This is a genomic window from Paenibacillus oceani, from assembly GCF_014705615.1.
Lineage (GTDB): Bacteria > Bacillota > Bacilli > Paenibacillales > NBRC-103111 > Paenibacillus_AB > Paenibacillus_AB oceani.
This window is the reverse complement of the sequence record NZ_JACXJA010000043.1, coordinates 1-57,671: the sequence shown is the minus strand read 5'-3', so window position 1 is coordinate 57,671 and position 57,671 is coordinate 1. Positions and strand designations below refer to the sequence as shown.

Here is a 57,671-nt window from a genome sequence, read left to right as displayed (position 1 = left end):
ATCCGGGCTGGGATTACAGGCCCGACGGCAGCTCGAGAATGACCTCGCATCCGTTCCTCGAATGGCAGGGCATGCATACGTTCCGCATCGGCAACGTGTCGGTCCGTTAACAGCAAAGCGCCTCCGGAAGATTGAATGAATCCGGGGGCGCTTCTGTGCGTTTCCGCGACCAAGAGGAGCCCCGGGAGAAGCAACCTTCAAGGAGCGGATTATCGCTTACGCAGGAGTTTTTAATCGGCTCGCCCTTTATATTTGCCGGTGTGCAGCAGACTGATCTTCACGACGATCTCGTTGATCGAATCCGGTGTCAACAGGAAGGCTCCCCTTTCGTGGCGTTCCCGCCACAATTTCGGATGGTTCCGGTACAACACCTCGTCAAGTTTGAAGATATCGGCCTGAATCCGCAGTCCTTTCTTATAGGTGGCCATTATTTCTTCCTTGACTACTTGCGCCGCTTGATCTTCGATTTCCTTTTCCGTAATATCCCGTGTCATTTCGTCCAGATAGGCTTGCATTTTGACGTGGATGTTATATTTCACATCTCCGTTTATAACTGTCGTTACTTTAAACCGGGGCTTGGTCAGAACGAGCGCCACGGCAGGGTTGGCATTGTCGGGCACATTGATCGGCGATCGCTCCAGTTTTTGCTGCGCCCATCGGTATCCGGCGAGGTCGTTCTCGGAGAGCCAGCCGATCATATCCAGCTTTCGGAAAAAGTAGGCGCCGTTAATTCGCAGCATCGACTTCTTTTTCTGATCCTCCGTCCAGTCCCCCTTGGCCACCGTGATGGAAGGCAGCATGATCGGCGAGCCGGCCTCGTTGAAATGGGCGATCAGCTTGAATCCGTATACCGGGAGGATGAAGGAGCGCTGCGTATAAATTTGCGAGGGTGTGCTCATCACCGTATCGATCGGCGAGAAGTTGAGCAGCGATTTTTGAATGAATATATCCCGCAAATTATCTTTCGTCCCGTACAGAAGCACGTTGTAGCGAATTTCGCGATACCGGTTCACCATATCGTAGGCTTCCTTGATGCGTTGCCCGTTCTGCATAAAACTTTCTGTACACACAATCGCCTTGATGTGCCCCCAGAAGATTCGAATCTGGGACGTGGAGTAGATGTCCGTAAGTGATTCGGTAACCGTAATCCCTTCCCCCTTGCCTACCCATACCGGTACGGATTTGCCGACTTGCGAAGTCTCCCCCTTGGCAACGTTGGAGAAGTTGAGAACCTGCACGTAGCTTACAATTTTGCCATCCGCATAATCGAAGCCGAGCGCAGTGACGTAGGCCATCTTCTGAATGTCCTTGGAGTTCCAGCATCCCGTTAGCAGCAATGCGGCCATCACCGTCACGAGCACAATTCCGATCGATCTCAAGGCTCCTCCTCCTTGCTATAGTGGTCCGAATCGGTCGTATGAAGTGTCACCGGCCGGGTTCTCCTCTTGCTCCACGGTATGCGCAAAAACGCGGACAGCATATCTTTAAAGATAGGCGGAGAGAGAGGAGCCAGGTATGGAACGCCGAACGAATGCAGTCTCGACATGTAAAACGTAAGCAGAATCATCGAAAGGATGAGCCCGTACATGCCGATCATCGAGCAGAGCAAAAAGATGGTTAATCGGATTACGCTTACTACCGTGCTTAACGTCTGATTGACCAGTGTTGCTCCCGCAACCGCTGTTAACGCGCCTACGACGACAACAGATGGCGATACGAGACCTACCCGGATCGCGGCATCTCCGATAATCAATCCGCCGACTACCGTAAGGGTTTGCCCGATGCTGCTTGGAAGGCGTACCCCCGCTTCTCTGAAAATTTCCAGCATGACGAGCAACAGGAACATCTCCATCTGGGCGGATAGCGGAAGCCCGAGACGGGCCACTGCAATGGTTGCCATCAGGCGGAACGGAATCTGATCCTGATGAAACGCGGACAGGGCTACCCAAAAGCCCGGCAAATAGATGGCAATCAGGAAACTGGTCAGACGGATGAGCCGGGAAAACGTCGTATATTGGTAAGTAAAGTGAATATCTTCCGGTGACTTCAAGAGCAGCGCAAAGTTGCTGGGACCGATTAATACAAGCGGAATCCCGTCGACTATGATGACGAATCTGCCGGCGAGCAGACTTGCGACCGCATAGTCCGGGCGTCCGGTATTGTCGAACAACGGGAACAATGAATATTTGGCGTCCGAAAGCGCCTCTTCGAGTTGGCTGACACTATAAATGCCGTCCACATCGATCTTGTCGAGCCGGGAGCGGACCTCGCTCAAGATCTTCGGCGAGATGATGTCCCGGATGTAGAGAAGTCCGATTTTCGTTTTCGTCCGCCGTCCCAAAAGCGTCGTTTCGTAACACAACGTATCGCTTCGGATTCGCTTGCGGATCAGTGCGACGTTAACGGCAATGTCTTCGATAAAGCCGTCCTTCGGCCCCTTGATCGAAATTTCCGTACTGGATTCCTCCGGGTTTCGTTCGGGGCGACTGCCGATGTCGATCCGGAACAACTCCCCTTGATCGGGGAACAGAAGAACCAGATTGCCCTGGAAAACGGAAATCGTTATGTTATCGATTTCGGTCTGGCCCTCGAAAGGAATGAGGGGCAAAAGCCCAAACAGCCTGTTCGAGCCGATATCGGCGAACTTCGTTTGCTGGTAGGCCTGATGCAGGGAGGGGAGGATCGTTCTGCCGATCGCTTCGTTGTTGCACAGCCCCTCCGTATAAACCAATACGACGTCAGACGGTTCATTGTGCGGACCAAAGCGGTACGAATGAACTTTGACGTCTGAAGATAAAGCGAATATATTTCTCAGCTTCTGTTCCGTCCATACAATAGTCGGCGGGTTAGGAATCGGTTCGTTCATGCCGGATCTCCCCCTTTTTCCTTGACCAGAACGCTATGCCGGTAGTTACAACGCTAAGCAGCAGTGTGACTACAAGCGTTATGGGAAAATAGGATTGGTAAATACGCAAATAGAGCGCATTTTGAGAATTCGTAAACAATATACAGCCAACATAGCTTAACGTAAGCCCCCACAAAAAGAGCTGACGGACTTTCGGGCTGTGAATGGGCAGCAGGTCGGCCAGCAAAAACATGGCCACACTGATCCGTACGGTTGCGCCGGCCAGCCACTGGTAGACGGATAAAAAATCGACATGTTCGATATAATCGCCCAATCGGACCAGACGCCACTGTTCATATGGAGATACCATCTGCTTCGCCGCTTCTTGGGGACCGAATTCCGTAATAGCGCCAACAATAGGACCTAACGTGATGTAGATGAGGATCAGGGCAAGAAGCATCAGCTTCCAAGATTTGATCCCCGATTTGAGACGGTGTTGTAATAGCAGAATTAAAAAGAGTTCCGAAAAGCTGCCCCCGGCAAACACCATTCCATGATAGACAGGCTTCCAGCCGTTCTCGAGAAAAGGCTTCAGCATGCCGTAGTCTTTCTCAGGTATATTGGCGATCGCTACAAAAAAACCGAGTCCGATGACGGTCGGAAGCAAAATGCCGGAGCTGATCGCAATGGCCTTGAGTCCGTAATTGGCCGCATACAGGCATACCAGCACCAAGACGATCGTCAGCACCGATGTCGGGGTGGCAGGCAAATAGTTCGTGGCCGTCCAGGTGACCGTCTGTTCAACAGTCATTCCCCCGATCAAGTACAACTGCAAGATGATAGGGGTTAGCAGCAACCAGGAGATGACCGGAGAAGTCTGTTTGGCTAACCAAGGCTGGATTCTTTCTCCATTGGCGGAGCGCATAATGTAAACGATCAGCGCGCACCAAGGGAGGAACCAGAATGCGGTGCAGATGACTGCAATCCATGCATCGCGTCCGGAGGCATCCAGCAGCAGTGGATTAATGATGACGTGATCAGTCAAGCCGTTCATCAGCATCAGAATCATGCATAATTGCAAAAAGTTGATTTTGCTATTGGACCTGCTCATGGGCATCGCACTTTCTATCCGTAATGATCGATCACTTAGTACGCTTTCCCATTTCTGCCCGAAACATGCACCGCTGCAGAAGTTCTCAGGTATGGCGGGGCCGAGAACGGACAATAACAAACAGCCTCCTTTCACTACTGTGAAAGGAGGCTGTTTGTTCGGATCGGGCGGTTCAGCAGCTGCCGCCGATGCCGGGTAATGCTTTGAGCTGAATGCCGTGCGGCATCGTTCCTACTTTAATTCTCTCGCCGGTCTGACGCGTCAGGGTATCGATGACGGCGACCTCGTCTGAGCCCGAGAGCGTGACGTACGCTTTGGACTGCAGCCGATTGTAGGCGATATGGCGGGCACCCGGCAAATCCTGAATCGTCTGGACTGGTTTGCCGCCTGCGAGGTCGACAAACGTGACCGAATTGCCTTCCATGGACGTAACAATGCCGCTCTGTCCGTCCTCCGCGATGACGACATCGGTGGCGCCGGCTCCGACCGGAATTTTAGAGAGCAGCTTGCCGTCCTCGGTATTGTACGTTTCCAGGTTGCCGTCCCCGGCAGTCGGAACGAACAGCTTCTTGCCGTCGTCGCTTACTTTGACGGCTCGCGGCGTTTTGCCGGTTTCGATCGTAAGCACTTTTTCTTTCGTTTTCACATTAACGACGTACACCTTATGATTCTCATGATCGCTAATATAGAGCTTGTCGCCGAACAAAGCCATGTAGTTGGTCTTCGCCCCGGCTCCCAGATCGATTGTTCCGGCTTCCTTGCCCGCCTTCGTATCGACGAGATAGACGAACTGGTCCGCCACGGCCGCGACATACAGCGTCTTGTTGTCCGGCGACAGCACGATCCCGTGAGGCATCGGGCCAACCGGGACTTCCTTCTCCACCTTTAATGTCTGCGTATTGATGAAGGAGATCGTGCTGCTGTTCATATTGGCCGCATACGCTTCCCGCATCGTACTCGAGAAGACGACCGTCGCCGGCGCTTCCGACAGCTGGACGGAGCCTACGACTTTGCCGGTCGGCACGTCGATGACCGACAGCTTGTTCTCTTTCTCGCTAGGCACATAAAATTGGACAGCCGTCAGCTTCCCGGCCTCTCCTTGCGGCGCCGCGGCGCCCGCTACCCCCGTCTTATTGTCCCCGCCCGCCGACAGACGCTGGCGAGCCTGTTCTTTCGTCTCCATCGCACATCCGCTCAGAATCAAGACGAGCGCTACTCCGATTGCGATAACCCGCTTCCTTTGTCTCATTGCAATTCTCCTAATCGATTAGCTGAAATTAATCCTTGTAACACACTCGGGATAGGTGTATTATACTAGGGAAACGATATAGGGCGCAAGATGCAGAAGGTCCGGAAGGAGAGAAAGATTCGATGAAAAAGAAAATGGCACTTCTTTCATTGGTAGTACTTGCGGGGATTGCCGGGGCCTGCAGCAGCAAGCCGGACGGCAGCGCAACGAATGCGGCGGGGGGCTCGAACACAGGCAACAAGGCGGTTCAGGAAGTCAAAGCGACGGACCCGTATCCGAATGCACAGCTGCTTGCCGATGTGAAATGGGTAGAGTCGAATGCGAAGGACGCAAAGGTTAAAATTATCGACGCCCGTTCCAAAGGTTACGAGCAGGGACATATTCCGGGAGCGGTGTCGATCAACTCGGGCCTGCTGAAAGATTCCAAAAATAATTCGATCGTCTCGAAAGAAGCGTTCACCGAGCTGGTTCAAAAGGCCGGGATCAACAGCGACTCGACGATCGTCGTGTATGACGAAGCTTCGGGCAACGGCGCAACACGCGTTTTTTACGCACTCGAATATTACGGTCTGAAAGATAAAATAAAGATTCTTAATGGCGGTTATGCCGCATGGACGGCTGCCGGCAAGGAAGTGTCGACGGATGTTCCGGCGGTAACCAGGGGCAATTTCGCTCCGCAGCCTAACGACAAGCTGATTACGACCAAAACGCAACTGCTGAGCGCCGATCTCGCCCAGTGCACAGTGCTCGACACCCGCTCGGCGAAGGAATATTCCGGCGAAGATTTGCGCGGCAACAAAAACGGCGGACACGTCAAGGGCGCAGTCAACACCGAGTGGAGCGAGGCGATCGACCAGACTCCGGCGGACGGGGTGCCGAAGTTCAAAAGCTACAAAGACCTGAACGATATTTACACGAAAGCCGGAGTGACGGATAAGGAAAAAACGATCATTCCGTACTGCCAGACGAACATTCGCGGAGCGCATTCCTACTTCACGCTGCGTCTGCTCGGGTTCCAGGATATTCGTCCTTACGAAGGCTCGATGGCCGAATGGGCTAACGCTGACGATACGACGCTGGTGAAATAAGGAGGAAGCCGCATGCCGCACAGAATCGAAGAAGTTTCCCACTTGGATTGGCAGGAGTTAAAGGATATACTCGAAGACCCGAACCGTACCGCTGTCGTAATCGACGTCCGGGAACCCGAGGAGTACGAGGTGGCCCATATTGAGGGGCTGCCCCTGATTCCGATGGGCGATATTATCGACTGGACCGAGAAGCTTGACCCGGAGAAGGAATACGTGTTCGTCTGCAGAAGCGGCCGGAGGAGCTTTGAGGTCGCCAAATATTTTCAAAACAACGGGTTCTCCAAGGTGCACAACTTTGCCGGGGGCATGCTCAGCTGGGCCAATGAAGGGAACGTCACGGCAACAGGCTCCGCGGAGCCGATCGAAACTTACAGACTCGACGAATCGAAAGGGGATCACGGACAATGAGCCTTACTGAACAACAATTGCTCGAACTGAAGCCCGACCACATCGTAGACGCCATCGGGGAAGTGTGCCCGCATACGCTGAATCTGGCTTTGGACGGACTTCGCAAAGCGAAAGCGGGAGAAATCGTCGTCGAGATTACCGATCACAGCATCGCGACGAAGACGATTCCGGCTGCTGTGAAGATGAATAAAATCGGAGAGTTTCTCGGGGTCGCCAAAAAAGGCGGACAATATCATATTTTCGTGAAAAAGTCGTAATGAACTAAGGAAGGTTGGCTCCGATGGCTTACACTTGGGATGTTTTTCTGCTGGCCGCATTTTTCGGATTCAGCTACGGATTTTTGCTGCAAAAAGCGGACTTTTGCTTCGTCGCCTCAATTCGCGACTGGATCAGCGTGCGCGATACGCGAATCCTGAACGGCGTGCTCGTGCTGATGGCTACCGCCCTGCTGGGCTGGGCGCTCGTACTGACGACCGGCGCCAAGGGGATCGCCGACTTGTGGACCGTGCCGATCGGCGGAGCGAACCTGCTGGGCGGACTGCTGTTCGGGATCGGCATGACGATCGCCGGAGGCTGCGGCTCGGGCACGCTGTACCGGTGCGGCATGGGGTATGTGCAGTTCTGGATCGTGCTGCTGTTCGCCATCGCGGGCAACCTGCTGTTCGCTCTGATCTACGATCCGTGGGCGCGCGATGCGATTGAACCGCTGACAGTCGTCGATTCGGGGTATACCCTGTATAATTTGCCGCTGCCCATCTATGTAATACCGGTTGCTATCGTAGTGATTATGGTGGCGATCGCGGTCGCCCGGTTCGGAGCGAAAGGTTTCGTGCAAGGGTTCAAAAGCGCCTTGACCGACTGGGAGGGCAACCCGTTCAAGCAGTCGCACTGGGACATTCGTCTCGTGGCTTTTCTGATCGGGGTCGTCGCTACGGTTCAATTCGCGCTGATGTCGAACGTCGGCATCACCGGTCCGGAGACGCGGATCGGCGCGGTGGCCGTCGCTCAAATTTTCGGGGACGATTTCGTCTTTAACAACACGTACCTGAATGCGCTGTTCGCCGACTTTCCGAAAGTAGGACTCGGACCGGAGGAGACGCTCGTCATCTTCCTCGTGATCGGATCGCTTTCCGCCGCCTTGCTGAGCGGGAGCTTCAAGCTTCGCTTCCCGCGCAGATCGCGTCTGCCGGCCGCCATCTTCGGCGGCTTGCTGATGGGGATCTCGTCGCGGATCGCGCCGGGCTGCAACATCGCCAACGTCATCACCGGCGTCGGCGGGCTGTCGATCAGCAGCGTGCTCGTCCTGGTCGGCATGGTTATCGGCATTTTCATCGTCGTCGCTTATGTGTTCAAAATGCCGCTGATGCTGTTCAAGCGGGACGATTCATTTGGAGCTTGAGCGAAGTTAGGATAAGAAGAGAAGCGGGAGGACAACGCAGGCTTCGCCTGGGCGTTGTCCTTTTTTTTTGTGCGGCGCAGCTCGTTCGGCGTCTGCGAATCCCCGCTTTAACGACGGCGGCTCGGAGGCTATAATGGAGGGAAGAACTGCGGACTTGCTGTCGGAAGTCTGGAGCTGTTCAGGAAGCTAACAAGCCCTATACTGGCGGAGGGAATTCCTATGTTGGATTTGTCGCTCGACGAGCCGGAATTGTTGAAGCAGGTCGCCCATGCGCTGGCTTCCGACGTTCGTCTCGAGATCATCAAGCTGCTGAATGATCGCAAAATGAACATTATCGATATAGCTGAGCAGCTAAGCTTGCCGGTATCCACCGTCGCTCTTAACGTGAAAGTGCTGGAGAAAACCGGGCTGATCGTGACAGAGACGCTGCCGGCCAGGCGGGGAACGATGAAAGTGTGCTCCCGTAATTTTGACTTGGTCCGGATGAAGCTGCATACGGCGCTCGGCAACCATAATCCGAAAAACTGCTATACCGTGGAAATGCCGATCGGCCATTATTCGGATTGCGAAGTCGCCTCTACCTGCGGGATGGCGCTCGAGTCGGGAATCGTGGAGCCGAAGGAAGAACCGTCCGTTTTTTATATGCCCGAGCGGGTATCCGCGCAGCTGATCTGGTTTCGGCAAGGCTACGTGGAATACAAATTTCCAGCGGCGTTTCCGCGCCAAGCGTCGATTCAATCCATTCAGTTTGCGATGGAGCTGTGCTCGGAAGCGCCGACCTACGACCATGACTGGCCTTCGGACATTACGCTCTGGATCAACGATACCGAGATCGGCACCTGGACATGCCCCGGCGATTTCGGAGACCGCAGAGGCAAGCTGAACCCGGATTGGGTGACCGATGCGGTGACGCAGTACGGGCTGCTGAAAACATGGAAGGTCACGGGCAGCGGAACTTATTTGGATGACGTGCTGCTAGCCGGCGTCACTTTGCAGGAGCTGAATATCCGCGCGCGTGCGGCGGCGCCGGTCAAGCTGCGGATCGGCATTAAATCGGATGCCGTCAACATCGGGGGCATCAACTTGTTCGGCAGACGGTTCGGGGATTACGAGCAGGATATTGTCATGCGTGTGATGTACGAGTAGCGCGTTGGAGGGAAGCGGACTGCCCGGATGGTTGGGAAACGGATGGGTAGAAGGACAGGAGACAGGTACGGAGGCGCCAAGCGGACGGGATTCGTTCGGAGGCGTCTTTTTGGTGCATATGGAGTTTATGGAACGGGCTGGCAGTAGGGAGGCTTTTGCAGGAAAGAAGCGGGGGCGGATAGAGATGGGGCGGATGAAGTAATGGTTATCTTTAATTGTCGGGGGATGATGATGTTAATACATGTTTTATGAAATAAAATCGGCTACTGTAAGTGGGTGTGATTAATTTATTGTAATATTATAATATTGTTGACAATACTTCATTTCTCCATTATCCTTTAATTACTTGTTGGTGAAAGCGTTGTTATGCGGAAGTTAGTACTATTATCGATATTTAGCAAGGTATAAGGCGTATTCCATCCGCTTTATATAATAAATGAATGCTAAAGGGGAGTTACCACTTGAAACAAACATGGGGGAAAGCACGACAAACCGGAACAGTATTAGCGCTAGTCGGGATGATGGCGGCGACGCTTGCGGCTTGCGGGGGAAAGGCGGCCGAGGAAAACGGCGGTACGCCGGCGCCAGCTCCGACGCCGGCAGAAAGCACAAAGCCGGTGAAACTGCAGGTGTTGATACCGGGCGGCGTGAATATGGATTGGTTTATGGATCGGTATGGCAAGTCGATTCAAGCGAAATATCCGCACTATTCGTTCGAAGTCATTGAGAGTACCGGCAACATCGCTCAAAATATTGTGACCGAGAAACGCAAGATCGATCTCATGATCGGGTCTTTCGCCACGTACCGGAATCAATTTAAACCGTTCGAGCTGGTTGCTGATATGTCCGATCTGGTGCAGAAAAGCAAGTTCGACCTGAACAAGATCGAGCCCGCATACTTGGATATGATCCGCAATCTGGACGGCGGCAAGCTGAGCGGTTTGCCTTTGTACGACCTTGGACTGCTGCTCTACTACAACAAAGATATTTTCGATAAGTTCGGCGTTCCGTATCCGACGGACAATATGACGTGGGAAAGCTTGGTAGGAATCGCGACCCGGCTGACCAGAAACGAAGGAGGGGTTCAATACAGAGGTTTTGTGACCGATCCTTCCCATCTGGTTATCGGCAACCAGTTGTCGCTCGGGTTCGTAGATGCCAAAGGGGAAAAGGCCGCACTCAACACAGATGCGTGGAAGCAATATATCGATACGATGGTCCCGCTGTATAAAATGGCCGGTTACGATGCAACCAAGGAAATGATCACCGGCGCTGCGATCAAGAACGCCTTCTTCAAAGAAAAGTCGTCGGCCATGTTCGTGATGTACAATTCCGATGCGCCAAAGCCGGAGGAAGGAATCAACTGGGACGCCGTCTCTTTGCCGGAATTAAAAGGCGCGCCGGGCGTCGGTTCGCAGCCGTATCCCGTCTATATTTCCGTATCCTCGTTGAGCGAAAATCGGGACGACGCTTTTAAAGCCATCGCCCATTTGTTGACTGACGAAGTCCAAACCAAGCTGTCGTCGGATTTCGCACAGATCAGTCCGCTCAAAAATGATCAGGTCAAAGCGGCCTTCGGCAAAAGCGTCGCCCAGTGGCAAGGGAAAAATATTGCCGCGATCAAGGCCAAGAAGCCTGCCGCTCCGCCTGCATACGTAGGGGAATACAACAACTTCGCCCAAGGGTCAGCGGCTAACGCCATGCGTTCCGTAATCGTCGGGGAGAAGGACGTAAATACGGCTCTGAGAGAAGCCGATGAAGAAGTGAACAAAAAGATCGAAGAAGCGAAAGCGATGAAAAAATAGAACCTGCATGCTAAGTCAGACCACCGTATAGCTGCAAAAAAGACAGGGCCGAACCTAGCGTCGGCCCTCTTCGTTGTGTTCCGCCATCGTGTATCCGCCACTTTCCCGCCTCGTGTACCGCCATGTTAAGTCTGTCTTTCTGTTACAATCTGTATAGCTCCTTGGGTTCGAATACAAGCCTTGCTCCCTAGTTTCTCCCTTCAAGGCGTTAACCCCGCTTCATCGCAAGAAAAAATCGGAAAAACGAACCGAACGGCCCGCTGCTCCATCTAATGCTTAGTTACAATGGAGGAGTATGAAAAGGAGGCTTCGTAATGTGGAGCTGGAAGACGATGTAATCCTTGCCCGGGAGGGCGACCGGGAAGCTTTTATCCGCTTGATCCAGCGGCTGGAGATGAATATGTATCGCGTAGCCCGGGCGATTGTGAAGCGGGATGAGGATTGTGCCGATGCGATTCAGGAGACGATCTTGAAGGCTTACCAGTCTGTGCGAACGGTTCGGGAACCGGCTTATTTCAAGTCGTGGCTGTTGCGCATCTTAATCAACGAATGCAAGCAGATCCTTAGAAGGCAAAAAAGAATGGTGCTCTCCGAGCCCGATCCTGCTTTATCCGCAAGTTCGAGCGAGTATGACATGGTCGATGTGAAAGAGGCGGTCGACCGCCTGGAGGACACGCTTCGGATGGTCGTTACCCTATACTATTTCGAGGATTTGCCTCTGAGACAAATCGCCGAGCTGCTGGAGACGACGGAAGGTACCGTCAAATCCCGGCTGCATCGCGCCCGATTGACTTTGGCGGATTGGCTTTGCATTCCCGCCGTGGAAAGGAAGGTCGGCTATGAAGGATAAGCTGGATCAGGAGCTGAAGTCACGGATGGAGGGGTACACGGATCAGCTTCCTGACGTTGTCAGGCAGCGAATCGACCTGACGCTGTCTTCCCTGCCTGCTGCGGGTGGGGGGACGGCAAGGTCCGGAGCAGCTTTTTCCCGAACAGGCCGCAAGGCGTGGAGGCTTGCGATCGGGGCGGCGGCGCTTCTGATCGTTGTCGGCATCGTGTCCGTATTCGCCGTTCCTTCACTGGCCGAACGTATACGATCCTTGTTTGCCCGCGACAATGTCGATATCGGATTGCTGCGCGCTCAAGAGTTCGGACTGGTGCATCACCCGAAAATCAAGGTGAAGGACAAGGGCTACACGGTCAAGGTCGACGAGGTCGTGGCCGATCCCACACGAGTTGTGATGGCGCTGCAGCTGTTCGGGCCGGACGGCCGGCATGACCGCGATCTCCTGGTTTTTGGAGATGATAACCAGGTGACAATTAAGGATGAAACGGGCCGTATTGTTGGGAGTTTGTACGATTATGGGTTAACCCCTGATTTTTATTACCTTGTTGCTTTTTTCCCCGAGCCGCTGCAGACGGATTCGATTACGCTGGAGGGCCAGCTTACGTCGCTTGGAAACGAAATTCAGAACATACCGGTTACCCATGGAGATTGGAGCTTCCGTTTTTCGGTCGATATGAAGGAAGCGAAGAAGCAAACGAAGGAGACGCCGTTTGAAGGAAGCTATACATCGCCGGACGGCATGACGATCCGCTTGAAGCGATTGACCCAGATGGTTCAAGGCGTTCGGCTGGAGCTGGAGACGGAGCTTAGCGAAGAAGCGTTGTCCCGTTCTCCGGGCGAGCTGTGGAACAAACAAATGTTGAAATTCCATTTTGAGGACGCCGGCGGGAACGAAATCCATAGCGTCAATACGAAAAAATCGCCTCATAGGGACAGCTTGATGAGTTATTCGCAAATTCCGGGGAATAAGCCGGGTCTGATGTACTGGAGCTTCACATTTAAATATTTGCCGCCCGATCAGCCGTATCGGTTCGTCTTTGACGGTTATTCAATCGCGGAAACGGACGGAAGCGCAGTCGAATTTGAGCCTGCAACGCTGCTCGATCAACCGGTTACGTTCCAATCGTTCGGGGACGAGATCGTCTTGAGGAAATTTACGGTCGAGTCGCCTCCCGACACGAACGGAAACGTACCCGAAGGCGCTTTGCATGTAAACGGCAATCTTCGCAACGAAAACAGTTTTAACAAGTATATCGTGCTGGGTGTCGACGGCAAGGAGTACACGGTAACAGAACGCGGTGGTTCAAGCGGAATCGGATCGGGTTGGAAAGATCATAAGATTACGTTATCCGGCTACCGGCCGGAGTTGTTTTACCAATTCCGCATGGCGCAGCTGCAAACGATATCGGACAAGCTCATCTTCAAGCGCACGGTCGTGGACAGGCTGTACAGCAATGTGGATTGGACGCTGGCGGGCCCGGTTTTGCGGAAATAGCGCTGCCGGCAACTGACGGCTTCGACTACGATAGAGATGTCAAGAGTACAGATGTCATTAATACAGACGACATTAATACAGATGTCAAGAATACAGACCTCAAGAATACAGACGATAATAAGAAAAAAGCTGCCGGTCCATACGGATCTGCAGCTTTTTCAATCTGAATCTTTAGTTTATCGCCCGTGCCGCAACGAAGTGCCGTGTTCATTTTGGTTTAAGTTGCTGTTGGGTGATTGCCTGCGTGCGTGCAGGTATTTATTTGAACCAGCGAGTGTATAGAGAGAAAGCCTGCTAAATTGAAGGAATTTTTTGAAATCCGCGCATACTTGGAGAGATTGGAGGGAAATTCCTACCTATTCGCAGGTAATGATTAAATTAGCGGGTTTTCGAGAGGAAATCCTGCTTTCACGCAGGTTTTTCTCGCTGACAACGCGTAACCCCGCCTTACTCCGCATAACGATGCATGACTTCATACTATCTCGCAGTACTTCGAATTACTCTCTCCTCATACTTCGCACAACTCTGCAAACAACTTCGCACAACTCCACATACTCCGCACAAACTCCACCGAACGTTTGACACCCGTATCTCCCCACCGCGCGCTGGGAGCTGCGCGGGGTGCAGAGATAAAGGCTTGTTCCTGTCGTCTCATCGCATCCGCATAAGGATGTGATGAGGAGGTAAATCAACCTTCGCAAGATTTGCGCGTAATTAAGGTCGACTCGAACATTTGCGAGACGGAGCTTGTTATTTTGTGAGACATCAGATCGACCATCAGATTGACGCAGGCCTGGGCCATTTCTTCAACCGGCAAATGGACGGTGGACAAAGGAGGAATGCTGAATTCGGAGACGGCATCGTCGTCATGGCCGACAATCTCTACCTGCTCCGGCACGGCCAGCTTCAGCTCGTGCAGCGCGTACAAAGCGCCGACCGCCATCTGGTCGCTGATACAAAAAACGGCGGTCGGCCTGTCGTGCCGGCCGAATATGGCGTTGGCGGTCTGGTAACCGCCGAGCTCGGTGAAGCTGCCGTATCGGACATGTTCATCCTGGATCTCGAGTCCGTGCTCGCGGCAGGCATCGACGAAGCCGCTCATCCGGAGCCGAATTGCCGTAGAGGAAATATCCGGCACGAGCAGCCCGACCTTCCGGTGTCCGCGTCTGGCGAACAAGTTCGCCACCTTCTGGCCGCTCAAGTAATTGTCTACGTTGACCGAACAATATTTGCCGGAGCTGCGCTGGTAGAGGACGAGCGGGATGTGAATGTCGGCCTGCTCCAGGTACTGTTCATCCTCCTCGGTCGGAAGCGCGATAATGGCGCCGTTGAACCTCGTTCCGGTTATGAGGCTTTTCTGGTCGCGTAGCTGCGAGCCGACATAGGGTTGAATCAATATTTCGTATTCGCGTTCCTGTTGGTGGATCGCGTTTTGTATCCCTTTCAAATAGCGGCCGATCAATTGCGAGCGCGGATCCATCGTCCAGAACAATGCGATGATCGGAGCGACGGTCTCTCCGCTGCTGCGCAGCCGCTTTGCCGATATGTTGGGCCGGTAGTCAAGCTGGCGGGCCGCCTCGAACACCCGTTCCTGAGTAGACGGGGAGATCCGGTACTGCTCTCCTTTCCCGTTTAAGACCAAGGATGCGGTACCTGGCGACACTTTCGCATATGCGGCTATTTCTTTAATACTGGCCATCCGTACACCTCACTGCTCCTTGGATCAGGCGAAGACCGGCGAGGGCCGTGCCTCATCCTGTGCTGCTCCTAGTATAGCGCATGGGAACGGCCCGAAGTCAACCCGTATTCATGGCCGAGGACTGCCGGACGGCTAAAGAATGCCTATCCGCAAGAAGCAGGTTATCTTGGGAGCCGGATAAATCCGGCTGCGTAGAAAGCGCGCAACAATCCCTTTGAAAATTTCCCTCAACGCAATTATTCTGCCAGTAACCAAGGTGAAAAGAGAACCGAACTCACAAAAAAATGGTTGATAAGTGGAAAAAGATATGATTTAATAAAATCATTAAAACGATTTAGCAAAACGTTTTAGCAAAAATGCAAGTATTGTGGGGGGATCCGTTTTGGGTTTTGAAGTAAGATTGCAGGAGCACTTGTTTGAAGATGAAGTACCGTTCGAAAGCTGTCACGCGTCGACCTTGATCGTACTGCCGAACGGCCACATTCTGGCCGCATGGTTCGGGGGAACCCGTGAAGGAGCTGACGATGTGGCGATCTGGCTGTCGCGGCGGGAAGAAGACGGCTGGCAGGAGCCGATAAAGATTGCGGACGAAGCGTCCGAGCCTCATTGGAATCCGGTGTTGTTCCGGGACGGCGAAGGCAAGGTGTGGCTGTTCTACAAAGTAGGGAAGGAAATTCGAAGCTGGAGAACCATGTACCGGGTATCCGGTGACGACGGTTATACCTGGAGCGAAACCGCCATTTTGGTCGAAGGAGATTCCGGCGGCAGAGGCCCCGTTAAGAACAAGCCAATCATTCTGCAGGATGGCACCTGGGTCGCCCCGGCTTCGATTGAGCTGGATACTTGGGATGCGTTCGCCGATTTGTCGTACGATAACGGGAAAACTTGGACGGTCGGCAACAAAATATCTCTGCCCCCTGCCCAATCCGCCGCAGCGAGCGCCCCGGTTCTCTCGAGTACGGCTGCAGCATCCGATACTCCCGTTCCTCCAGTGCCGGCGGCATCTTTTCAAGGGATCGGCGTCATCCAGCCGACTTTATGGGAATCCGAACCGGGCCAAGTCCATATGCTGCTGCGCAGCACGATCGGCCTGACGTGCCGCAGTGACTCGGAGGATGGCGGCAAGACATGGACGGATGCTTATGCGACCGATCTTCCTAACAACAACAGCGGCCTCGATCTGGTCCGTCTGGACAGCGGAGTATTGGCTGTCGTATACAATCCGGTCGGCCAAAATTGGGGGAAACGGACGCCGATCGTCATCAGCTTGTCCCGCGATAACGGTTCGACCTGGGGAGAGACATTCGTCCTGGAAGATGCTCCGGGCGAATATTCGTATCCGGCTATCGTCGCAGCGGGCGAAGAGGTGTATGTGACTTACACGTGGAAAAGAAAGAGGATTGTTTTCTGGAAGTTGTCCGTTACAAGCTGACGTCCGATCGGATTGCCTGCCGGAGGTAAAGCGCTATTTCATGAATAATAGCTGTGCTAAGGAAGGTGTGGGTTATGGATAACGAACACTCAATCCCTTGGAATCTGGAACAATTATTTCGTTCCCCCCGAGTCTATCCGTCCGGGAGGAAAAGCCCGGAAGGCATTCATTCGATCTTTTATGAGGGATTGCCCTACAAGGGGAAGGCTACACGCGTGTTTGCCTGCTACGGATTGCCGGAGACGGACGGCAAAACGAAAATTCCGGCTATCGTACTCGTCCATGGAGGAGGCGGCACCGCTTATGAAGAGTGGGTCGCCTTATGGACGAAGCGCGGCTACGCCGCCATCGCGATGGACCTGGAGGGACACGTCCCCGAAGGGGTCCCCGGTCTCCATAAATGGTACAGCCATTCGCTGCCGGGTCCGGAACGCGAAGGAATTTACTTGGATTGCGACTTGCCGGTCGAAGATCAATGGATGTACCATGCGGCTGCCGATGTGATACTGGCCCATTCGCTGCTTCGCGATATTCCGCAGGTGGACCCCGAGCGGATCGGGATAACCGGCATATCGTGGGGCGGAATCGTCACCTCGCTCGTGGCCGGAATCGATACACGGCTTGCTTTCGCCATCCCCGTATACGGCTGCGGATTTTTATATGAGCTGAACAATCTGTGGGGCCGCCGATTTGCAGAGATGGAGGAGGCGACTTACGAAGCGGTGATCCGGCAAACCGAGCCGTCGGCCTTTTTCTCCAAGGTGAACATCCCGATGCTGTGGGTGAACTGGCTGTACGATCCGTATTTTGATGTCCGGATATTCGGAAAGTCTTATGTTCATGCCAAAAACGGTATCGAGCAATCCGGCTTATTGATGGTTCACGACCTCGGCCATTCGCATCCGTCCGGCTGGAAGTCCGCCGAAATATACGCGTTTGCAGACTCAATCGTACGCGGCGGAGAGCCTCTGATCCGATTGGGAGAACAAACCGCTGTGGATGAAAGTACCGTTAAAGTCTCCTATCAAGGAACGGAAGCCTCGAAAGCACTGTTGTACTATACGAACTATGAAGGAGACTGGCATGTCTGCAAATGGCAGACGGCCGAGTGCGAGTTCGATCACGCGAACCGGATCGTTATCGCCGCGCTTCCGCAACAAGCCAACGCCTATTTCATTAACGTTTGTGATCATAACGGTTATCAAGCAAGTACCGTAGTGGAAGTCAGGTAATTTCGTAACAAAGTATTTTAATGGCTTGAAAGTAAGCGCTTACCGGCGCTATTAACAAAATAGAAAAGGGGAATATTTCCATGAAACAAGCAATGATGGGGAAACGGACAGCTTTAGCGGCCACCTCTCTACTAACATCGATCGCGCTGTTGGCAGGCTGCGGCGCGAAGCAGCAAGCGGCGGATCCGGAAACGAAACCGGAAGAAAGCAATAAACCCGTCACAATTACCGTATTCAACCCTAGCAATTACTCCGAATACTTGTGGGAAAACTTGTGGGTGAACCCGACTAAGAAGAAATACCCTCACATCACGTTGGTTAATGTTAAAAACGAGAAAGGAAACAGTCTCGCCGAGTTAGTAGCCGCGAACAATGTGCCGGATATCATCCAAGGTCAAGGGGTAAGAGCGACCTTTGAATATGGCGATTTGGGAATTATTGAGGATATGACCCCGATGATCAAGAAGCACAAGGTCGATTTAAGCAATGTGGAGCCTGCGTTCATGAACAGTCTGAAAGCGGATCCGAAGGACAACAGCATATACGCCTTGCCGGTCACGCAGAATAATGCAGCTTTATTTTACAATAAGAACCTGTTCGACCGATTCGGAGTTGCTTACCCGAAGGACGGAATGACTTGGGACGAGGTTTATGAATTGGCCCGCAAGATGACCCGTACCGATGCTGGAGTGAAGTACCGGGGATTGGATATTCATCCGGCGTCTCTATTCAATAATAATCAGATGTCCCTTTCGTTCATCGACAACAAGACGAATAAAGCGATCGTTCAGACAGATGGATGGAAAACGTTCTTTACGTCATTAAAGCGATTCTACGATATTGAGGGCAACTCTCCTCCAGGGTCGATCAATAATTTTCTCAAAGATCAAAATGTAGCCATGTTTGTCGTATCCAACATATTTAGTCCTCTGATCGACGCAACGCAAGCCGGCTTAAACTGGGATCTCGTTACCATGCCGACGTATTCCAGCGGACCGAAAACCGGCATCCAGCCGGCTGTGGTGGGCTTGTTCGTATCGGGCAGAAGTCAGAACAAGGATGAGGCGTTCAAGGTGGTGGCGAATCTGGTATCCGATGAGGTGCAGCAGCAGCGGTCGAAGATCGGGGAGCCTTCCGTGTTGAAAAACTCCGATATTAAGAAAACATTCGGCTCGGAGATGCCTCATTTCAACGGAAGAAATTTTGTTGCCTTTGTATCCAGCGCTCCCGCTCCGATGCCAAATTCATTCACGAAGTATGACGCCATCGGGATAGCCGAGATGACCCGAGCGTTCAACGAGCTTACGCAAAATAAAAAGGATATCAACACGATACTCAGGGAAGCCGAAGAGAATATCAACAAAGCGGTTGAAGCCCAGATGAAGAAATAAAGCCGATCCTTCATGTAAGAATGATAGGTAAGAGTTATATGCCAAGTGAGGCGAGGGAGGAATCATTTTGAGTATAAACGAACCTTCCATAACGGAAAATTCAGCAGGCAAAACCATAAGCAGAAGAACGCTGCTCACGACGCTCGGAGCGGCCGGTGCGGCGATCGTCTCAGGAGGGATGCTTCACAGCGTTAACGGGAGCCCCGGTGTAACGGCAGCCGTCTATGGCGGAGAAGAGACGGACGCGGACTCTGTGGAGTACCGCTATGCAGCCGGTCAGCCGGCCCGGACTGTAGGCGCCAAATTACGCGAATCCGTCAGCGTCAAAGACTTCGGAGCGGCCGGAGACGGCGTCAGCGACGACACGGCGGCGTTTCAAGCGGCGGCGGGCAGCCTGGTGAAGGGCGGGATTTTGACGATCCCGCCGGGCACGTACACGATCAGCGATACGGTGCAATTTTCGCAAGGGACGATTATACAAGGAGCCGGTCTGCACAGCGTCGTCATCAACATGACCGATTCTGCGAAGTTTGCGATCAATTTGTTCACCCCCGCAACGAGGCAGGAATATTTTCGGGTAAGCGGCTTTACGCTGAACGCCAAATACGGGATTACGAACAGGTGGAACCTCGGAACGGATTATGCGAATACGGCGAATCCGTCGCGATCGGTTCGAATCACCGACGTCAAATTCCAAGGGACGTATGATGCGGCGCTCGATCCCGCAGCGCAATCCGTCGTTGTCCCGGCCAGAGGAGAATTGGAGTCGCTCGGAGTCGGACTGCATCTGGTTATGGTATATGGGGCGGAGGTTGCAGGCTGCCTGTTCGAGAGATGCGGCATCGGTTTCGAGAACATCGGCTGCACATTGTCCAAGGCGGAGCGGAACCGGTTTTACCGGAACGCGAGGCATATCCATGACGAACGGGTGGAATGGTACAATTCGTCCTTCGGGATGGGGGCGGACAACGTATACGAGCAAAACGACCTGCTGGATGCTACGCGGATCGGCGGAGTCACGTTATGGCGCTCCCATGGAGCAGAGCTGCGGCACAATTACAGCGAGCATCTCGAGCGGGGAGGCGTGCTGGCGGCACCTGAGATGTATTATTTCTACAATCCCGATTCGTGCAAAATCCATCTGAATCATCTCAACGTGGCCCTCGCCGTAAGCATGCAGCGTCCCGCGATCAAGATGCTGTTCGACGGAGCGTCGATCGGCCGGGCCGGAGGCAATATTCTTCAGGGCAACGCCCCGACTCCCTTTAACGGCGTGCTGGGCAATTGGCTGGAGATCGTGACGACAAAGTGGGACCGCCGTTATCCGTGGCATACGCAGCTGCACTACGAGGAGCTGTTCCCGGTCCGGCGCCAGCCGTACGTGTTATACGGGGCTCAGCCGGAGTTGAACGTGCTGGAGTTCGATAACGTGTTCCCGCATATGAACATAACCGGGACGCTTGCGGACAAGCCGCTGCCTTTCGTAGAAAATGGAAGCTATAAGGCGTGGCATCTGGCCAGCGGGGAAAACAAAAACTTCCGTTTCCGGCTGTATGTCCCGAACAGCAAACTGTCCGGCTCCTTCCAGCTTCAGATCACGGCGGAAGGCAATCCCGCTACGGACGGAGGGAACGGCAGAGCGTATGCGGTCGTAAGAAATCAGGCCGGCGGGGTCGTCTTTAACGACTATGCATTTATTAATGTAAGCGCTTTTACGACAAAAACGATCGATCTGAATGTGACGAATCCGGAATCGCTGCAGCTATTCGATATCGATTTTACGAATCTTTCCTTCAGTAAAATATACCGTGTTGCGATCGTAGCATTGTAGTCCGGTCAGTTGCAGCCCGCAGCAAAACGAAAGCCGCCCCGATCCATGTGAAGGGCGGCTTTTTTCAGTGAAGCGCTCGATGACGGAGCGGTCACTTCGGCAGTGTCTATAAATCATTGCAACCGCTTCGTATACAGCGACTGGATCTGGCTGCTGCCATGCAGCAACAGCCGCCGAATTGTATCGTTCAGCTTCTCCCCCCGTCAGCCCCTTCCTGCAGGGCGATCCGCCGGAACTCGCCGGGAGTGAGACCGCACATCCGTTTAAACATGCGGATGAACGAGTTGACGTTCTGGTAGCCGACCTGGCCGGCGATATCCTGAATGAGCGTGTCGGTTTCGCTCAGCATTTCTTTGGCGCGCTGCATGCGCAAGCCGTTTACGTAATCGCTGAACGTCTGGCCCGTTTTCTCGTGGAAGTAAGTGGACAAATAGCCGCGGGATAAATTCAGTTTATCCGCCACCTGCTCCAGCGAGATATCTTCCCCGTAATGTTTGGCTACGTATTCGAGCACGAAGTCGCGGATCGGATCGCGCTCCGCCTTGCGCTCCCGTACCAGAGCCGCCGCTTCTGACGTCAATCTTCGTATAAACGATTCGTATTCTTCCTTGCTCCAGCACGATCTCAAATGCAGGAAAGGCGATTGCCCCCCGAACAGGCCGCTAATATCGTATTGATGCTCGAGGAGCAGCTTGAAGGTCGCCGCTACGGCCTCTTTGCCGAATTCCCCGTATTGCCTCGCCCCGGCTCCGGAATGGTCCAGATGATCCAGCAACTGAAGCAGCAGCTCGGCGGCTTTGTCGTCCCGCCCGGCCAGCAGATGAGCCGAATAGTCCTGTTCTTTCGCAAAAGTCATCAGACTGACCGGTTCGCCGCCCGCCGCTTCCGTGACGATCCGGGTATCGCGGCTTAGCGGTCGGGAGGCGATCATAGCCTGGGCTTCCTCGTAAGCGGCCGTCAGCTCATCCGTGCTGTACAGGGCCGGCCGGAACGCGATCGTAACGATACAATATTCTTTGTCGCGGTCCAGCACCTGCTTCAGCAGCAGCAGCGTATCCATGACGGCGGAAGGCTCCTCCCCGGCGAACAGCAGGGAGATGACCTGATCCTTCTCCATCTGCAGTGTGACCGAGTCCGCAAACCGCTCGCTGAGCTGTATGTTCATATATTCCTTCAGGCAGTAAGCCGTCTTCTCCTGGTCGTCCCCGGTCAGCCGGTCGAACCGTTCGGTAAACGAAAGCTGGAAGACGAGGAAGTAATATGGCTTATTCGTCTCGATCAGGTCGCGCAAGTCCGTCCAGCTGCGGATGTTTTTGATTTTGCTCATATACCCGTAGTTTTGAAGAAGCTTGTTCTTCTTAGTGAGATCCTGGCGGAACAGCACATTCGCATGTACGATATCGGCGATGCTTCGCCCGAGCCAGTCGAACTCGCGGATGCTGCTTTTGAGCTTGTGCGGCTGGCCAGTCGTCTGGAGCAGGCGGATCATCCCTTGAATCGGGTTGTTGAACTTCATGCTGAGCAGGATGGAGATGAGCACGCTGAGCACGACGGCGGCCGTCATGATCGCCAGCAGCACCAGATTCAGCCGCTGCACCTGCGAAGCGATGCGCACGTTAGGGATGACGTTTACGTAAGTGAGGCCGGAGTACGACCCTTTTTTGTAGAAATAATAGTAGTCGTCCTCGTTTACATACCCTTCGTTATTCGGGAATGCAAGACCGTCCGGCAATGAGGGGCTTCGTACCGAGCCGTCCTCCGCAGCGGCTCCTTCGGTAAACGACCGGAACAGCAAGTCACCCCGGCCGTCGAGTATAAAGAACGAATCTTCCCCGTTATAATGAAGCGACCGGAACAAGCTGCGTGCGTCCAGCAGGGCGGCTACAATATATTGGCTGTTGAACTTGTTCTTCATCACGACGGGCAGCAGCTCGCCTTTAAAGCTTTCGGACTTGTTGTAGTTATACTGCGTGAAGCCGGCGGCGGGAAAGACGCGGAACGTATAGATTTCCGAGAACTGCCTCTGCCAGAATACGGGACCGTACGACTCGCTTACATAAAACTTCGTGAACATATTGACCGTGTTCGTCGTGCTTTCCTTCTCGATGACGAAAGGATGGTCGCGAAACAACAGGAACATGTTCTCCAGATGCAGCATCGGATTGGCCAGCAGAGCGTTCATCTCCGTCTTGATCTCCGCGGCGGCGTAGTAGTTCGGCTGCTCTCCCCCGTTCAGGCTCGAGCTGAACCGGTCGTTGAAGTAGAAGCGGAGCATCGCGCTTTCCACGAGCTGCATCTGCTTCTCGTACCCGTTAACCGTATTTTTCATATTCAGCGTATTGTGGTCGATGATCTGCTTCTGGATATTGGTCTGAAAGAAAGTGAATGACAGCACGTTGAAGGAAAGCAGCAGCGCGATGACGAGCAGGAAGCCGCTGAGCAGCTTGACGAACAAGGAATTCCGGTGTTCCGTAAACGTCCGTTTCACCGCGTTCATTCGTGTGTCCCCCTTCCGATCTACAATCGGTCCGATTGTATACATTTCGTCAGATTCCATAAGAGCGCTTACATCATGACGAATTGCGGATAGGCGAAGCGCGCCCGGGTGCTGTATCGTCGAGATAAGCTCATTGTAGCAACGAGTCTTGTCGCTTAGCAAGGAGCAATTGGTTGAGAGGAGGATGGGGCGTGAACGCGAACCGGATGACGGACAGCTTGCAGCAGAGTTCGCTGGCAGCGGCTCCGGGCAGTCCTGGGGCACTGCGCAGGCGATTCAGGGAAAGCCGGTTTTTGCTGCTGCTCGTGCTGCCGTGTATCGTTTATTTTATCGTCTTTCATTATGTACCGATGTTCGGCATCGCGATTTCGTTCCAGAAGTACAACTTATTTAAAGGGATTTGGCAGAGCGAGTGGGTCGGCTTTCATTATTACGAAATGTTTTTCAGCAATCCGGATTTTTTCAAGCTGCTGCGCAACACTTTCTTGCTGGGGCTTTACCGGATCGTCTTCGGTTTCCCGGCGCCGATCCTGCTGGCGTTGCTGCTTAACGAGCTGAGAAACGCGGTGTTCAAGCGTTTTGTCCAGTCGGTCAGTTATTTGCCGCACTTCATCTCCAACGTAATTGTCGCGAGCATGATCGTCGTCTTTCTGTCGCCGTCCGGAGGGCTCGTCAACCGGCTTATCGAGCTGGTGGGATTCGAGCCGGTCAACTGGCTCATGTCGCCGGACTGGTTCCGCACCATCTTCACAGCTTCGGGGATATGGCAGGGGGTCGGCTGGGCGTCGATCATCTATTTGGCGGCGCTGACGTCGATCGATCCGCATCTGTACGAGGCGGCGGAGATGGACGGAGCCGGACGATTTGCCAAAATGGTGCACATCTCGCTGCCCGGCATGATGCAAACGGTAGCGATCCTGCTCATTCTGGAAATCGGGCATATTCTCGGGGTCGGGTTCGAGAAAGTGTTCCTGCTGTACAATCCGGCCACATACGAGACCGCGGATATTATAAGCACCTACGTGTACCGGGTCGGGCTGGTGCAGGGCAACTACAGCTATGCGGCGGCAATCGATGTATTTACCGGCCTCGTCAATCTCGTCTTTCTGGTCAGTGCGAACTACGTGAGCCGAAAATTGGGGGAAAACAGTTTGTGGTGAGGAAGGAGATCAAGCGGCATGAGAAGAAAGATAACCGTATTTGACGCTGTCAACGTGCTGCTGATGCTGCTCGTGATGATCGTCACCGTATATCCGTTCGTGTATATGATTGCCGTCTCGTTCAGCGATCAAGTATCCGTCATGAAAGGGAGTGTCTTTCTTTGGCCGAAAGGGTTTAATACGGACATGTACCGGATCGTCTTGACCGACCCGCGCATATGGAACGGCTACCTTAACACGGTGTTGTATACCGTTGTCGGTACGACCGTATCGCTTTCTCTGACCTCGATGGCGGCTTATGCTTTGTCCAAGAAGAGGATGTTGTTTCACGGGCCGATTACCGTGATGATTGTGGTCACGATGTTTTTCGGCGGCGGAATGATACCGACGTTTCTCGTCGTGAAGGCGGTGGGGCTTGTCGATACGTTCTGGGCGATGATCGTTCCCGGCGCGATCAGCGCGTGGTATCTGATCATGATGCGGACTTTCTTCGCCGGACTGCCCCAGGAGCTGGAAGAGGCGGGCAAAATCGACGGGCTGAACGACGTCGGCTTGTTCGTCCGCATTGCGCTCCCGCTGTCCAAGGCGGTGCTCGCTACGATCGGCCTGTTTTATGCGGTCGGCATTTGGAACAACTTCTATACAGCTTTGATCTATTTGCGAAATCCGGATTTGGTGCCGCTGCAGGTTATCTTGCGCAATATCGTACTGGCGGGCCAAACCAATCTGGACGGATCGTTTACGCTGGGCAAAGACCAGCAGATCGTCGAGGAATCGCTGAAATACGCGACGATCCTGGTCGGCACGCTGCCGATTCTGCTCACCTATCCGTTTCTGCAAAAATATTTCGTCAAGGGCGTCACGGTTGGTTCTTTGAAAGGATAAACGAGGTAGCGAGGGGAGGATAGGCGCTTGCCGCCCGGAGTTAGCGGAAGGCGGTGGCGCCGCAAGGGATGAAAAAGGGGATGGCAGCTTTTACGGTGACGACGATGCTGGCAGGGCTTCTGGCCGCATGCGGGGGAGACGGCGGGGACGCGGGAGGCGCGAAGACGGGAGAGGCGAGTGGAGAAGGCGGAGGAACGAGCAAACCCGCAGCGAAGACGACGCTGACGATGCTGGTCGGCGCCCAATCGAACTGGACGTATGCGAAAGACAAGCCGATCTGGAAGGCGATCGAAGAGAAGACGAACGTCGAGATTACCGGCACTGTGCCTCCGGGAGACAATTACAACGAAGCAGTCAATTTGACGATCGCGACGGGCAATATGCCGGACTTGATGTTTATGAGCAGTTTTGTAACCGCTAACAAATACGGGCAGCAGGGAGCTTTGGCGAACATCATGGAGCATCTCGACAGCATGCCGAATTTCAAAAGCTGGCTGGCGAAATATCCGGAGCTGAAGGAACGGTACACGTCCTCGGAAGGGAAAATGTTTATGTTCCCGAACGAAGGCTTCGGACAGGGAGAGCGGATCAGCTGGATGTACCGGGACGATATATTCAAAAAGCACAATCTGACGCTCCCGAACAGCTACGACGAGCTGTACGAGACGCTGAAAAAGCTAAAGCAGCTGTACCCGGACAGCTACCCGTTCGTGACACGCGGGGCGTTCGGCACGATATCCCGGATGGCTCCGCAGTTCAATACGTATAACGATACGTATTACGATTTCGATAAGAAAGAATGGCGGTACGGCCCGATTGAGGATAACTACAAGAAGCTCGTCGTTTTCCTGAACCGGCTGTACAAGGAAGGGCTGATGCCTCCCGACTGGCTGACGGTCAAAGGCAAGCAGTTTGACGATTTTATCGCCAACAACAAGTCGTTCGTCTTCCTGGATTATATGGTGATGGATTATTACAACGTTCCGCTGCGCAAAGACAATCCGCAGTTCTCGATGCTGTTCATGCCACCTCCTGCGGGCTTTGCCGGGGCTAACCGGCACAATATCAATATCAACACGGTCGATTCCGGCATGACGGTAGCCTCCACCTCGAAGAAGATTAAGGAAGCGATGAAGTATATGGACTTCTTCTACTCGGAGGCGGGACGCGAGCTGTCCAGCTGGGGGATCAAAGGCGTGACGTACGAGGAAGCAAACGGCAAGAAGAAGTACCTCGACGCGTTCAAGACGATGTCCGATCTGCGCGAGAAGCCGGGACTGCTCAACTACGGCACGTACACATGGATCGATTACAGCGCCTTGCTCACGCTGACGTCCAAAGAAACGACCGACGCTTACGCCGCCATCGGTAAGTACGATTCGAAGCTGCAGCCGAAGCCGCCATTCACCGAGAAGGAGAACGACGTGCTGACGACGATCGGCCAATCGGTACTGAAGCACCGGGAGGAGAACATCACGAAGTTTATTCTCGGGGACAAAGGGATGGACCAGTGGGACGCCTATGTTAGCGAATCGAAAAAGCTCGGTCTCGACCAGGTGATCAAGGTGTATAAGGATGCGTACGACCGGGTGTTGAAAGCGAAGTGAGCCGGGAGTAGGCACAAGCGCATAAAGGGCGAGTGAAGCACGGCCAAGCCCGTCCCTGTTGGGGCGGGTTATTGGTCTTGTGTTCCCGATTTGTGAGCCGCTATTGTCGGATCGGCCGCTATGGCAGCAGAGCCGCGTAGTGCAATTTCGGAGTGTAACCTGTGGGATGACAAGGCTTGACCTACGGGCAACTCTCCTTCTTTCAAGTGTACATTTTACTCGCAACCTCGATAAGAGATGTTTGAGACTCTTATATGTGCCGAAGCGGCGAATCTGGCGTGAATAGCGGATGTTTGCGACTCTTATTTCGCAGGCTTTTTCTCGAAGCGGGCGATTTTCGAGTAAATAAGGGCTAGTAAAGACCCTTATTCTACCGAGAGAAGATGAAAGGACAAAAATAAGATGTGCAAATAGCTGCTATTTACTCGATAAACGGGTGCCAGATGGTCGAGGTCTACTCCAAACTTGCCCAAACCTCAGGAGCGGCGGCAAGTGGAGACTCGTCCGCGGTTGAGGTACAATGGTACTAGAATCAAAGGAGGATGGCACCATGATCAGACAAGCTACAGTGGAAGACGCAGCGCAAGTGATGCCGCTGCTGCAAGGCGCGATCGGGACGATTGCGAATACACTTGCGGGTACGCCGGACGATGCCGAGGCGATGCAGATACTAACCGAGTTTTACAAACAGCCGGGCAACCGGATCAGCTATGAAAATGTGATTGTAGAGGAACGCGATGGCAAGGTGGCGGGCATACTTGTCGCCTACGACGGCACCCGGGCCGAAGAGCTGGACCAGCCGCTGATCGACCGGATCGTCCGCGAGTCGGGCAGGACCGGCTACACGATTACAAAGGAAGCGCAGCCGAATGAATATTATTTGGACTCGCTGTCCGTGGACGAGTCGTTTCAAGGGATGGGCATCGGGAAATCGCTCATCCGCATCTTCGAGGACAAAGCGGCGAAAGACGGATACCCGCGGGTATCCTTGATCGTCGAGCAGGATAACGAGCGGGCTTATGCGCTGTACCGGAAAATCGGCTACATCGAAGACGGCCGTCTTCAAGTAGGCGGCAAACCGTTCATTCGTATGATAAAACCGGTCTAGCCGTATAACCTGCAACCCGCCGCCGGGAGAGGGTTACCAGGGAGGAATGAGCTGCGTGAGAGGGAATAGCGGACAGTCCGGCAATGTGAAGGTCGTCCTGGATGTCGCCGATCCGGCGGAAGCCGGGCGGTTTTATGAGGAAGTGCTCGGATGGGAGAGAGCGGGGACGAACCGGGAAGAGGGCGGGGGCGAGCTGCTGCGGATGCCGGGCGGTGAGCTTGTGCTGTTGCAGCGGCCGGGCGGAGCGAAGGGCGATAGAGGCGAGACGCTCGGTGCGACGGCAGCGGCGAACACTGGCCCGGCCCCGAATCGGCCAGCCCCCGGCGACCGCGTGTACGTGCTGGTGCCGGACGGCGCCACAGGCGTGCTGGATGCGGTCAAACGCCGAGCGGAAGCTGCGGGAGCGCCCGTGAGGGACGAAACGGAGCCATTCTGCTGGCGGACGCTGACGGTGACGACGCCGGAAGGGTACCGGTTGGCGTTCTGGAAGGAGCTGGAGGCGTCGCCCGGCGATATTGCCGCTGCGTATGCGTCGGGGCCGGACCGTCTGGAAGCTGCTTTGGCAGGCCTGGACGAATCGGCGCTTGATCAGGCTATCGCTCCGGGCAAATGGAGCATCCGGCAGCAGGTTCTTCACGTGGTCGACCTGGAGCTGGCTTCCGTACATAAACTCAAATATATTGCGGGCAGCACGGAGCCGGACCGTGTCTATACGGGCAACCGGTTCACCCAGAACGAGTGGGCCCAAGCGATGCGATATGCCGACAGGCCGGTCGTCGTCGAGACAGCGCTGTTTCGTCTGCTGCGAGAGCATGTGATGCTGCTCCATCGTCACATTCCCGGGTTCATGGAACGGAGTGTGCGGGTCGGCGGGGGCAGACACGAGTCGGCGATCCGGCTGATGAAGTCGATGGCCGGTCATGCCAATACGCATATACGCCGCATCCTGGAAATACGAGAGCTGTTTGGCCGGTAGTTTATTCGAGTCCCCGTCTGCTGGCCAGACGGGGGCTATTTTGCGCTTTGTTACTCGAATTCATGAGCTAGCGATTCCATGTATTTCAGCAATTCCATAGATGATGCTTGGTAAGCATACCAAGTGTTCAGACTTACGCTTCATGCAAATAAGAATGACAGTTAAAAGTAAAGCGGCATTTGGATAATAGCATGTAAAAGAAAATACGAAAAGGATGATATGCTATTGTAAGCGCTGCCAGTTAGAGTATGAATTTGTCGGCTGCAGGTAACGATGAGTAACCCTGAATTACAAAATGAAAAAAGGGATTTCGAGCAAGGTAATCAGAGGAGGAGATCATGTTGCAAAGACAAAAACATTGGAAGGCGATTTCTTCGGCAACCGCAATTGCCATCTTGTTGGCCGGGTGCGGGGAGGCTAAGTGGGATGATACAGGTGCGTCCGTTTCGTCCGACATCACGAAAGAAAAGTTGGAATTGGTGTTCTTTTCGAATAGCCAGGATTCGGTGGAAAGCTTCGATGAACGATACGGAAATTCCATCCGTAAAAAATTTCCAAACTTCACGATTACGTATTTACAAAAAAACAAGTCGAACTCGTTTCAAAACTTGATTGCCGCCGGTCAGCCTATCGACATTTACTGGGATTCAGTCGGTTTCTTCGTGGGGGGGATCCAGGAATCGGGTTTGCAATATGACATGACGGAATTGATCAAAAAAAACAAAATCGATTTGAATCGTTTCGATGAAAACGATCTCAATGCGATGAAACAAATGTCCGGAGGCAAGCTTTACGGTTTGCCGGTCGTGACGAATACACTATCGTTTTTTTATAACAAAGACTTATTCGACAAATTCGGGGTTACTTATCCGAAGGACGGCATGATGTGGGATGAAGCTCTGGAATTGAACAAGAAGCTCACTCGATATGAGGGCCAAGTTCAGTATATGGGTCTTGCTGTCTCCTACGGTCACATTATTCGGTTAAATCCGTTCTCCTTGCCTATGGTCGACCCCGCTTCAAACAAGATCGCCGTGAACGATGAAAAGTGGAAAACAATCTATAACAACGTGTTTGTACGCCCTGCGGAAGCCCCTGGATACAGGGAAGAAGTAGTACTAAAGAACGCATATCCCCAAACCAACGAATTTGTAAAAACGAAAAATCTGGCCATGTACGGTTTCCTTACCTCGCTAGTATTTACACAGGATGTATCATCGCTGAACTGGGATATGATCTCGTTCCCGAGATTCAAGGAAGCGCCTGATCTGGGGCCGCAAAATTACCCGACCTATTTCTCTGTTACATCGACTAGCAAACATAAGGAGGCTGCGATGGAGGTCATCAAATTTTTGACTTCCGATGAAAATCAAATGGAGCTGTCGAAACTGGGCAACATGCCGGTGGTAAATAAAGAATCGATCCGGAATGCGTTCGGGCAGGCGACTCGGCATGCGGACAAAAACCTGAAGTCGGTTTATTACGGCAAGAGCTCGCCGATTATGCCCAAGACGATTTATGATGATGCCGTATTTTCCACTTACGGAAAATACTATCGCGATCTTGCGGCCGGGAAGACCGACATCAATACGGCGTTCCGCAATATGGAGGAGGAAGGCAATAAGAAGATCGAAGATCTGAAGACGAAGCTGCAGAAATAACTCATTCTTATATCGCTGCAGCCGGGTGTTTCTCCGGATGCTTTCATGTGCAAGGTGCTGATGTACTGATTTGATCCGCCGACGAGGCAGATTAATTCAGTACATCAGACAACTATTCAGCTGACTGGATCGCGCGTTAGGTTTGCAATAGGCGATGAGCGCTGAACGAAATGCTTCTCCATAAAGACGGACGTCCGCGGCATCCGTGTCTCATTGGACGGTCGCTATTATGAGATCCGGGTCAGCCATCCTTTGGGAAACGTTATTTACCAGTCCGCGAAACTGATTTGGAGTACAACCGAACTCTTGCTTGAACAGCCTGCTAAAGTGCGAGATATGCTTGTACCCGATCTCAAAACAGACTTCGGATACGGTTGTCTGTTCGTCCATAATCAACAAAACCTTCGCTTTATTCAGTCTAAACTTATTCAAGTATGAGAAAATGGTCGTGCCCGTTACTTCTTTAAAAATTCTACATAAATACGTTTTATTTAAGTACAGTTCACTCTCGATATGATCCATATTCAGGTCTTCCGTATAATTTTGTTCCAGATAGGTGAGTAATCGCTGAACATGAAACTCTTTTTCTGCCAGCCTCCTCATCTCTTGATCCGAAGCGCGGCATAACGGTTTAAGGAAATATAACAGATCGAGCAACGATAGGAGAAGACGATTGTACGAATTGTCATCCTGTTGTCTGGATAAATGATCCATTTTTTTAAGCAGTATTTCCACTTCTGCCCGAGCTTCGCTTTTCAAATGGATAATATGGTCTCCTGATTTGTCGAATGGATCGAACGTGCTCGCAAAAATAGACTGGTTCAGCTTTTCTCGCAAATAGGACGGATCGAAGTGAATTACAGTTCGACAATATTCTTCAGGACCTGTTTTGGAAGTATGGAGCGTCTTGCCATTCATTAGAATGAGGTCGCCGGGCTGCAGAATATGAATGTGATTGCCGATTATGTAGGTTCCCTTTCCCTGATGGAAGTAGAGAATTTCGTATTCATTATGAACGTGGAACTGCATCTGGTACGGTCTGCAATCATTGTAAGTCATGCGCAGTGGTAAATAGAGTTTTTTCTTCTTGTACACAAAGAAGAACCTCCTCTCGATTCGTACATAGTTGAATCCAGTATACACCAGGATCCAGAAGAGGGAATACGGTTGTTCCAAAAAAGGAAGGGGGTGCTCCATGCATATGAGGGGACAGGAAGGTCGGATCCAATGGAAGGAAGGGAACCTCACTCGAAGAGTATTGTTGAAATCGGCCGGAATCGCAGGAGCGTTCTCTTTATTTGGCGCTGTAGTAGGAGTTTCCGCCATGAAGAACGAATCTCCAACTGATAATGGCAATGGCAGCCGAAGCCATATTCACAACAATATCGTTGAACATTATGCGGTTGATCTGACGCCGGGTTCGGACGGGGATTTAAAATTCGTTGCATCCCATCACCAGGGATCCTATCCGTTTTATGGCTGGTACAAATTCGTCTCCAATGCCGGCAAGGGAAGCCATAATGGGGGGACTGTCATATCGCCCTCGGTACCGTTCAACAATGGTTTGGAAGATTATTTGCACGGTATTGGAGAAACGGATGCGGCCGGCGAGGGGTGCTGGATTTTACAGCATGACGGTATGGTGTTCCCTGCGTATTTTGGGGCTTACCATAATGGAATCCGGCCTAGCAAATCGACTTCTCCGGCCAATGGCAACGACGACACGATTGCCGTAAAAGCAACGTGCAGTTATTTGCAATCCGCAGCCTTCCAACCGAATCTGTATGTGACATTCAGCGGCGGATTTACATTCGCATTGCCTGCAAATACATTTACGGTAGTGTCAGGCGATAATCCGCTCGGAACGACGAGACCCCGGTCGACAGCATCGGGAGATCCCGGAACGTATGCCAGGCAAAACTGGTTCGTCGACGGGCAAATGTCTTCGTTTTTATGGAATATCCATTCGGCTGACGACCGATTTATCGAGTCTCATGAAACGTTCACTAGGCAGAAATATAGCCGTTTTACGGTCGTGCCATGCAATATGGGCGTGGACAAAGGTGTTTTTTACTCCAATATCGCGAATCCGGGTCGCAATGCAACAACGATCCATGAATTCGATTTCGTTCAAATCGAACCGGTCGGACTGGATTCTGAGCTGTTGAAAACAATCGGCTTAAAACGACTTTTCCAATACTTCGGAACGAATCTCGGGGACCGATTGTACACTAACGCTTGCGAATTTCGCCAATTTAAGGAAGGAGTGTATACGGAAAATCTGGAAGCTGTTTCGCAGAGATTCATCCAAACCTCGTTTGTCAATTACGTTGATCATGCGATATTTTTCCATATTCGCAAACACGGGAGCGGTTTTTCCGTATCCGGATGTGAATTATTGGCGAAAGGCGACAATCAAACGATACTAAAGACGGATCGGCTAGATGGAGAGGATAACGGGGTAGCAGGCGCAACATCTCAATTCGAGATTTTGCCATCACGCTTAGAAACGACATCAAACAAGAAAATAACCATCGTTGATGCTGATTTTGGCATCATCGATATTTACAATCTCATTCAAACGGCTGGCGGACTTCCCGATCCGGCATCCTACGCCTTCATTCAACGAGGAAACGCAATCATAAACGTCTATAACTGTCATATTCATGGAGGGATAAAAGTTGCTTACCGCGACAACACAAACCGAACGGTAAAACGTAAATACTCCGTCAAGTTGGACGGATGCATGTTTACTAGAGATTTATCGGATATGCTGGCATACGAAAGGGCCGATGGCATCACGGTTCCATACGGAAGCCATCGGGAGGAACAATTCGATCCCGTCCCGCCTGTTATCGTCAAGAACACGAATTCGACTTCCGTTTCATGGCAAGGACTTCCGAATAGCAATAAATTCGTATTCGACAGAAATTACTTCACCGATTTTGATTTATCCGCCTTAGGGCACAGCCAGATCAAAATCGGGAAATGGCGGAAATCATCCGGCATGAGCTATCTGAATAACGAAACGCATTGCATCATGCCCGTCATGACGCAAATATCCAGCATTATCGTGACGACAAAAAAATCATCCTATGGTTTTGTAAGATTTATACTCGGTGATACGTTTATCGATGTGGATACGAACACTGCAGATCAGGTGAATCGAGAGCTCTTAGTCGGTCAACATTTGACAACGAACGGTACGTCTATTGCCGGCAGGACTCTTCGAACGGAAGTATACGATACAGCAGGGAATGTAGTGTCCTCGCCATCACAAGCAGGGACAGCGATAATCGGATACCGAGAAGAAATGCTATGAAACAGGAATATAAAAGAAGTCAGAGCGGACACACGCGTACAACACCCAAAAACTCCGTCCCCGCCTTATAAAACGCGGGAGACGGAGTTTTTTTAAAACGAGAAGCCCGACAGCGGTCAGCGGCCGGCCGCCGCAGGAACGCCCTGCGAATGGCTGTACAGCTCCTCGTAGTAACCTTTGCGCTCCAGAAGCTGCTCGTGCGTGCCTTCCTCGACGATCGCTCCTTGCCGCATGACGATGATCCGGTCCGCCTGCATGATCGTGGACAGCCGGTGTGCGATGACAAGCGTCGTTCTGCCCTTGGATACGATATGAAGCGCCGCCTGGACCAATTGCTCGGTATGGGAATCGAGATTGGCGGTCGCCTCATCGAGGATGAGCAGGCTCGGCTTGAACACGACGATGCGCGCAAACGAGATCAGTTGCCGCTCGCCCGCAGACAAGCCGCTCCCCCGCTCGGACAGCATCGTGTCGTAGCCGTCCTTGAGGCGGGTGATGAGCGGGTCGGCTCCTACGAACCGGCATGCTTCCACAACCTCATCGCGGGTAATCCGTTCATCGAACAACCGTACGTTGTCCACGATCGATCCCGAATACAGAAACGGTTCCTGCTGCACAAGTCCGACGATCCGGTGAAGGGAAGCCTGCGGGATGTCGCGGATGTCCGTCCCGTCGATTTTAACGCTCCCCTGCTGCACGTCGTAAAACCTGCACAACAGACTCATCAGCGAGCTTTTGCCGGCGCCGGTTGCACCGACGATGCCGATCATCTCGCCGGGGCGGATATGCAGATTAAGGCCGGACAAGATCGGGACGCTTTCCACATAGCCGAAATGGATGTTGTCGTAGTCGATTCTCCCTTGAACCGACTCCGCTGCAAGCGGCTTCGGACGTTCCGGGTCCTGCACCGCCGGCTTGATCGAGAACAGCCGCCACAGCCGGTCCATCGAGACCGTCGTCGCCTGGAGCGTATTCCACTGCTGCGTAATCGAGTTGATCGGCTGGAAAAACTGCCGGATATACGTAATAAACGCGTACAGTACCCCGAATTCCATCGTCCGCTCGAAGACGGCCATACCGCCAATCCAGACGATGAAGGCAACGGACATGTTGCCGAGAATATCAAACGAACGGTTGAAGAAGACGTTTGTCTGAACTTCACGGACGTTGGCTTTAAAATACGTTTTGTTTTGCCCGTCAAACGATTGCTGCTGTTCCTTTTGCTGATGAAACGCCTGAATGAGATTCATGCCGGCGAGATTTTCCGCGGTGAAGGCGATCAGTCTCGACAGCTGAGTGCGCGCAATCTGGTAAATTTTGCGCATATACGAACGGAACCCGATGGCGATGCCCGCGATGATCGGCAGCAAAAGCATACTGTAGCCGGCCAGCACCGGGTCGAGATGGAACATGAGCGCAATGATGAACAGCAGCGTCATGCCGTCGCGCATCAGGCTTAAGAACACCTGCGTGAAAAACTGGTTCAGCGTCTCCGTATCGCTCGACACATGGGTGACGAGGCTTCCGTTCGGGAACCGGTCGAAAAACGACATCGACAGCTTCGATATATGCTCGAACAGTTCCTTGCGGATGCGGGCAACGATGTTTTGCCCGACATATTGCAGCATGTTGTTTTGCAAATACGTAAAGACGAGGCCCATAATGACGAAAAACAAGTAAATGCCGCAGATGACCAGCAACATGCCGAAGTCGTTTTTGCCGGCCATCAGGTTGTCGTCGATCGCGATTTTGACCAGATAAGGCTGGAGAAGGTCGGCCGCGATGGCCAGCAGCGTACAGAGGAAAATGAGCGCGAACCGCAGCCGGAACGGCTTGGCGTAGGCCAGCATGGCGCGGAAGGCGGCCTGCCGGTCTTCCTTGCTGGCGTTATAAGGGCTGGCGGTTTCTTCCGCCGGCTTGCTCGGGTCAGCCTTTTCCTTCGGCATAGCGCGTTCCCTCCTCCTGGATGGCATACAAAGAAGCGTACAGACCGTCCTGCTTCATCAATTGCTCGTGCGTTCCCCGCTGGACGATCGTTCCTTTGTCGAGGACGACGATTTCGTCGGCATGTTTGATTGCGCTGATCCGATGCGCGATGATAATCGTCGTCTTGCCGCGGCGCTGCGAGTGGAGGTTGTCGATAATATTCGTCTCCGTCACGGCATCGACCGCGCTGACGCTGTCGTCGAGGATCAGAATCGGCGCGCCCTTCAGGAAGCCGCGGGCGAGGCTCGTTCTCTGCCGCTGGCCGCCAGACAGCGTAATGCCCCGTTCGCCGAGCTTCGTCTCGAACCCGTCGGGGAAATCGGTGATATTGTCGTAGATTTGCGCCTGCTTCGCCGACCGCTCGACCGTCTCCATCCCGGAGCTCCGGTCGGAGAAGGCGATATTGTCGCGGATCGAAGTGCTGAACAGGAAGCCGTCCTGGGGGACGTACGCGATAAACGTGCGCAGGCTTTCCAGCGTAGCGCCGCGGACATCAAGCCCTCCGATCGAAATCGTCCCGTGCGGAGGCTCGTATACCCGGAGGAGCAGCTTGACGAGCGTCGTTTTGCCGCTTCCGGTCTTGCCGATGATCCCGAGCGTCTTGCCATGCGGTACGGTCAGATTGATGTTACGCAGCGCTTCCTGGCCGGCTCCCGGGTACGAGAACGACAAGCCGCGAATCCGAAGTTCCGGCGAGGCGGCGTCCAGCGCTTTCGCATCGGGGCTTTCCTGAATGTCCGGCTGCACGGCGAGCATGTTGTTCAGCCTCTCCAGCGAAGCGCGCGAACGCTGCATCGTGTTGATGACGTTGCCGATCTGCTGGAGCGGGTTCACGATCATCCGCAGGTACAGCGTCAGCGAGACGAAGCTGCCGATCGTAATCGAGCCTTGAATCGTCAAATACCCGCCGTAGGCGATCGCGATGATCAGCGACAAACCGCCTAGAAACGGAAGCAGCGCCTGGAACATTGACGACAGGCGGACGAGCCGGAGCTGATTGTCGACGATCGTGTCGACCGTACGCCCGAACCGGGCGCGCATGATCGGCTCGACGGCGAACTTTTTGGTCACGCGGATGCCGCCGAACTGCTCCTCGGCCGTTTCCGTCATTTTGGCCAGCGATTCCTGCACCTTGAGCGACCGGCCGCGAACCCGGGGGCCGAACAGGACGACGACCCATGGAATGAACAGCAGCGGGATCATGCAGACGAGGATGAGATATACCGGGATCGAGCTCAGCGTCATCATCACAAGGACGGAGACGATCAGGATGACGGCGTTCGTCGTCTGGTTGACGCCCATCGAGATTGATTCCCTGACGGAGGTGACGTCGTTCATGACGTAGCTGAGCAGCTTGCCGACTCCGTGCTTCGAATAGTAGTGCTCGCTCAACGTGGTGAATCTGGTGAACAGTTTGCCGCGCGCCACGAACTCGAATTTTCTCCCGAGCCGCATAATAATGTACTGCCCGAGTCCGGCGAGGAGACCGAATGCGATCCCGATGAACAGCAGCTTCAGACTGGCATCGACAATCGCTTCGCGGTTAATGCCTCCCGTTTGCAGCGTATCGGTGAATTGTCCGAGGACGCGCGGGTAAAAAGCTTGCACAACGTTCGCCACGGTGATGGACAAGATCGCGAAAGCGTATACATGCCAGTGTGATCGTAAATAGGAATAGAGCACGCGTGGAGATTGCAACCTGGACCACTTCCCGTATCGGATTTCGTTTCAAAAGTTCATTATACTGGCGTATGCATAAACTTTCATCTGCCTCTAAAGGCGCAAGACGCGATATTACGAGTTGTGCGGCTGTATTCAACCGGTATTCGACACCCAGCCAACAATTTCTATCGAATTCGGCCCTTACCTGCATCCTCGGATGAATTCATGAACAATCCGCTCCCAGGCGCGGGATTTTGAAGTGTTCGGAAGCCCAGAGCCGATGCGGCGTGGCGAAAGAAGCGACGTCCGGTCCCTTTAATAGAAGATATAGGGGAGAAGCCTTGCCGTAATCAAATAAACGGCAGGGCTTTTATTTTCGGTGGAATCGTAAGCTAGTTAAAGAGACGACCGTTTCCTTGGTGCAAAATGTTTGTTTTTGAGCATTGATCGATCATATGGTTTCGGGTAAGATTGAATGTGTGTGATTTTGTCGTTTTATAAACTAGCCCTGAAAGGAAGGGATCGCTTGTGCAAACACAGTCAAAGGTTAAATTGGGAGTAATTGGACTTGGCGGAAGAGGAAGAGGTTTGCTCAAAAACCTTTTGGTTATGGACGACGTGGAAATACCGGCTGTCTGCGACCCTTACGAGGACCGTCTGCAGAAGGCGCTGGACATCATAGCGGAAACGGGAAGGCCGAAGGCGGAAGGTTATTCGGACTACAAGCAGCTGCTTGCCCGTGATGACATACAAGGCGTTATTATCGCCACAACCTGGATTACGCATGCCGAGATCGCAATCGCTGCTATGAAAGCCGGCAAATACGCGGGGATCGAGGTAGGCGGAGCCGCTTCGCTCGAAGAGTGCTGGGAGCTGGTCCGGACTTCGGAGCAAACCGGCATGCCGTGCATGCTGCTGGAGAACTGCTGCTACGGCCGGGAAGAGCTGTCTGTCCTCAACATGGTCAAGCAAGGGCTGTTCGGCGAGCTGATTCATTGCCAGTGCGGCTACGAGCATGATCTGCGCGACGAGGTGGCGCTCGGCGAACAGAACCGCCATAACCGTTACCGCAACTATTTGCACCGCAACGGCGAGCTGTATCCGATCCACGGACTCGGTCCGGTATCCAAAGTATTGGATATTAACCGCGGTAACCGGCTCCTAACCTTGACCTCGATGTCTTCGAAAGCGCGCGGCATCCGCCAGTGGGCGACGGACAAGTTCGGGGAAACCGATCCGCTGGCCAAAACGGAGTTCGCCCAAGGCGACATCGTCACGACGATGATCAAATGCGCAGGCGGAGAGACGATCTCGGTCATTCACGATACGACGCTTCCGCGCCCTTATTCCCGGGCGGGCCGGGTACAAGGTACGAAAGGGCTGTGGACGGAGGACAACAACTCGATTCATATCGAGGGCAGAAGTCCGCACCACAAGTGGGAATCGTTCGACGGCTACCGCGAGGAATACGAGCATCCGATCTGGAAGCAGTTTCTTCGGGACGGGGTTAAAGGGGGCCACGGCGGCATGGATCATCTCGTACTGCGCGCCTTCGCCGAAAGCGTCAAAAACGGAACGGACACGCCGATCGACGTTTACGATACGGCGGTGTGGATGGCGATTACCGTGCTTTCCGAAGATTCGATTGCGCTCGGCAGCGCCCCGGTCAGCATCCCCGACTTTACGAAGGGCAAATGGATCAACCGAACGCCGGGTCCGGTGAGCAAATATATGCTGGATCAAGTAGACGAGTCGTTGTTTAGCGACTGATCGGACTTCGTTTCTTTCATAACGAAAGGCTGTACCCGAAGCCGCTGGGAGCGGCAGGGGTACAGCCTTTGCTTTTGGAAGCGGGGAGTTTCCGCGCTAATCGGCACATAGCCGGCGAAGGTCCGGTTAATCGGCAAAGCGATTATTTGGGCTTGTATTTCGTTCGGGCGACTAAAAAGCTGGGATCGTTCATAATTAATTGCTCGCCGGTCGCCGCTGTAGCTCCAAAGTCGTGCCCTCCGGCAGCCAGCGCCGGTCGGCGACTTTTTCTGCAACGGCTGGTTCGAGCGCAGCAACGTCAATTCGTTGCCGGTGGCGGTTAATCCGGCCGGAGGAATGAATGGCTACTGGGAGATGCCGTTCCGGAAGTCGGCGACGATCACGATGGAGAATCGAAGCGATAAGGAGCAGGTGCTCTACTTCCAGATCGACTATACGCTGACCGAGGTGCCGGACGATGCTGCGTACTTCCATGCGCGGTGGCGCCGCAGCAACCCGCTCCCGTACAAAGACGTTCATACGCTGCTGGACGGCGTGCGAGGGCACGGGCATTACGTCGGCACGTATCTCGCCTGGCAGTCGAACAATAACGGCTGGTTCGGCGAAGGGGAGATCAAGTTTTATATGGACGGCGATACCGAATTCCCGACGATCTGCGGTACGGGGACGGAGGATTATTTCGGCGGTGCGTGGAACTGGGAACAGCCCAAAGACGAATACGGCACCTACTCGACTTCATTTCTCGGCATGCACCAGGTCGTCAAGCCGGACGGCTTGTACCGCAGCCAGCAGCGGTTCGGCATGTACCGCTGGCATGTGATGGACCCGATCCGGTTCGAGCAGGAGCTGCGGGTCACGATTCAGGCGCTGGGCTGGCGGTCGGAGGGCCGGTATTTGCCGCTGCAGGACGATATCGCCTCGACGGCTTACTGGTACCAGGCGGAGCCTCACGTCCCTTGGGAACCGCTGCCTTCGAAGGATGAGCTGGAAGCGATATAAAGGGTAGATCGCGGGCGGCATGCCGTCCAGGCTATAAAGAATCGACAAAGCGTCAGGCGTACGGGAGCCTGGCGCTTTTATATGTTTCAATCAAACATTTTGTATCTAGGCATCCGGCGGATCGTGTAGTAGAGTAGAACATGAATACGCAGGCGGACCGCTATCGCCGACTGCACGATACCGCCCTATACAGGTGCAGGAGAAGGGGAATGGACAAGTTATGACCATGGTAAAGTATTGCGCCAGTTGCGGAAGCAATCTGGAAGTAAGAGTGATCGACGGCGAAGAACGGCAGGCTTGCCCGAATTGTTCATTTGTGCATTGGGGTTCTTATAGCGTCGGAGTCGGAGCGCTGGTCGTGCGCGACGGGAAGATGCTGCTCGTCCGCCGGGCGCAGGAGCCGGGCAAAGGCTACTGGACCAATCCGGGCGGCTACATCGAACAGCACGAGCCGATCCACAGCACGATCGAGCGCGAGGTGAAGGAGGAGGCGGGCGTGGAAGCCCGGACCGTAGGCATCGTCGCCGTGCGCGACCAGCCCCGGGATATTCATAACGTCTACATCGCCTTCGAGATGGAATACGTGAGCGGCGAGCCTGTGCCGGACCAGTTCGAGGTTGATGGAGCCGGATTTTTCAGTCCGGAGGAGATCGCCGGGATGAACGTCGCTCCTTTTACAAAATGGCTGGCGGATATCGCCTTTAACGGCCAAACCGGCGGGCTGGAGAAGGATGACGAGAACGAGCTGCAATTCCGTCATGCCGGGCTGTTCAAGGTGCCGACACTGGCAAGCCGGTAATAACGCGTGTAAAAGCGGCAGGCTGCGGTTAATCGTGAAGGCACGATCGGCGCAGTCTGCTCGTCATATCAGATCCCAGCAGCCCGACTGGTCGTCCAGCGCGCGCAGCTTCACGGAGCGGGCGTATTCGGTCGGCGTCATGTTCGTCATTTTCTTAAACTGCCGCGAGAAATAATGGATGCTGCTGTATCCGAGCATCTCGGCGATTTCCGTGTAATTGTGCCGTTCGTCGCGGATGAGCACCTTCGCCCGTTCGATCTTCAACTGGTTGAACGTCTCCAGCACGCCTTGCCCCGTCTGCTGCTTCAGGGCGGTTTTCAGATTCGTCCGGCTGATCTGGAATTTCCGGCACAGCTCCTCGACCGTCAAATCCTCGGACATGTTCGCTTTCATATATTCCACGATATCCGTAGCGATCTCCAGCTCTTTATTTTCCTTCACGGCCGATACCGGCTTCAGCTTCTCCGGAGCGGGAGACACCTGCTTGCGGCGGATCAGATGAATAAGCAGATTTTCCAGATGGTTGCGGATCAGCTGCTCGCTGCCGAACGGAGCGCCTTCCCGTCGATTCAGCTTGCGCATGCGCGGCGAGTCGATCGGCGGATCGAACGATTCCAGGCCGGCCTTCACGAGGCTGGAGAAGATGCTCCGCTCCTTCTCGTCGAGGCGGAACACCCGGCTGTCGGCGAAGTAGTCCATGGCCGGGCTGTCGCATTCGAACGTAAGAATGATGACATTCGGCGTCGATTTTAGCGCAGCGCCTCCGCGGTGGAATTCGTTCGGACCGTAGAAGACGAGGTCGCCCTGCTCCAGATGAAAAGGAGCCCCGTCTACCGTAACGTCCCATTCCCCTTTGTCCACATACACGATTTCCCAGAAGTCGTGCCGCTCTCCTTCGAAGAAGTAGTCTTTCGGCATCTCCCTGTAAAAAAAAGTGATCAGTCTCCGTACCGCCAAATCCTCGCGCAGTTCGAACTTCACGTAACTCAAGCGGCTCTTCTCCTTTCGAGACAAATCCAAGGGACTATCGATGAATCTCTGATAATATCTTATAGCGAAATGGTAGGGTTGACAAATAAAATGGAAAAAAATCGTGGTTCCTCGGCGAAATTCGTGTTAATATGTTAAAAAGAAACATATAAATGTTTGATATAAACATTTGTTTCACTCCAAATTCACATCTCGTTTCCTATAATAGGGAAAAGAGACGCATCTTAGACTAGCCTGACGGATTGTCCGATAGAACCGACTACCATTAATAGGAGGAGTCCGTATGGGATTGCTGCGTTTTGTTGTCGTTGGAACAGGGTGGGTAGCTGGAGAGTATTTGAAAGCGATTTCGTCGAGATCCGATGCGGAAGTGGCGACTGTGGTCAGCCGGAACACGGAACATGCGAAAGCCAAGCTTGCGTCTATGGGCATTCAGGCGCGCGTGACCGACAATTTCGAGGAAGCGGTCAAAGATTCGAGCGTCGACGCGGTCGTGCTCTGCTCCACGCCGGATTCGAGACCGGAGCAGGCGGTGATCGCCGCCCGTTACGGCAAGCACCTCGTGATGGAGAAGCCGCTTGCGATGGACCGTGCCGGTTTATGGAGCATGGCGGAGGCGATCGAGAAAAATCCGGTGAAGACGGCGGTCAGCTTCGTACTCCGATGGAACCCGTCGTTTACGAACACGAAATCGCTTATCGACGACGATGCGATCGGCCGCGTCTACATGGCACAGGTTGATTACTGGCATCATGTCGGTCCGAAATATGTGCAGTACAAGTGGAGCAAGACGAAGGCGCAAGGCGGCAGCAGCATGCTGTCGGCGGGCTGCCATGCCGTCGACGCGGTCCGTTTCTTCGCCGGGGACATTACCGAGGTGACGGCCTACGGCTGCCGCACATGGGCGGATTCGGAGTATGAGTTCGACCCGAACGCGATTGCCATCCTCAAGCTGAAGAACGGGGGCATCGGCAAAGTGTCGTCGTCGCTCGAATGCAAGACGCCGTACAAGTTCAACGTCCATCTGCTCGGCGAGAAGGGGGCGATTATGAACAACCAGCTGTTCACGCACAAGCTGCCTGGACAAACCGATTACGCCACGATCCCTACGATTTTGCCAGACAGCGGAGACGTTTCGCACCATCCGTTCACCGATGAGATCGACGACTTCGTGCAGGCGGTACGCAACAATACGGCTACGAAATGCGAATTTGCCGACGCCTACAAGTCGATGGAAGTCAGCTTTGCGATCGACGAGTCGATCGAGACCGGCAAAAGCGTCATATTGCCATTGGCAAGATAACTATATACGGTAGGAAAGGCTGGAGAGAATCCATGAGTGTAAAAATCGGAATGATCGGCGCGGGCGGCATTGCCCGGAGTCACTTGAGCAAGCTGCAAAAAATCGAGCAGGCCACCATCGTCAGCATCTATGACGTGAACCGGGACAGCGCCGTACAGGCGGCCGAGTCGGTTGGGGCCCGCGCGGCGGACGACGTCGATTCGCTGCTGAATCCGAACGAGATCGATGCCGTATTTATTTGCACGCCGCAATTCGCCAGAGACGATCTGGAGGAGCGGGCGGCGAGAAAAGGGATTCACGTTTTCGTGGAAAAACCGCTCGGTCTTGATCTGGAGACGGTGCAGCGCAAGGAGAAGGCGATTGCCGAATCGGGCATTATTCATTCCGTCGGTTATTGTTTGCGATACTTTGATACGGTGCTTAAGGCGAAGGAATATTTGCAGGGACGGACGATCCATCTCGTGCAGGCGCAGCGCTTCGGCACGACGCATCCGGCGCTCTGGTGGAGAACGCAGAGCATGTCCGGCGGCCATCTGGCCGACGCCGTGACGCATCAGGTCGACATGGTGCGGTTTCTGGCCGGCGATTACCGGGACGTGACCGCCCAGTTCGGCAGCAATTCGATTGCCGGCGTATTCCCCGACGCTACGATTGCGGACGCCGGCGCCGTTACGTTTTCGCTGAAGAGCGGTGCGGTCGGGACGATTACCGAGTCGTGCGTATCGCCGTATCACGGCGGATCGGAAGTTAAGTTTTTCGGCCCCGACTTCTTCGTTCATTTGACCGGGAACGGGAAAACGTTAACGATCGCCGATAAGGAAGAGAAGGTGACGCTTACGTCGACGCAAGATCCGAGCCTCGAGCAGGATAAAGCGTTCGTCGAGGCCGTTGCAACCGGCTCGCGCGAGCCGATTTTGTGCGGCTACGCGGACGGCATGCAGACGCTGGCGTTTTCGCTGGCGGCCCATCGCGCTGCGGAGTTAGGCTCGAAAGTGACGCTGTAACACTGCGATGCTATCATGACGAGGCGCTGCTGGAGACTGCGCCCGCGTGCGGCTGCGGCTGAAGCTGAAGCGCAGGCTGTGAAGCAGGCTAAGCTTAGGCTGCGCCGTGCGTATCCAGTGCGGCGTGACGAACAGAAGAACCATCCGGCCCGTTTGTTAGACGGGAGGGATGGTTCTTTGTTTTTTAATGATTCAGAGCCCCGTCCAGTCGCATCAGCTCTTATCTCCAACGAACCCCCGACTCTGTCCAACCTTTGGCGCACATCCAGTCCCATTTGGCGTAATAAGGGATGTTTGAGACTCGTATTACTCCAAAATCTCCGTTCTGACCGAAATAGGAGATGCCGGAGGCCCTTATTTCCTCGACTAATCGCGATTTCCGGCCAAACCGACAAAATAAGGGGTGCCAAAGACTTCTATTTCCTCAAAAGTTGTGTTTGTGACCAAAATAAGACGTGCTGGCAGCTCTTATCTCTAACGTCCCCCCGACTCCGTGCTGGGAGCACATACTCATTACTCAACGTAATCGCCTAACGACCTTCGACTCCGTGTCGGAACGAACGCCACCTAGCGGACATCACCCAGCGAGCACCACCCTGCTACACTACCAGGCATCCATCACCCGGTATACAACACCACGCATACGTCACTAGGCACACACCACCAGGTATACATCACCCGGCAAAGACTGGGCATACATCACCCGCCGGATGTCGTCCACCAAAGCGACGTTGATCACCTTTACCGATTGTCGACTTTCTCCGGGTACAGGTCATGGTTCAGCAGCCGGTGCTCCGCCATATGCTCATACTTCGTGCCGGGGCGTCCCCAGTTGCAGTACGGGTCGATGGAGATGCCGCCTCTTGGCGTGAATTTGCCCCATACCTCGATATACCTCGGCTCCATCAACGCGATTAGGTCGTTCATGATGATGTTGATGCAATCTTCGTGGAAATCGCCGTGATTGCGGAAGCTGAACAAATACAGCTTTAGCGACTTGCTCTCCACCATGCGGCGGTCCGGGATGTAGGAGATATACAGTGTCGCGAAATCCGGCTGGCCGGTCATCGGACACAGACTCGTAAATTCGGGGCAGTTGAATTTGACGAAATAGTCGCGCCCCGGATGTTTGTTATCGAAGGCTTCCAAAATATTGGGCGAATAGCCGAACCGGTAGTCGGTTCCCTGATTGCCGAGCTGCGTGATGCCCTGAAGTTCGTCTTCCGTTCTTCCTGCCATGCGTACGCCTCCTCAAACCCCTTTTTTATTGCCCCAAACCCAGGTGTGAAGCTGGGGGAGCACATGAACTTGCTTGAGCCCGTTATGTTCCATTACCCGATCGATCAGCCAGCGGTACCGTTCCAGCAAATACGGGAGGAGCCGTTCCGGCTCGGCTTCCTTCAACTGATCGTTGCCCGCCTGCACATAAAACGGAATTTGCGGATACCGTTCATGCACGCCCGCCGCATAGTGCAAGTCCACGTCGTCGAATATGACGATTTTCAAACTGAAGAGCCGCTGCTTCTCCGTTAATTTGGCGACGATGTCATCCAGCGCCGTCCAATCAGTCTCCATGCGGGAGCTGGGCGGCTTCGGCGAAATCGTCAAGTCGTCGATGCTCCAAAACCAGTCCTGCCACCTGCTGCCCTGAGTCTCCAGCGCCACACGGATTCCGCGTTCGCGGAGCAGTCCGATCAGCCCGGCGAGCTGGGGCAGCAAGGCGGGATTGCCGCCGGAGATCGTCACATGTCCGAACGTTTCGCCGCCGATCCGCCGAAGCTCTTCGCCAATTTCGTGCGGGGTCATCGGACGAATATCTGCATTGCCGCTCCCGTCCCAAGTAAAAGCCGAGTCGCACCAAACACAGCTGTAGTCGCATCCGGCGGTGCGGACGAACATCGTCTTGTGCCCGATCACGCTGCCCTCGCCCTGGACCGTAGGACCGAAGATTTCGATAACGGGGATGCGCCGCCCCTCCGTTCTATCCGGGCTCTTATTCATGGGCGGACACTGCTTTCGGCCGGTAGATGCAGTAGCTGGTCGGGGTTTCCCGCAAATACACCTGGAGGCAGCGGGCGCCATTGCCCATCCCGTCCAAATAACGCTGCACGATCTCGCAAATGGTGCGCGCGACGACCTCCGTCGTCGGAAACCGGTTCGAATCGTCGCTGCTAAAGCTCTCGGCGTCCTCGTTCAGCACGGAATGATCGAACCTGTCGTGAATGAGCTGCTTCAACTTGGAGAAATTGACCAGGAACCCGGCCGAATCAAGCGTATCTCCGGCAATCGTAATGTTCGCGAAATAAGTATGGCCGTGCAGCTTCCGGCATCGCCCCGCCTCATCCGCCGGAATGTAGTGCGCCGCCGCAAACTGCATATCTTTATTCAATTCGTAAATATAGGAATGGTTCGCTGCGGGATACATTTGCTGGATCATCGGGAGGCGCCCTCCCGTCCCTGTTTGATCAAAAATTCGTTTAGCCCGTTTCTGCGCAGTGTACAAGCCGGACAGTTCCCGCAGCCATCAGCCACGATGCCGTTGTAGCACGTCAGCGTCCGCTGTCTGACAAACTCCAGGACGCCGAGCCGGTCGGCCAGCTCCCAGGTCTGCGCTTTGTTCAGCCACATAAGCGGGGTTTCGATTACAAACGGATAGTCCATGGCCAGATGGAGAGTTACGCCGAGCGATTTGATAAAAACGTCCCGGCAATCCGGATAACCGCTAAAGTCGGTTTCGCATACGCCGGTCACGATATGCCTCGCTCCGATCTGCTTGGCAAGGATGGCGGCGAACGAAAGAAACAGCAGATTGCGCCCGTCCACGAACGTGGTCGGCAGCGAGCCTTCCTGCTGCTCGATCGCGATATCGTCCCGGGTCAGCGCATTCGGGGCCAACTGACCGAGCAAGCTCATCTCGATAACATGATGTCTGACGTTTTGCTCTTTCGCGATCGCGGCGGCAACCTCTACCTCCAGCTTGTGCCGCTGGCCGTAATCGAACGTGACGGCTTCCACCTCGCCGAACCGCTCCAACGCCCAGAACAGGCAGGTCGTACTGTCTTGTCCGCCGCTGAATACGACAACGGCTTTCGAATGATTCATTCGAGCATCTCCCTCTCTGATTCGAGAAGAACGAGATCCGTGCAAAGTTTCCCTGAACTAAAGAAACGGCGCGAACACGGCTTAGCCGATTCGCACCGAACGCAAAAACGACGATACCTGAACGGGGCCATCGTTTCCGGATAGTTTTTTATAGAGGGAGTTCGCGAACCTCTCCCGGGGCTCCCGCCGCTTGCAGCAGAATATCCGACCGGAATTCTTCTTTAGTTTTTCTCACGTACTATAGCACAGAAGCGTGCAGAAGGGAATAGGGGGCTTTTGGATGGCGGTTCCGGATCGCTTGCGGAACATCCTTCATGCTTGGAAGCAAGGGGATAAGACGCCCGAAATCCCCTGCAAACAAACAGACGCCTCCATCCCCGCATACCCGCGGTTTTGGAAGCGTCTTTGCCTATCATCAGGACCGGCCCGTTCGCCGATTGTCGGTCTGGAACTGCCCTTTGCAGGTTTTTCGCGTCCGCGCAGGCCGCTAGGCACGGGCCTGCTTCGCGTCTTACTCCGCCTCCGCCCATTGCTTCAGCGTCAAGTAGTCGGGTTTGCCGCTCCCCAGTACCGGGAGCTTGTCGAAGAACCGGAGCTGGGACGGAAGCAGCAGCGGCGAGCCGCCAAGCGCCCGGGCTTTCTCCTTCAGCGCGCCGATCGTCAGATCCGGCGACGTGTGGAACAGCACGATCCGCTCGCCTTTGCGCGAATCGGGGACGCTGACGGCGGCGGCTGCCAGATCGGGGAAGCAGGAAGCGACCATCTCCTCGACAGCGCCCAGCGACACCATCTCTCCGGCGATTTTGGCGAACCGTTTGCGGCGGGACAAGACGGTCACATAACCGTCCGCATCGATATCGACGACATCGCCGCAGTCATACCAGTCCGGACAAGGGACGAACCCTTGGTCGTGCAGCAAATATCCTTTCATCACGTTCGGGCCGCGAACGTGCAGGTTGCCGCCGTCGATGCCCGGAATTTTCTCCAGCAGGCACTCGATTCCAGGCAGCAGGCGTCCGACCGATCCCCGCTTGAACGCCATCGGCGTAATCAGCGCCAGTACCGGCGCGGTTTCGGTCGTGCCGTAGCCCTCGAGGATACGGATGCCGAATTTGTCGTACCACAGCTGGCGGACGTCGTCCTTCAGCTTCTCCGCACCGGCTACCACATACCGCAGCGAGTAGAAATCGTACGGATGCGCGGATTTGCCGTAAGCGGCAAGAAACGTCGAAGTGCCGAACAGGATCGTCGAATTGCTCGTATACACCAGCTCCGGGATCACTTTGTAGTGGAGCGGGCTCGGGTACAGAAACAGCTTTATTCCGCTGAGTAGCGGAAGCATCGTACCTGCGGTCAAGCCGAATGAGTGAAACATCGGCATGGCGTTAAATACTTTATCCTTCGACGTAAAGTCGATGACCGAGCGGGCCTGCTGAATGTTGGCAAACAGATTGCGATGGCCAAGCACGACACCCTTCGGCTTGCTTTCGCTGCCCGATGTGAACAGGATGACCTCGTTCGGTCCGGGAGCGGCTTTTGCACGGAAAGTGTAATCGGCCAACCCACGCAGCTTGTCGCCCTTCGTAACGGTACTTCTCAAGTCTTCCAGATACAAGACGGTGAAGCGTTCCTCGAACAGCTCGATCAGCGGCTGGAGCTTCGCTTTCTCCACGAATTGGCGCGACGTTAGCACCGTCCGGACCGACGCGGTCTCGCACGCTTCCGCCAGCTGCTGGGGGCCGTTCGAGAAATTCAGGATGGCCGGCGTTTTGCCAATCCGGATCAGCGAGAACAATGCGACGACGTGTCCGCAAGCGTTCGGCATCAGAAGCGCTACGTTCGCATCGTCCTTCAGCAAGGGGGCCAGCTTGCGCCCCAGCACATGCGACGCGAGCAGCAGCTTCTTGTAGCTGAGCAGCTGAGTGGCGTCCTCGCAGGCTGGAAACCCGCTGCCATGCCTTGCGGCCGCCGCTGTCAGCTCGTCGAACAGATTCACTTCCGGCTTCATCCGGCTGTTGAACAGCTCCTGCTGCAGCAGCCGGCCGATTTGTCCGGCAGCCTGCTCCTTTTGGATTTTGACAGACTGTTCGGGGTCGGAAGCGATTCGATACGCTTTGCCGACGGTGATGGCGACCGGCGGGAGCAGGCGGCGTTTGACCAACCCTTTCAAATACGACAGGTTGGACTGCTCCAGTCCGTTTATGGCGACAGGGTGAATCGGGACCCCTGTTTTCAAGGCGATATACCCAACGCCTCCGTACATCTTCATCAGTCCGCCCGTAGTCGTAATCCGGCCTTCCGGAAAAACGACAAGCGGCGAGCCTTTCTGCACCACTTTGATCATATGGCGGACCGAATATGGATTGAGCGGATCAACCGTAACGATATTGCAAAACCGCAGCAGCGGGGCGAATCGTTTGGCGATCTGTGTGTTCACGACGAACACGACGTCGCGGGGCAAAGCGAGCATTAAAAATACGCCGTCCAGAAGCGAGACGTGATTCGGCAGAAGCAGCGCGGGTTTCGAGGAATCCAACTGCTCCAGTCCGCGGAATCGTACCCGGAACAGACGGAACAGGACGAAGCGAAGTAAAGTGAATGCCACCTTCACGGTGATCATCTCCTCCAATATGGCGGCGGTTGTGCCGCTTTCCAGGTTGGGTCTTTTTATGACCTGGTCTTAATATTATTGTACGTGAATTTATCCGATTGGAAAGTACTAGATTCGAGTAGTACCGGGAATGTATGTTCGAGTACATCGCCATTACTTTCCGTATCCGAGAAACAATCGCTTTTACAACGCGATTTATTTTGCTCCTCCGGCTTTGTGTTGATCTTTTACCGTAATGGAACCTCTGCTATGATGATAGGAACGATTTTATCGCGAAGCGAGGGAATAGGATGCATATCGTGAGCAAATGGGAGCATAGTCATTTTTTATTTCAGTATAAAACGACGAGGGACGAGTTTCCCCAGTCCGTCGAATATTTCCATACCCATCAACAGATCGAAATTTTGTACGTGTATGAAGGCAGCGGTCATGTCATCCTCGACGATCGCTTTTATGCGGTCAGTCCCCGAACGCTTTTGCTCTTTAAGCCGTTCCAGCTTCATTATATTCATATGGATATTCCGCCAAAATACAGCAGTACGCTGTTTAAGGTAAGCCCCGCCTTCATGGATCGGTGCGCGCTATACTTCCCCCGCTGCTTCGACATGGTAAGCGATTTCCTCAATCGCAGCGACCGTCGGCAAATTTTTCGATTGAATGGAAGCCAGCATGACCAGCTCGAGGAGCGCTTCCGGAGCTTGGATGGAGTTTTGCGTGCGAGCCCGCGCAATTTGCATGAAGAAGCCGTTATTTTATTTGCCCTGCACTTTTTCATCGACTTCATGACACAGATGGCCCCGACTGCGGATGCCGGCAAGCCGATCAAGCCGCTGCGCAAATCGCAGCGCGTCAACGAAGTGTTGAAATGGGTCGATGCGCATTACAAGGAACGGTTTACCTTGGAGAAGCTGGCCGACGACTTGCATTTTTCGGCAACGTATATATCCAAACTGTTCCGTCAGCAGATCGGCAAAAGCATTTCCGAATATGTGACTGAAAAAAGACTGGAGCAGGCGCGGATCCTGCTGCAAACCGAAAGCTTGTCCGTCGAGGAAATCGGCGAAGAAACAGGTTTTAACTCGCCATCTTATTTCATCCGGATGTTTAAGCAAAAGTTCGGAGTCCCTCCTCACCAGTACAGGTTGAATGCGGCGCAGATGTACGCGTCCACAGAATAACCGGAAATTACAATTTTTTTGCAGGTTTGTGTTATTGGGGCTGGTGTATGCTTAAGCTGCAATAAAGTTCCGAAAGCGAGGGGAACAGGCTCGCAAGCAAAGGGACGGGTCGAATCAGGCGGCGAACGGGGACGTTCGGCTTAGTAGGAGGGGATAAGCTGACAAATATGTAATCGCTAACATTATAAGAATAAGATTATTTTTACATCAAGCTAGCCCTATTTCATATTTTGAGGGGAGTAAATCCATGAAACGAACGACACTGATCGGTGTTCTTATGACCTCGATGGCTGTGGCCGGGTGCGGAAACGAGAGTACAAACGATGCCGAAGGCAGCACGAAACCCATATCGGTCGACAAGCCGAGGGAGCCTGTCGAGCTGAAAATTGTCCCGTATTGGCTCGTAATGAGCGATGAGGAATACGAGGAGCTGCTGTTTCAGCCTCTGAAGGCGAAATACCCTCACATTACGATGAAGGTTGATCGGACCGATCCGGTCAAGCTGGCCGCTAGCGGAGAATTTCCGGATATTTACTATGTCGCGAACGTCAGATACAGCACGTTCAAAGATTTGGATATCCCGTATGATATGAGCCCGATGGTCAAAAACAAGGCGAATCCGATCGATTTGAATTCATTCTCCAAACCGAATATTGATTGGGTCGTCGAATTGGGAGCCAATGGAGAAGTATACGGAGTTCCTTTCGACTTGAATCATCTGGCGTTGTTTTACAACAAAGATATTTTCGACAAAAGAGGAGTGCCGTATCCGAAAGACGGGATGACCTGGGAGGACATGATCGATTTGTCGAGAAAGCTCACTTTCGTCGACGGAGGCGTCCAATACCGCGGTTTTCTTCCGCCCGCTCCGAATGTGTTGTCCGGCACGAAAACTATGCCCGTCCTCGATCATGCGACCCAAAAAGCGCTGATCAATTCTAGCGGTTTCAAATCGATTTTGGAGCTCATCAAGCCGTTTTATGAAATACCCGGCATAGTCGTAGACAACCAATACCCGATCAAGGGCGCGGACTTCCTGAATGATCAGAACGTAGCGATGATGACAGGCTGGATGACGGATGTGGCGAGCAAGATGCAGACTAACAACATCAAAATCAATTACGATATCGTCGGGGTTCCATCGTTTCAGGATTTGCCCGGTGTCACGATCCATCCGGGAGCCAAGATGATGGGCATATCGAAGACGAGCAAGCATAAGGAAGACGCCTACCTGGCGATTCAGTTTTTCACCTCGCCGGAAGTCCAGCAAAAAATGAATCGCAAAGGCCGATTAACCGTCTTGGCTGATGAAAGCATACGCCAACAGTTCGGTGCCGATGTAGAGGTGCTGAAAGGGAAAAATGTGGCAGGCGCCTTGAAAGTAAAGCCGGCCAAAATGATTCCGCCGCATAAATACAATTCGCTCGTAGACAGCAAATTAAATGCGGTTGTCGCCGATTTGGCAAAGGGAACGAAAGATATTAATACACTGCTGAGAGAAGCGGAAGAAACCGCGAACAAAGAAATCGAACAAGCAGAATCGGTCCGCAAAAAATAACGATTTCGGTCGGGGTGACAAGGATGGGAAACCAACAAATGGTGCCGACGTATTGGAAAAGCAGTCTGGAACATGTCGAACAAACAATAGCCGAGGTCAGCCGCGGACAAGTGGATGTATTCGCCCGATCCGCCGGGGGCAGAGACATCTATGCCGTTTATTACGGGGAACAGCAAAACTTCAACAGGAAGGCGAACTACAACTCGGCATGCGGGGCCGGCGATGTTTCGGCTTATGCGCAAAAAGACGGAGCTGCAAAGCCTGTCATAGCCATCGTGGGGGGGATTCACGGAGGCGAGCTGGAAGGCGTCTCTGCCGTGTTAAATTTGATCCGGCTGCTCGAAACGGGCGCCGATTACGGCGGAGAACGAAACGATTATTTGCTTCATTGCGTCGACCGATTCCGGCTCATCCTCATTCCGTGCATGAATCCCGACGGCCGGGCGCGGGTCCCATTCGACACTCTTGTCGGCAAAACGCTGCAGGAACTGCGCTACTTCGTGCAAGGGACGTGGAAGGACGGTACGCTGTGCGGCTGGCCGGGCTGCAAGACCGTTCACCCGATCATTGACGCTGCCGATCATATGGGCGGATATTTCAACGATAACGGCGTTAATTTGATGCACGACAACTTCTTCTCGCCAATGGCGGAAGAAACGAAACGGCTGATGGAGCTGATCGACCGGGAAGCGGCCGATGCGATAGCGCTTCTTCACGGCGGCGCCAATTCGACCAATCATATTATTCCGACAGCCTTTATTCCGCCTGTTATGGAACGGAAGCAAAATCGTTTTATCGATAAAGTGAACGCGGCGTATGAAGCGAAAGGAATCCGATTCCGCCCGCTGTACGGCAACGGAATCGCTCCGGGCGACTGTCCCCCTTCGTTTAATCTGACCTCTGCTTTGCATCATGTGAGCGGCGGGCTGTCGATCACCTTCGAATCGAATATGGGGCTCGACGCACCGGGCGAAGTATACACATACAAGCAAATTTCGGAAGGACACGTTATTTTGTTCGAGCAGCTGCTTCAATTCATGGAGGATCAATAATCGTTGCAAGTCCACGAAAAAACCGTCCGGCAAGTGCGTCCGGACGGTTTTTTCGTGCGCACCCGTTAGTCAGGTTAGCCCGCAAGATAAGGGTTTCCGCCGTTCGGGCATCTTAATCGGGTTTGCGAGCGCTTTGCCGATGCGAAAAACTAACCTTTCAACACGCCGGTCCGCTTGCCGACCGCAACGATTTTCTCCACTGCGAACGACAAATCGTCCTTCGTATGGGCGGCGGTCACGATGCAGCGAACGCGGCCTTTGTCCATCGCCACCGTCGGGTACACGATGCCCTGGGCGTAGATCCCTTCCTCCATCAGCTGCCGCGAGAAGTCCGCTGTTTGATCCGGCTGGCCGATCAGGACAGGGATAATCGGCGTCTCGCTGCCGCCGGTATCGAAGCCTTCCTCCTGCAGACGCGTCCGGAAAAAGGTCGCGTTGTCCCACAGCCGGTCGATCAGCGGCTGGCTTTTGCGCAGCAGCCGGATCGCGGCGAGACAGGCGGCGGCGACTGCTGGCGGATGCGAGGTGCTGAACAGAAACGGCCGCCCTTTATGAACGAGGAAACGTTTCAGCACATCGGCTCCGGCCACGTACCCGCCGACGACTCCGACGGCTTTGGACAAGGTGCCGACTTGAACGTGCACGCGACCGTGCAAGTTGAAATGGTCGGTAGAGCCTTTGCCGTTCCGGCCGAGCACGCCGCTCGCATGCGCATCGTCCACGTATACGTAGGCGCCGTATGCTTCCGCCAGCTCGACGATGGCGGGCAAGGGGGCGATATCGCCGTCCATGCTGAATACGCCGTCGGTTACGATAAACGTGCGCTTGCGCCCTCCGTTTTCCTTCAGCAGTTGCTCGAGCCGGTCCATATCTTTGTGCGGATAAATCGCCCGGGCCGCTTTGGTCAGCCGGATGCCGTCGATAATGCTGGCATGGTTCAGCTCGTCGCTGATCACGAGTTCGTCCGGCCCGAGCAGGGAGGATAAAGCGCCCTGGTTCGTTGTGAAGCCCGACTGGAATACAAGCGCCGCTTCCGTTCCTTTAAAATCGGCGAGCTCGCGCTCCAGCTCGTCGTGTATGTCCAGCGTTCCGGTAATCGTCCGGACCGATCCGCTTCCCGCGCCATACCGGTTAATCGCTTCGATCGCCGCCGCTTGAATGTCCGGATGCCCGGTGAAGCCTAAGTAATTGTTGGACGACAGCTGAAGCAGCTTGCGTCCGCCCGTCTCCATCCACGGCCCCGATGCGCTGGTCCATACGGTCGGAAGCCGGTACATGCCTTCCTTGCGGAGCCGCTCCAGCTCTTCGTTTAAATAATCAAATGTCGATGTCGGCATAGGTGGAATCTCCCCTCGTCATAGAAATCGGTTAGGCATGCATAAAGATTACTTTGCCGCAGTTGCCGCTGCGTACGAGCTCAAACGCTTCCTCGTACTGCTCCAGGCGGAACCGGTGCGTGATAAGCGGCGACAAGTCGAGCCGGCCGCTTTCCAGCAGCCCCTTGACCTGGTACCAGGTCGTATACATCCGGCGGCCGGTTATGCCGTCCAGCCGCAGCCCTTTGAAAATGATGTTCCGGGCCAAATCCAGCTCCACGCCGGATGCCGGTATGCCGAGCAGGGAGACCCGTCCGGCATTGGCCGTACCTTCCAGCCCTTGACGGATGGCGTCGGGATGGCCGGACATTTCCAGCAGCACCTCGACGCCGTCGCCCCCGGTTAACGCTTTCAACTGGTCCGCCAGCGATTCCGTGCGGCTGTTCACGACGTGGTCCGCCCCCATCGTTTTCGCCATATGCAGCCGGAAGTCGTTAATATCCGCCGCGATGACTTGAGAAGCCCCGCACGCTTTGGCTACGGCCACCGCCATCAAACCGATGGGCCCCGCTCCGACGACGGCTGCGCTTTTACCGGAAATTTCGCCGGCCAGCACCGATTGCACCGCGTTGCCTAACGGATCTTGCAGACAAGCCAGCTCAAAGGGCAGGCTCGGATCGTTAAGTACGATGTTGGACGCAGGCACGACGGCATATTCCGCGAAGCAGCCCGGAATCGTAATGCCGAAGCTGCGCGTATGCGGACAGACGTGCGCATTCCCGCTGCGGCAGGCGCGGCATACGCCGCACACAACATGGCCTTCGGCCGATACGTGGTCGCCCGGCTTTACGCTCGATACGTTCTCGCCGACGGCCTCCACGATCCCGGCAAATTCATGGCCGATCACATTCGGCGTCGCGACAGCGCTTTCCGCCCAAGCGTCCCATTTGTAAATATGGAGGTCCGTTCCGCATATGGAAGACGATCGGACTTTAATCAACACCTCGTCCGGACCGGCCGTCGGAATCGGAACCTGTTTCAAGCTTAACCCGGAGGCGCGATTCTCCTTCACTAATGCCTGCATAGTTGCCCCCATGTCCATTCCTCCAAAAGTAGATATAATATAACGCACTTGTGTATGCTATAGTATACATGGTTCAGGTTTGGCTAGCAATGGTCTTTTCAATATATTAATTATTTTGTACAATATAATATACGATTATTCTGAAAAAAAGGAGACCCTATCCAATGGACCATATTCCGATTAAAGTAGGCAAAAACTTAAAATCGATCCGCAAGTCGCGGGATCTCAGTCTGGATAAATTGGCGGAGCTGACCGGAGTCAGTAAAGCGATGCTGGCCCAGGTGGAGCGGGGCGACTCCAACCCGACGATCTCCCTGCTGTGGAAAATCGCCAACGGCCTGCGCATCTCGGTGACGACGCTCATTGCTGAAGAGACGCCGCAGGTGACGCTGGTCCGGTTCGGCGAGCTGGAGCCGATTACGGAGGAAGAGGAAGGGTACAAGGCGTATCCGCTGTTTCCGTTTGATGCGAAAACGCATTTCGAAGTGTATACGGTTACCGTCGAACCGGGCTGCAGCCATCAATCGGAGCCTCACCAGGAAGGCGTGGAGGAATTCGTCATCGTGACGCAGGGGGCGCTGGATTTGCAAATCGGGGACGAAGCGTATGCGGTCGAGCAGGGAGATGCCGTCCGGTTTAATGCGGACCAGGGGCATATTTACGTCAACCGGTCGGACCGTCCGGCCTGGCTTCAAGTTATTATTCGTTATCCGTTCTGATGGGGATGCGTTGTTCTCCGGATATAAGGGCAGTGCGGCTTGAGTTTGCTTCAACGAACGACGGGGCTTCGGCCGGAGGCGGGTTAAGTTTACTAAAACGTTAAAGCAGGGAATTAGACGTGGAAAAGGCTATGTAACCTTCCGCCGCACGGGTCGACCAACCGCCGTTATGCAGCGAAGCCCCGTGCGCTGGGAGCTGCGAGCGGGGCGAAAAAAGTTGCTCGGCCAAGGAGCCGTGTTAAGTTTATCATTAAAACTATAAATGAGCAAAAACGGATACAAAAAAAGACAGTTTGCTAAGCCAGTTTGAACTGCTCACAAACGACATGAAAAGGGATGCCGCT

The 57,671-nt window shown here is 54.0% G+C and carries 45 protein-coding genes, 1 pseudogene and 1 riboswitch (1 of these 47 running past the window's edge); of the genes and pseudogenes, 29 read left to right on the top strand and 17 right to left on the bottom strand.

Annotation, left to right across the window (positions count from 1 at the left end; genetic code table 11):
- Positions 1 to 110 carry the end of a heparinase II/III domain-containing protein gene (locus tag IDH45_RS26440; RefSeq protein ID WP_190931150.1) on the top strand. Its footprint begins 3,598 nt before the window's first position, so 110 of the gene's 3,708 nt are visible here — the last part of the coding sequence; the start codon falls outside the window, past its left edge; the stop codon is at positions 108 to 110.
- A gap of 120 nt (positions 111 to 230) precedes the next feature.
- Here the strand turns inward: IDH45_RS26440 and IDH45_RS26435 are convergent, their stop codons facing one another.
- The 4 genes from IDH45_RS26435 to IDH45_RS26420 all read right to left on the bottom strand — a co-directional run bounded on the left by IDH45_RS26435 (position 231) and on the right by IDH45_RS26420 (position 5,205).
- Entirely contained in the window at positions 231 to 1,379 is a 1,149-nt protein-coding gene (locus IDH45_RS26435; RefSeq protein WP_223836980.1) for a Ger(x)C family spore germination protein, read from the bottom strand.
- On the bottom strand, positions 1,376 to 2,866 hold the full coding sequence (locus IDH45_RS26430) for a spore germination protein (protein WP_190931149.1): 1,491 nt from the start codon (positions 2,864 to 2,866) through the stop codon (positions 1,376 to 1,378). Before IDH45_RS26430 ends, IDH45_RS26435 begins: the two co-directional genes overlap by 4 nt.
- Positions 2,847 to 3,956: a GerAB/ArcD/ProY family transporter gene (locus tag IDH45_RS26425; RefSeq protein WP_190931148.1), complete on the bottom strand. Its 1,110-nt coding sequence runs from the start codon at positions 3,954 to 3,956 to the stop codon at positions 2,847 to 2,849. Before IDH45_RS26425 ends, IDH45_RS26430 begins: the two co-directional genes overlap by 20 nt.
- A 172-nt stretch (positions 3,957 to 4,128) precedes the next feature.
- Complete coding sequence (locus tag IDH45_RS26420) at positions 4,129 to 5,205, bottom strand: YVTN family beta-propeller repeat protein (protein WP_190931147.1); 1,077 nt, start codon at positions 5,203 to 5,205, stop codon at positions 4,129 to 4,131.
- A gap of 122 nt (positions 5,206 to 5,327) precedes the next feature.
- On the opposite strand from IDH45_RS26420, the gene IDH45_RS26415 reads away from it, so the two are divergent.
- From IDH45_RS26415 to IDH45_RS26380, 8 genes are all read left to right on the top strand, one after another.
- A complete protein-coding gene (locus IDH45_RS26415) occupies positions 5,328 to 6,293 on the top strand; it encodes a sulfurtransferase (protein WP_190931146.1) in 966 nt (321 codons plus the stop codon).
- A gap of 12 nt (positions 6,294 to 6,305) precedes the next feature.
- Positions 6,306 to 6,701, top strand: a complete 396-nt coding sequence (locus IDH45_RS26410; protein ID WP_190931145.1) for a rhodanese-like domain-containing protein — start codon at positions 6,306 to 6,308, stop codon at positions 6,699 to 6,701.
- The gene (locus IDH45_RS26405) at positions 6,698 to 6,958 is read left to right on the top strand and encodes a sulfurtransferase TusA family protein (RefSeq protein ID WP_190931144.1); all 261 of its coding nucleotides are present in this window, start codon (positions 6,698 to 6,700) and stop codon (positions 6,956 to 6,958) included. Before IDH45_RS26410 ends, IDH45_RS26405 begins: the two co-directional genes overlap by 4 nt.
- Before the next feature lie 23 nt (positions 6,959 to 6,981).
- Positions 6,982 to 8,100 (top strand): YeeE/YedE family protein, encoded by a 1,119-nt coding sequence (locus IDH45_RS26400; RefSeq protein ID WP_190931143.1) that lies wholly within the window; start codon positions 6,982 to 6,984, stop codon positions 8,098 to 8,100.
- 219 nt (positions 8,101 to 8,319) lie between these two features.
- Positions 8,320 to 9,246 (top strand): ArsR/SmtB family transcription factor, encoded by a 927-nt coding sequence (locus IDH45_RS26395; RefSeq protein ID WP_190931142.1) that lies wholly within the window; start codon positions 8,320 to 8,322, stop codon positions 9,244 to 9,246.
- A gap of 461 nt (positions 9,247 to 9,707) precedes the next feature.
- Complete coding sequence (locus IDH45_RS26390) at positions 9,708 to 11,051, top strand: ABC transporter substrate-binding protein (protein ID WP_190931141.1); 1,344 nt, start codon at positions 9,708 to 9,710, stop codon at positions 11,049 to 11,051.
- A gap of 316 nt (positions 11,052 to 11,367) precedes the next feature.
- Positions 11,368 to 11,901 (top strand): sigma-70 family RNA polymerase sigma factor, encoded by a 534-nt coding sequence (locus tag IDH45_RS26385; protein ID WP_317891291.1) that lies wholly within the window; start codon positions 11,368 to 11,370, stop codon positions 11,899 to 11,901.
- Positions 11,891 to 13,393 carry a DUF4179 domain-containing protein gene (locus tag IDH45_RS26380; protein WP_190931139.1) on the top strand — a complete coding sequence of 501 codons (1,503 nt, stop codon included), beginning with the start codon at positions 11,891 to 11,893 and terminating at the stop codon, positions 13,391 to 13,393. Before IDH45_RS26385 ends, IDH45_RS26380 begins: the two co-directional genes overlap by 11 nt.
- Before the next feature lie 688 nt (positions 13,394 to 14,081).
- Here IDH45_RS26380 and IDH45_RS26375 read toward each other — a convergent pair.
- Positions 14,082 to 15,092: a LacI family DNA-binding transcriptional regulator gene (locus IDH45_RS26375; RefSeq protein ID WP_190931138.1), complete on the bottom strand. Its 1,011-nt coding sequence runs from the start codon at positions 15,090 to 15,092 to the stop codon at positions 14,082 to 14,084.
- Positions 15,093 to 15,474: 382 nt separating this feature from the next.
- On the opposite strand from IDH45_RS26375, the gene IDH45_RS26370 reads away from it, so the two are divergent.
- The 4 genes from IDH45_RS26370 to IDH45_RS26355 all read left to right on the top strand — a co-directional run bounded on the left by IDH45_RS26370 (position 15,475) and on the right by IDH45_RS26355 (position 20,978).
- Positions 15,475 to 16,524, top strand: coding sequence for a sialidase family protein (locus IDH45_RS26370; protein WP_190931137.1), 1,050 nt, complete (start codon positions 15,475 to 15,477; stop codon positions 16,522 to 16,524).
- A 74-nt stretch (positions 16,525 to 16,598) separates the two neighbouring features.
- Positions 16,599 to 17,756: an alpha/beta hydrolase family protein gene (locus IDH45_RS26365; protein WP_190931136.1), complete on the top strand. Its 1,158-nt coding sequence runs from the start codon at positions 16,599 to 16,601 to the stop codon at positions 17,754 to 17,756.
- Positions 17,757 to 17,836: 80 nt separating this feature from the next.
- Positions 17,837 to 19,147, top strand: a complete 1,311-nt coding sequence (locus tag IDH45_RS26360) for an ABC transporter substrate-binding protein (RefSeq protein WP_190931135.1) — start codon at positions 17,837 to 17,839, stop codon at positions 19,145 to 19,147.
- 67 nt (positions 19,148 to 19,214) lie between these two features.
- The gene (locus IDH45_RS26355) at positions 19,215 to 20,978 is read left to right on the top strand and encodes a glycosyl hydrolase family 28-related protein (RefSeq protein ID WP_190931134.1); all 1,764 of its coding nucleotides are present in this window, start codon (positions 19,215 to 19,217) and stop codon (positions 20,976 to 20,978) included.
- A gap of 187 nt (positions 20,979 to 21,165) precedes the next feature.
- On the opposite strand, the gene IDH45_RS26350 is transcribed toward IDH45_RS26355, so the two are convergent.
- Positions 21,166 to 23,475 (bottom strand): helix-turn-helix domain-containing protein, encoded by a 2,310-nt coding sequence (locus tag IDH45_RS26350; RefSeq protein ID WP_190931133.1) that lies wholly within the window; start codon positions 23,473 to 23,475, stop codon positions 21,166 to 21,168.
- A gap of 173 nt (positions 23,476 to 23,648) precedes the next feature.
- On the opposite strand from IDH45_RS26350, the gene IDH45_RS26345 reads away from it, so the two are divergent.
- The 6 genes from IDH45_RS26345 (at position 23,649) to IDH45_RS26320 (ending at position 30,872) form a co-directional block, all read left to right on the top strand.
- A complete protein-coding gene (locus IDH45_RS26345) occupies positions 23,649 to 24,635 on the top strand; it encodes an ABC transporter permease (RefSeq protein ID WP_223836979.1) in 987 nt (328 codons plus the stop codon).
- Between the two features lie 18 nt (positions 24,636 to 24,653).
- Positions 24,654 to 25,520 (top strand): carbohydrate ABC transporter permease, encoded by an 867-nt coding sequence (locus IDH45_RS26340; protein ID WP_190931132.1) that lies wholly within the window; start codon positions 24,654 to 24,656, stop codon positions 25,518 to 25,520.
- Positions 25,521 to 25,600: 80 nt separating this feature from the next.
- Positions 25,601 to 27,127, top strand: coding sequence for an extracellular solute-binding protein (locus IDH45_RS26335; RefSeq protein WP_223836978.1), 1,527 nt, complete (start codon positions 25,601 to 25,603; stop codon positions 27,125 to 27,127).
- A gap of 550 nt (positions 27,128 to 27,677) precedes the next feature.
- Positions 27,678 to 28,235 carry a GNAT family N-acetyltransferase gene (locus IDH45_RS26330; protein ID WP_190931130.1) on the top strand — a complete coding sequence of 186 codons (558 nt, stop codon included), beginning with the start codon at positions 27,678 to 27,680 and terminating at the stop codon, positions 28,233 to 28,235.
- 55 nt (positions 28,236 to 28,290) lie between these two features.
- Entirely contained in the window at positions 28,291 to 29,211 is a 921-nt protein-coding gene (locus IDH45_RS26325) for a VOC family protein (protein WP_190931129.1), read from the top strand.
- A 338-nt stretch (positions 29,212 to 29,549) separates the two neighbouring features.
- Positions 29,550 to 30,872 carry an ABC transporter substrate-binding protein gene (locus IDH45_RS26320; RefSeq protein ID WP_190931128.1) on the top strand — a complete coding sequence of 441 codons (1,323 nt, stop codon included), beginning with the start codon at positions 29,550 to 29,552 and terminating at the stop codon, positions 30,870 to 30,872.
- 210 nt (positions 30,873 to 31,082) lie between these two features.
- On the opposite strand, the gene IDH45_RS26315 is transcribed toward IDH45_RS26320, so the two are convergent.
- Positions 31,083 to 31,967, bottom strand: coding sequence for a helix-turn-helix domain-containing protein (locus IDH45_RS26315; protein ID WP_190931127.1), 885 nt, complete (start codon positions 31,965 to 31,967; stop codon positions 31,083 to 31,085).
- A gap of 229 nt (positions 31,968 to 32,196) precedes the next feature.
- Between IDH45_RS26315 and IDH45_RS26310 the strand changes: the two genes are divergently transcribed.
- Positions 32,197 to 34,194 carry a hypothetical protein gene (locus tag IDH45_RS26310; protein ID WP_190931126.1) on the top strand — a complete coding sequence of 666 codons (1,998 nt, stop codon included), beginning with the start codon at positions 32,197 to 32,199 and terminating at the stop codon, positions 34,192 to 34,194.
- A 116-nt stretch (positions 34,195 to 34,310) separates the two neighbouring features.
- Here the strand turns inward: IDH45_RS26310 and IDH45_RS26305 are convergent, their stop codons facing one another.
- Together IDH45_RS26305 and IDH45_RS26300 are read right to left on the bottom strand one after the other, a co-directional pair.
- Positions 34,311 to 36,140, bottom strand: coding sequence for an ABC transporter ATP-binding protein (locus tag IDH45_RS26305; protein ID WP_190931125.1), 1,830 nt, complete (start codon positions 36,138 to 36,140; stop codon positions 34,311 to 34,313).
- A complete protein-coding gene (locus IDH45_RS26300) occupies positions 36,121 to 37,878 on the bottom strand; it encodes an ABC transporter ATP-binding protein (RefSeq protein WP_190931124.1) in 1,758 nt (585 codons plus the stop codon). The genes IDH45_RS26305 and IDH45_RS26300 overlap by 20 nt, the downstream gene beginning before the upstream one ends.
- A gap of 492 nt (positions 37,879 to 38,370) precedes the next feature.
- Between IDH45_RS26300 and IDH45_RS26295 the strand changes: the two genes are divergently transcribed.
- The 3 genes and pseudogenes from IDH45_RS26295 to IDH45_RS26285 all read left to right on the top strand — a co-directional run bounded on the left by IDH45_RS26295 (position 38,371) and on the right by IDH45_RS26285 (position 41,410).
- Positions 38,371 to 39,612: a Gfo/Idh/MocA family protein gene (locus tag IDH45_RS26295; RefSeq protein ID WP_190931123.1), complete on the top strand. Its 1,242-nt coding sequence runs from the start codon at positions 38,371 to 38,373 to the stop codon at positions 39,610 to 39,612.
- A 261-nt stretch (positions 39,613 to 39,873) separates the two neighbouring features.
- Positions 39,874 to 40,611 (top strand): annotated as a pseudogene (locus tag IDH45_RS26290) (glycoside hydrolase family 172 protein); the annotation flags it as partial.
- Positions 40,612 to 40,831: 220 nt separating this feature from the next.
- Positions 40,832 to 41,410 carry an NUDIX hydrolase gene (locus IDH45_RS26285; RefSeq protein WP_190931122.1) on the top strand — a complete coding sequence of 193 codons (579 nt, stop codon included), beginning with the start codon at positions 40,832 to 40,834 and terminating at the stop codon, positions 41,408 to 41,410.
- 63 nt (positions 41,411 to 41,473) lie between these two features.
- Here IDH45_RS26285 and IDH45_RS26280 read toward each other — a convergent pair whose 3' ends face one another.
- Positions 41,474 to 42,391 carry an AraC family transcriptional regulator gene (locus IDH45_RS26280; RefSeq protein WP_317891294.1) on the bottom strand — a complete coding sequence of 306 codons (918 nt, stop codon included), beginning with the start codon at positions 42,389 to 42,391 and terminating at the stop codon, positions 41,474 to 41,476.
- Between the two features lie 292 nt (positions 42,392 to 42,683).
- On the opposite strand from IDH45_RS26280, the gene IDH45_RS26275 reads away from it, so the two are divergent.
- Positions 42,684 to 43,703: a Gfo/Idh/MocA family protein gene (locus tag IDH45_RS26275; protein WP_190931120.1), complete on the top strand. Its 1,020-nt coding sequence runs from the start codon at positions 42,684 to 42,686 to the stop codon at positions 43,701 to 43,703.
- Positions 43,704 to 43,735: 32 nt separating this feature from the next.
- The gene (locus tag IDH45_RS26270) at positions 43,736 to 44,707 is read left to right on the top strand and encodes a Gfo/Idh/MocA family protein (protein WP_190931119.1); all 972 of its coding nucleotides are present in this window, start codon (positions 43,736 to 43,738) and stop codon (positions 44,705 to 44,707) included.
- Positions 44,708 to 45,448: 741 nt separating this feature from the next.
- On the opposite strand, the gene queF is transcribed toward IDH45_RS26270, so the two are convergent.
- The 5 genes from queF to IDH45_RS26245 all read right to left on the bottom strand — a co-directional run bounded on the left by queF (position 45,449) and on the right by IDH45_RS26245 (position 50,420).
- Complete coding sequence (queF, locus tag IDH45_RS26265; protein ID WP_190931118.1) at positions 45,449 to 45,946, bottom strand: preQ(1) synthase; 498 nt, start codon at positions 45,944 to 45,946, stop codon at positions 45,449 to 45,451.
- A gap of 12 nt (positions 45,947 to 45,958) precedes the next feature.
- Positions 45,959 to 46,708, bottom strand: coding sequence for a 7-carboxy-7-deazaguanine synthase QueE (gene queE / locus IDH45_RS26260; RefSeq protein ID WP_190931117.1), 750 nt, complete (start codon positions 46,706 to 46,708; stop codon positions 45,959 to 45,961).
- Positions 46,701 to 47,144 carry a 6-pyruvoyl trahydropterin synthase family protein gene (locus IDH45_RS26255; RefSeq protein WP_190931116.1) on the bottom strand — a complete coding sequence of 148 codons (444 nt, stop codon included), beginning with the start codon at positions 47,142 to 47,144 and terminating at the stop codon, positions 46,701 to 46,703. The genes queE and IDH45_RS26255 overlap by 8 nt, the downstream gene beginning before the upstream one ends.
- Positions 47,141 to 47,809, bottom strand: coding sequence for a 7-cyano-7-deazaguanine synthase QueC (queC, locus tag IDH45_RS26250; protein ID WP_190931115.1), 669 nt, complete (start codon positions 47,807 to 47,809; stop codon positions 47,141 to 47,143). The genes IDH45_RS26255 and queC overlap by 4 nt, the downstream gene beginning before the upstream one ends.
- A 134-nt stretch (positions 47,810 to 47,943) precedes the next feature.
- A riboswitch (PreQ1 riboswitch) is annotated at positions 47,944 to 47,987 on the bottom strand.
- A gap of 333 nt (positions 47,988 to 48,320) precedes the next feature.
- Positions 48,321 to 50,420: an AMP-binding protein gene (locus IDH45_RS26245; protein ID WP_397327109.1), complete on the bottom strand. Its 2,100-nt coding sequence runs from the start codon at positions 50,418 to 50,420 to the stop codon at positions 48,321 to 48,323.
- A 299-nt stretch (positions 50,421 to 50,719) separates the two neighbouring features.
- Here IDH45_RS26245 and IDH45_RS26240 point away from each other — a divergent pair, with 299 nt between their 5' ends.
- The 3 genes from IDH45_RS26240 to IDH45_RS26230 all read left to right on the top strand — a co-directional run bounded on the left by IDH45_RS26240 (position 50,720) and on the right by IDH45_RS26230 (position 54,208).
- The gene (locus IDH45_RS26240) at positions 50,720 to 51,598 is read left to right on the top strand and encodes a helix-turn-helix transcriptional regulator (protein WP_190931113.1); all 879 of its coding nucleotides are present in this window, start codon (positions 50,720 to 50,722) and stop codon (positions 51,596 to 51,598) included.
- A gap of 247 nt (positions 51,599 to 51,845) precedes the next feature.
- The gene (locus tag IDH45_RS26235; RefSeq protein ID WP_190931112.1) at positions 51,846 to 53,156 is read left to right on the top strand and encodes an ABC transporter substrate-binding protein; all 1,311 of its coding nucleotides are present in this window, start codon (positions 51,846 to 51,848) and stop codon (positions 53,154 to 53,156) included.
- 23 nt (positions 53,157 to 53,179) lie between these two features.
- Positions 53,180 to 54,208 (top strand): M14 family zinc carboxypeptidase, encoded by a 1,029-nt coding sequence (locus IDH45_RS26230; RefSeq protein ID WP_190931111.1) that lies wholly within the window; start codon positions 53,180 to 53,182, stop codon positions 54,206 to 54,208.
- A gap of 149 nt (positions 54,209 to 54,357) precedes the next feature.
- Here IDH45_RS26230 and IDH45_RS26225 read toward each other — a convergent pair whose 3' ends face one another.
- Together IDH45_RS26225 and tdh are read right to left on the bottom strand one after the other, a co-directional pair.
- Positions 54,358 to 55,545, bottom strand: coding sequence for a glycine C-acetyltransferase (locus IDH45_RS26225; protein ID WP_190931110.1), 1,188 nt, complete (start codon positions 55,543 to 55,545; stop codon positions 54,358 to 54,360).
- Positions 55,546 to 55,576: 31 nt separating this feature from the next.
- The gene (gene tdh / locus IDH45_RS26220) at positions 55,577 to 56,620 is read right to left on the bottom strand and encodes an L-threonine 3-dehydrogenase (RefSeq protein WP_190931109.1); all 1,044 of its coding nucleotides are present in this window, start codon (positions 56,618 to 56,620) and stop codon (positions 55,577 to 55,579) included.
- Between the two features lie 152 nt (positions 56,621 to 56,772).
- Between tdh and IDH45_RS26215 the strand changes: the two genes are divergently transcribed.
- Positions 56,773 to 57,327, top strand: coding sequence for a helix-turn-helix domain-containing protein (locus tag IDH45_RS26215; protein ID WP_190931108.1), 555 nt, complete (start codon positions 56,773 to 56,775; stop codon positions 57,325 to 57,327).
- Positions 57,328 to 57,671 lie beyond the last annotated feature (344 nt).

What these genes read in the sequence shown, in the direction of transcription:
- IDH45_RS26425 (WP_190931148.1), bottom strand. Translation starts at nt 3,956, where the DNA reads ATGAGCAGGTCCAATAGCAAAATCAACTTTTTGCAATTATGCATGATT.
- IDH45_RS26340 (WP_190931132.1), top strand. Translation starts at nt 24,654, where the DNA reads ATGAGAAGAAAGATAACCGTATTTGACGCTGTCAACGTGCTGCTGATG.
- IDH45_RS26270 (WP_190931119.1), top strand. Translation starts at nt 43,736, where the DNA reads ATGAGTGTAAAAATCGGAATGATCGGCGCGGGCGGCATTGCCCGGAGT.
- IDH45_RS26335 (WP_223836978.1), top strand. Translation starts at nt 25,601, where the DNA reads ATGGCAGCTTTTACGGTGACGACGATGCTGGCAGGGCTTCTGGCCGCA.
- IDH45_RS26420 (WP_190931147.1), bottom strand. Translation starts at nt 5,205, where the DNA reads ATGAGACAAAGGAAGCGGGTTATCGCAATCGGAGTAGCGCTCGTCTTG.
- IDH45_RS26275 (WP_190931120.1), top strand. Translation starts at nt 42,684, where the DNA reads ATGGGATTGCTGCGTTTTGTTGTCGTTGGAACAGGGTGGGTAGCTGGA.
- queE (WP_190931117.1), bottom strand. Translation starts at nt 46,708, where the DNA reads ATGAATAAGAGCCCGGATAGAACGGAGGGGCGGCGCATCCCCGTTATC.
- IDH45_RS26310 (WP_190931126.1), top strand. Translation starts at nt 32,197, where the DNA reads ATGAAGAACGAATCTCCAACTGATAATGGCAATGGCAGCCGAAGCCAT.
- IDH45_RS26320 (WP_190931128.1), top strand. Translation starts at nt 29,550, where the DNA reads ATGTTGCAAAGACAAAAACATTGGAAGGCGATTTCTTCGGCAACCGCA.
- queC (WP_190931115.1), bottom strand. Translation starts at nt 47,809, where the DNA reads ATGAATCATTCGAAAGCCGTTGTCGTATTCAGCGGCGGACAAGACAGT.
- tdh (WP_190931109.1), bottom strand. Translation starts at nt 56,620, where the DNA reads ATGGGGGCAACTATGCAGGCATTAGTGAAGGAGAATCGCGCCTCCGGG.
- IDH45_RS26375 (WP_190931138.1), bottom strand. Translation starts at nt 15,092, where the DNA reads ATGGCCAGTATTAAAGAAATAGCCGCATATGCGAAAGTGTCGCCAGGT.
- IDH45_RS26235 (WP_190931112.1), top strand. Translation starts at nt 51,846, where the DNA reads ATGAAACGAACGACACTGATCGGTGTTCTTATGACCTCGATGGCTGTG.
- IDH45_RS26400 (WP_190931143.1), top strand. Translation starts at nt 6,982, where the DNA reads ATGGCTTACACTTGGGATGTTTTTCTGCTGGCCGCATTTTTCGGATTC.
- IDH45_RS26415 (WP_190931146.1), top strand. Translation starts at nt 5,328, where the DNA reads ATGAAAAAGAAAATGGCACTTCTTTCATTGGTAGTACTTGCGGGGATT.
- IDH45_RS26430 (WP_190931149.1), bottom strand. Translation starts at nt 2,866, where the DNA reads ATGAACGAACCGATTCCTAACCCGCCGACTATTGTATGGACGGAACAG.
- IDH45_RS26330 (WP_190931130.1), top strand. Translation starts at nt 27,678, where the DNA reads ATGATCAGACAAGCTACAGTGGAAGACGCAGCGCAAGTGATGCCGCTG.
- IDH45_RS26405 (WP_190931144.1), top strand. Translation starts at nt 6,698, where the DNA reads ATGAGCCTTACTGAACAACAATTGCTCGAACTGAAGCCCGACCACATC.
- IDH45_RS26380 (WP_190931139.1), top strand. Translation starts at nt 11,891, where the DNA reads ATGAAGGATAAGCTGGATCAGGAGCTGAAGTCACGGATGGAGGGGTAC.
- IDH45_RS26410 (WP_190931145.1), top strand. Translation starts at nt 6,306, where the DNA reads ATGCCGCACAGAATCGAAGAAGTTTCCCACTTGGATTGGCAGGAGTTA.
- IDH45_RS26365 (WP_190931136.1), top strand. Translation starts at nt 16,599, where the DNA reads ATGGATAACGAACACTCAATCCCTTGGAATCTGGAACAATTATTTCGT.
- queF (WP_190931118.1), bottom strand. Translation starts at nt 45,946, where the DNA reads ATGGCAGGAAGAACGGAAGACGAACTTCAGGGCATCACGCAGCTCGGC.
- IDH45_RS26215 (WP_190931108.1), top strand. Translation starts at nt 56,773, where the DNA reads ATGGACCATATTCCGATTAAAGTAGGCAAAAACTTAAAATCGATCCGC.
- IDH45_RS26395 (WP_190931142.1), top strand. Translation starts at nt 8,320, where the DNA reads ATGTTGGATTTGTCGCTCGACGAGCCGGAATTGTTGAAGCAGGTCGCC.
- IDH45_RS26305 (WP_190931125.1), bottom strand. Translation starts at nt 36,140, where the DNA reads ATGCCGAAGGAAAAGGCTGACCCGAGCAAGCCGGCGGAAGAAACCGCC.
- IDH45_RS26285 (WP_190931122.1), top strand. Translation starts at nt 40,832, where the DNA reads ATGACCATGGTAAAGTATTGCGCCAGTTGCGGAAGCAATCTGGAAGTA.
- IDH45_RS26360 (WP_190931135.1), top strand. Translation starts at nt 17,837, where the DNA reads ATGAAACAAGCAATGATGGGGAAACGGACAGCTTTAGCGGCCACCTCT.
- IDH45_RS26350 (WP_190931133.1), bottom strand. Translation starts at nt 23,475, where the DNA reads ATGAACGCGGTGAAACGGACGTTTACGGAACACCGGAATTCCTTGTTC.
- IDH45_RS26225 (WP_190931110.1), bottom strand. Translation starts at nt 55,545, where the DNA reads ATGCCGACATCGACATTTGATTATTTAAACGAAGAGCTGGAGCGGCTC.
- IDH45_RS26230 (WP_190931111.1), top strand. Translation starts at nt 53,180, where the DNA reads ATGGGAAACCAACAAATGGTGCCGACGTATTGGAAAAGCAGTCTGGAA.
- IDH45_RS26255 (WP_190931116.1), bottom strand. Translation starts at nt 47,144, where the DNA reads ATGATCCAGCAAATGTATCCCGCAGCGAACCATTCCTATATTTACGAA.